The organism is Flavobacterium sp. P3_A6, assembly GCF_056403035.1.
The window spans coordinates 1-57,671 of the sequence record NZ_JBFUGG010000018.1; the positions used below are offsets into that span (position 1 = coordinate 1).

The window sequence follows — 57,671 nt, forward strand, 5'->3', positions numbered from 1 at the left end:
TTGAGTTATCAATTTAATTTCTGTAAATTAGTACCTTTAAATACTGACTTATGGATAAATTTAAAGGGCAAAACATACTGAATCTAGTAAAAGAATTCCCGAATGATGATGCTTGTAAAGCTTATTTGAGTAAAATTAAATGGATGGATGGTTTTAAATGCACTAAATGCAACTCAGAAAAAGGATGCGAAAAATCGGGTTTTAATTATCATTGTTATTCTTGTAATCATGTAGAAAGCGCTACTGCAAACACGCTTTTTCATAAAGTAAAGTTTGGTCTGCAAAAAGCATTTTTAATAGTTTTTGAAATGACCACAAGCAGTAAGAGTCTATCTAGTGTTCAAATTGGGAAGCGATATGGGATTAGTCAAACAACCGCTTGGTTTTTTATGCAAAAAGTTCGAGTTGCAATGAAAAGCAGTCAGAAATATCCTTTGTCAGAAATAGTTCATGTTGATGAATTTGTAGTTGGAGGAAAAGAAGATGGCAAGCAAGGCAGAAGTTATGATACAAAAAAGACAAAAGCAGTCATAGCTGTTGAATTGACTGATAAGAACAAAATTAAACGGGTGTATGTAAAAGCAATTGATGATTACTCTGCAAAATCACTAACCCCAATTTTTGAAGAGCATATTAGTACGAGTGCTAAAATATTTACCGACAAATGGAGAGGTTATTCTCCATTAAAAGCAAAATACAATATTGAACAAAAAGAAAGTAAAAGCGGAAAGAATTTTAAAGAGATGCACATTGTTATTCATCAAATAAAATCTTGGATAAGAACGGTTCCAACTCATGTTAGCAAAAAACATATTCAATCCTATTTTGATGAATTTACATTTAGAATTAATAGATCTATTTTCAAAGAAACCATATTTCACAAGACTGTTGAAAGAATGATTATAGCAATGCCTATTTATCAAAATCAAATAACACAGAAACTAAATATATAACTCAATAAATCAATATTTGGCGACGGGTATTGGCCTTCAGGCAAGTTATGTTTCTTCCAAAGGATATTATGATTCCGGAATTTACGGCGTGAGTTTCTTGACTTACATCAACCCGATTCCCGAGATTCAGCTTTCCATAAACCTGAATGAATCCTATGTCATTAATCATTACGAAACGTATAACGGGTATAGCGGTTATACCGACAATTTTTGGAATACGGCTTTGTTTCTTGGGGCAGGTTATAGAACTGGAAATGTAACCGTGGGACTAGCCTATAATGTATTGTTTAACGAAAATGATAATGTATATAGCGATGCTGTTATGCCTTTTGTGAGAGCATATTTTTGATCCTCCCCCAGCCCCTCCGAAGGAGGGGAGGAGGAGACTATCTTAACTCCCCTCCTTCGGAGGGGCTGGGGGAGGAATAATGATTCCTGAACCACACCTTCTGCCATTCTCTTTTTAAGATTAAAAAAGAAACCTGTTCGGCAAGAATTACTAAATCAGTGCCATCCAATTTTTTGATTTGGTCTTCCGAAACATCAATAATATAAAGCAGATTTAAATATTCGGCAAATTTATATTGGATGAGCCTGTATATTTTTTCATGCAATTCTATTTTTAATTCTTCGGGCAAAATGCTCAGCGGAAAATCAACTCCTTCATTGGCCAAATTGAAATCCTTATTGATTTGCTCGATTAATTTCAGGTACAATGTTTCAGCTTGAGCTTCAACAAGTAATGACTCGGTATTTTTTGGTGCTATAAACATATTTTCAAATTCAATATCAATGGCAAAATCCAATATCAACGATAAAACTCAATGGCAATATTCATGGCTATGACAATGGCAAATTCAATTTTCTAAATTGTTATTGATATTGAATTTTGAAATTGCGCTATACTTTTCTGCCCATCAGGTTTTCTCCAAAAGTTTTTAGAATATTCTTTTTTTCTTCCGAAATTGTAATTCTTTCTAAAGTTTCAAAAGCTTTAAAAGTATACATTTCAATTGCATCCTGCGTAGCCTTTGACGCTCCGGATCTGTTAAAAACAGCTTTTACGGTTTCTATTTTTTCTGAATTGTCTTCTAGATGCAAACTGAATAATTTTTCTAATTCTGAAGCTCTTTCAGGAGTTGAAAATTCTAAAGCTTTCAAATACAAATACGTTTTTTTATTTTCGATAATATCTCCGCCAACTTGTTTTCCAAAAGTTTCGGGGTCGCCAAAAGCGTCTAAAAAATCATCCTGCAACTGGAAAGCCAATCCTAAATTGAGTCCGAAATCATAAATCAAATTAGCATTCTCAACAGAGGTATTAGCAATAATTGCTCCCATTTTCATGGCAGCGGCAACCAAAACTGCCGTTTTATATTCAATCATTTTTAGATATTCCTGAATCGTAACATCGGTACGGGTTTCAAAGTCTACGTCCCATTGCTGTCCTTCACAAACTTCGATAGCTGTTTTGCTAAACAGTTTTGCCAAATCTCTAAAGACGATTGGCTCGTATTGCTCAAAATATTGGTAAGCTAAAATCAGCATTGCATCACCAGAAAGGATTCCAGTATTGATATTCCATTTTTCATGAACAGTATGTTTTCCCCTTCTTAAAGGAGCATTATCCATAATATCATCATGCACCAGCGAAAAATTATGAAAAACTTCAACAGCCATAGCCGCGGGAAGTGCATTTTTATAATCGGCATCAAATATTTCTGCTGACAGCAAAGTCAATACAGGTCTCATTCTCTTTCCTCCTAAACTCAATATATAATCTATCGGTTCATATAGACTCTTTGGGTCTTTATTTATTTTTTGATTTTCTAAATAAGTAATAAAAAATTCTTGATACTGATGAATCGCGTGCATAAAATGTGATCTAGTTTACTCTTTGGAGCTTTTTTTTAGAATATATAAGGCTCAAAGATACAATTCAAATGTGAATTATTGGGTTCTAAATTACTGCAAAAATGGAACTATAGTTTTTTCTTATGATATACATTGAAAAAAAACATCGGAAACTTTGTTGGTTTTTAAAGTTTCCTTCTTACATTTGCAAAACACAAGAAACTTTATCGGTATCTAAAGTTTCCAAAATATATTTTAAAAAATTAAAAAACCAAACATCAGGAAATACTACTACTTAAAATTAATTATTATGGAAAATGCATGGGCTATTGATTCTAATGAATCAGACGTTATCATAAAATCTAGACATTCTCTAATAGGCTACTTGCCTGGAAACAAAAACAATTTAAAAGGGCATGTTGCCATACAAAATAATGAAGTTGAAGATGCTTCAATAGAATTCTCATTGAATGTAAATGATAAAAAAAATACCTCAACTGAAAAAAACAAAGAAGCTAAATTCACTGATCTCTTTGATAAAGATGAGGCGCCTTTGATAAAATTTAAATCAACATCTTTTGAAAAAATAAACAAGAACATTAATTTTTTGAAAGGTTTTTTGACCATCAAAAACATAACAAAAGCGGTCGAATTCGATACCGAGTTTATAGGATTCAACAATTACAATGGTGTTCAAAAAGCTTCTTTTGAAATTACTGGAAACATCAACCGCAAAGATTTTGGTCTTAATTACAATGTGCTTAGACAAAACAAAAGTGTGCCGATAAGTAAAGACATTAAGCTAATTGCCAATTTAGAATTTACCCATTAAGAATAACCAGCTCTTAAAAAACCAAAACTCATTTAATAACTAACTTTTACTGTATCAATAAATTTTAAGTTTTAATTACAATAAGTTACCATAAAAATGAAAGAAAAAATTATAGCAAAAGCAGGCGAAATGTTTTTAAAACTAGGTTTTAAAAGCATTACCATGGATGACATCGCAGGCGAAATGTGTATTTCTAAAAAAACAATTTACAAATATTTTTGCAACAAAGAAATACTGGTTGAAGAGAGCGTCCATTTAATTCACAAAGAAGTTCATCAACTTATAGATGATGCAATTTCGAAAAACTACAATGCAATTGAAGAAAATTTTGAAATCAGACKCATGTTTGCCGAGCTATTTAAATCTTCTGATACTTCTCCAATCTTCCAATTAAAAAAACATTATCCTGAGATTTATAAAAATGCCTTAAAATTTCAAATTGATGAATGTGAATTTTGTTTTAGACAAAATATTGAAAAAGGAATTGAACAAAAACTATATCGTAATAATTTGAATGTAGAAGCTTATATCAAATTCTATTACTATTTGGTTTTTAGCATCAATGAAAATACTCGCTCTGAAAATGAAGCAAAAAAATTAGAATTAGAAGCTTTAGAATATCATACCAGAGCCATGGCAACACCAGAGGGAATCATCGAGCTGGAAAAACAATTACAAAACGTTAATATATAAACCTAAATGAAAAAAACAATTCTCATACTTTTGTGTACAGTTGGTTTGACTTCCAATGCACAAGTAAAAGTTTTAACCTTAAAAGACGCCATAACCTATGCGTTGGAAAATAAAGCCGAGGCTAGAAAATCAAGGTTAGAAATAGAAAACAGCGAATACAAAATTCAAGAAATCCGTTCTAGAGCCTTACCTCAAATCACGGCAAATGGAAGTTTAACCTATAATCCTATTTTACAAACCAATGTAATTGACGGTTCCGCTTTTGGCGCACCTGGAACTACGATTCAAGCTTCATTTGGACAAAAATGGACTTCAGGAGCCGGAATTTCGTTAAATCAGGCAATTTTTGACCAATCCGTTTTCACTGGATTGAGAGCAGCAAATTCTACTCGTGAATTTTACAAAATCAACAATCAATTAACAGAAGAACAAGTTATTGAAAGAGTTGCCAACAATTATTACTCTGTATATGTGCAGCGTGAAAAATTAATTTTATTAGACAGCAATTATGTTAATACTTCAAAAGTCCGCAATATCGTAAAAGGCCAATTTGACAATGGATTAGCAAAAAAAACAGACTTAGACCGTATTATCGTGAAAATGTCAAACATTGACACAGAACGCCAACAGGTTAAAAATCAAATAGAACTTCAGGAAAACGCATTAAAATTCTACATGGGAATGCCGATTGAAACTAAATTTGATATCCCGCAGACTGAATTTGAAATAACCCCGGAATTATTTGCGGAAACTCCTAATACGGCCAACAGAACCGAATATCTTCTTTTGAAAAAACAAGAGGAATTATTAGAATTTCAAAAAACAGCTGTTAAAGCAGAATATTACCCAACACTCTCATTAGTAGCAGGATATAATTATTTAGGACAAGGACCAGAAATGCCTTGGTTTGCAAAACCTGACAAAGGAGTATACTGGTCTGATTACTCAGCAATCGGACTAAACTTAAAAATCCCAATTTTTAATGGTTTTGGAACCCGTGCCAGAGTAAGACAAGCCGATGTGGACATCAGATCGCTTCAGGAAGACATCAAAAATACACAGCTTTCACTTGATTTGGATTACAGAAATGCAAAAGCTCAGATTGAAAACAACTATGTAACAATCACCAATCAAAAAGAAAACATGCGATTGGCCGAAGAGATCCTGAAAAATACTAAGAACAATTATCTTCAAGGATTAGCTTCATTAACCGATTTATTGGACGCGCAAAATGCATCACTCGAAGCACAAAACAATTATACCAGAGCAATCTTAAATTATAAAATAGCTGAAGTAGCATTAATCAAATCAAAAGGACAACTTAAAACACTAATAAATAACTAAAATGAAAAAGACAATACTTACAATAATCGCTATAGTTGCTTCCTTAGGAGTAATTAGTTATGTTTTATCTAAAAACAAAGCGGAAAACAAAGCTAAAACAGATATTGTTGCCGAAAAAAACGCAGCCGTTTCTGTAAAAACAGCGCAAGTAAAAACAGAAAATATTGCATTAGACTTTGTAGCTAACGGAAACTTCGCCCCTACGCAAGAACTGACTTTCTCTGCTGAAAAATCAGGAAAAGTAATTAAAGTTTTGGTTGATGAAGGAGATTATGTGAATGTTGGACAAACATTGGTAATTGTGAGAAGCGACGTAATTAATGTAAATGCAAATACTGCAAAAGCTGCTTACGACAATGCTAAAAGCGATTACGCAAGATACGAAAACGCATATCAAACTGGCGGCGTTACTAAACAGCAATTGGATCAGGCAAAACTGCAATTAACAAATGCGCAGGCAAACTTAACTCAAGCCAACATCAACGTAGGTGACACTAAAGTAAAAGCGCCTATCAAAGGATTCATTAACAAAAGATTCATTGAACCAGGAACCATTCTGGCAGGAATGCCACCAACACAAATGTTTGACATTGTGGATGTTTCAAAATTAAAATTAAAAGTCAGCGTAAACGAAAGCCAAGTAGCTGGTCTGAAAATTGGAAATACTGTACCTGTAACTTCAAGTGTTTTTCCTGACAAATCTGTCACTGGTAAAATTATTTTTATCGCTCCAAAAGCAGATGAAAGCTTAAATTTCCCCGTTGAAATTGAAATCACAAACAACGCCAGCGCTATTAAAGCAGGTATGTACGGAACAGCCAACTTTGGAACTAAACAAAAACAAGAATTAAAAGTGGTTCCTAGAAATGCTTTCGTAGGAAGTGTGAGCAGCAATCAGATTTTTGTAGTTGAAAATGGAATCGCTAAACTGAAAAAAGTAACAGCGGGCAGAATATTAGGTGACCAAGTTGAAATAATTAACGGATTATCTGATGGTGATACTGTAATTGTAACTGGCCAAATCAACTTACAAGATGGTAACGCTGTAGAAATTATCAAATAACGAATAAGTCATAAAGTCGAAAATCTAAAGGGCGAAAGTTAAAGCATTCCCTTATTTGATAATTCACACTTTTACTTCAAAAAAACATATATGAAATTAGCAGAAATATCCATAAAACGTCCTTCGTTGGTTATCGTTCTCTTTACGATTCTAACTCTTGGAGGACTGTTCAGCTATAGCCAATTGGGCTATGAATTGATTCCTAAATTCGAGCAGAATGTAATTACGATTTCCACTATTTATCCTGGAGCTTCTCCGAGTGAGATAGAAAACACCGTAACCAAAAAGATTGAAGACGGAATTGCTTCTTTAGAAAACATCAAAAAAATCGACTCTAAATCATACGAAAGTTTATCTATTGTATCGGTTACATTGACATCAAATGCAAAAATTGACATTTCGATGAATGATGCGCAGCGTAAAATCAATGCGCTGGTGAGCGACTTGCCGGATGATGCCGAAACTCCTGCTTTAACCAAATTCTCCTTGAGCGATTTACCAATTATGACTATTGGTGCCAACGGAAAAATGGACGAGGCTACTTTTTATGATTTAATTGATAAAAAAATTGCACCAGTCTTATCTCGTGTGCAGGGTGTTGCTCAGGTAAATATTATTGGTGGTCAGGAACGTGAAATCCAAGTAAATCTAGATGCTGTAAAAATGCAGGGTTACGGACTTTCGATTCCGCAAGTGCAACAAATTATTTTGACTTCGAATCTGGATTTCCCAACAGGTAACATTCAGACCAGAAATCAAAAAATATTAATTCGTTTAGCTGGTAAATACAAAAGTGTAGATGAATTAAGAAACTTAGTAGTATCTTCTAAAAACGGAATTGAAGTTCGTTTAAATGATATCGCTGATGTTCAGGATACTCAAAAAATTGCAGAAAAAATATCAAGAATAGATCAGAAAAGCGCGATTATTTTACAAGTAATCAAACAATCGGATGCGAATGCTGTTGCTGTAAGTGCTGATTTAAAAAGCACTATCACTAAATTGGAAAACGATTATAAAACATCACAGCTAGCTTTAAAAATAGCAAAAGACAGTACCGACTATACGCTTGAAGCAGCAGATTCTGTAATACACGATTTATTGATTGCAGTAATCTTGGTGGCTTTTGTAATGTTGTTCTTCCTGCACAGCATTCGTAACTCGCTGATCGTAATGGTTTCGATTCCGGCTTCGTTAATTGCCACTTTTATCGGAATTTATCTTTTGGGTTATACCCTAAACTTAATGAGTTTATTAGGACTTTCCCTTGTAGTTGGTATTCTGGTCGATGATGCAATTGTGGTATTGGAGAATATTTACAGGCATATGGAAATGGGAAAAAGCCGTATCCGCGCCTCTTATGATGGTACTGCCGAAATTGGAGGAACTGTAACTTCTATTACTTTGGTAATTGTGGTGGTATTTTTACCAATTGCAATGAGTTCTGGATTGGTATCAAACATTATTACACAATTCTGTGTTACCGTAATTATATCTACGTTATTGTCATTATTGGCTTCATTTACGATTATTCYATGGCTGTCTTCCCGTTTTGGAAAATTGGAACATATTGAAGGTAAAAATATATTTGGAAAAACTATTCTTGGATTCGAAAGCCTTTTAACTCGTTTTACAAACTGGGTTACCGGATTATTGAACTGGTGTCTGGATCATTATATCAAAACCATTCTAGTTGTCTTAGTCTTGTTTTTTGGTTCAACTATCGGATTAATAGGCGGCGGTTTTATTGGCGGAGAATTCTTTGCCTCTTCTGATAGCGGTGAGTTCTTAGTTCAAATCGAAATGCCGAAAGATGCCTCATTGGAACAATCCAACTTTATGACTCAAAAGGCGGAAGCTTTTTTGAAAAATGAAAAATATGTAGGAAGCCAAATTACTACAGTAGGTCAAACTTCTGAAGGTTTGGGAGGCTCACAAGCTACAGCGTATAAAGCAGAGATTGATGTAAAAATGATTGACCAGTCAGAACGTTCCGATGATGCTTCAGTATATGCGGCAAAAATCAAACGTAAATTAGAAAAAGTTTTAGTTGGAGCCAAAGTAAAAACTGTTCCTGTTGGTATTTTGGGTACTGCAGAAAATGCAAAACTTGGACTGATTGTAACAGGACCTTCTACAGAAGCGGCTATGGCTTTTGCCAAATTAGCTGAAGCTGAATTAAGAAGCATTCCGGGAACAACGGAAATCAAATTAACCGTTGAAGACGGAAATCCTGAAATAAACATACAAGTTGACCGTGATAAAATGGCAGCATTAGGACTAACGCTGCAAACTGTTGGTATGACTATGCAAACTGCTTATAGCGGAAACACTGACGGAAAGTTTAGAGCTGGTGAATACGAGTATGACATCAACATCAAGTACAATGCATTTGACAGAAAGAACATTACCGATGTGAGTAATCTGATTTTCGTTAACAGTGCAGGACAGCAGATTAAATTGTCTCAATTTGCAGCTATTACCGAAGGTTCTGGCCCAAGCCAATTGGAACGTCGTGACAAATCGGCTTCGGTAACAGTACAAGGTCAAAACGTTGGGGTTCCAACTGGTACAATTGTAACGCAATGGCAGGCAAAATTAGACAAGCTAAAAAAACCAGTTGGCGTGAACTATATTTGGGGAGGTGACCAGGAAAATCAAAGCGAAGGTTTTGGTACTTTAGGAATCGCTTTATTAGCCGCTATTATCTTAGTTTATCTAGTAATGGTAGGTTTGTATGACAGTTTTGTTCACCCGTTTGTAGTATTGTTTGCTATTCCGCTTTCGTTTATTGGAGCGATGCTAGCCTTGGCATTAACAAATAATACGTTGAATATATTTACCATTTTAGGTATCATTATGTTAATTGGTCTGGTGTGTAAAAATGCGATTATGCTTGTGGATTACACCAACCAGCGAAGAGCAGCTGGTGAATCAATCAGAACTGCATTAATTCAAGCTAACCACGCTCGTTTGCGTCCGATCTTGATGACGACAATTGCGATGGTTTTTGGTATGTTCCCAATTGCATTAGCTTCTGGAGCTGGAGCCGAATGGAAAAACGGTTTGGCTTGGGTAATTATTGGAGGATTAATTTCGTCATTATTCCTAACCTTAATCATTGTTCCTGTAATCTATGAAATCATGGAGAAAATAATCTATAAATTCTCTAAAGAAGAAAAAATAGATTACGAAGCCGAAATGGTTGCCGATTATGATCATAAAGAATTAAGTGAAGACGGTTTTAACCCGAAGCATACGGTATAATACCTGAATTTAATTGTGATAGAGAAACCGCCAGAAATCTGATTTTTGGCGGTTTCTTGTTTTTTTGTAGGAATGGAATGAGTATATTTGAAAATGGAATATCCTCTTTAACAACAGCATGGACAAATAATTCGCAATATTTACATAACACTTAACCTCTAACAACATATTCTATGAATTACAAACCTTCCGATTTCTTTATTGGTTTAGTTGAATTTTTCTCAGTGCTTCTTCCTGGTTTTTGTGTGGTATACATTGTTACTATCAATACAATTCAATATTATAATTTTTCTGACATAACATGGATTTACTATGCCATAAGTTCCTATATCGTCGGGCACATACTATATGCTTTCTCTGGTTTGTGGCAAAAAAGCCTGAATGAATGGATGATTACCCAATTTTACGATGAAAAAGGCTTGCTTAGAAAAATATTTAAAATGAAAAAAGCAAGAGGCTTAGCATTAATTGAACAAGCAAAAAAAATTAAGAACGAATGCTTTAAAGAAGAAAGCTATCATGAGGATATTAAATTTTATGATTGGATCAATATCCTGATTTCACAAAATGACCCTCAATTGATGGCAATTACACAGCGACTAGAGGCGGACTCCAACTTTTTCAGAAGTTTTACTATTGTCTGCATTGTCACTGCTTGCTATTACTTCTATTGTACGCCTATTTTAGTTATTTCTATTTTGTTATTTTTCTTTTCTTTATGGCGATTTGTTAACAGAAAATTTAACGCAGAAGAATTTGTATCCTTATATTTAATTAATAAGCATAAAATGAAATCAGAAAAAACAGAATAGTAATGACTGCTAATTATGAAGGTTTTTTGTTTCCGTCACCTTAAATTTCATTATATAAAAAAGGGCTTTCAAGATTTTTGAAAGTCCTTTTTTTATTGGGTATTTATTCCAAATTTCAAGAAAGAGAGTTGTTATAGCTTTCATTGAAAATCTTTGTGGTCACTAGAAAAACGTTAGGCAATTAGCCAATAGTGATTACATACTCTGTCCGAAAGTCAATAGATTATTATCTGGATCAAGCAAGGCAAATTCTTTTTGTCCCCAAGGTTTTGTCTCTAATGCTCCATTTGGGTGTATGCTTATTTTATTGTCTAGCAATGATTGGTACAACTCATCAATGTTGTCAGTTCGGATATAGACCCCCGAATAGTTTTCCTTAGCTTCGATTTCTTTAAACTCAAAAAAGTGGATTTCTATGCTGTCTTTTTCAACCATTAAATAACCATCATAGTCAGAACTTCCAACGTTCTGAAATCCTAACTTGTTTATATAAAAATCTTTTGTTGCGGTCTTGTTCCGCATTGGCAATTTTGGATTTACGTTTGTCAACATACTTTTTTTATTTTAAAATTAAGTCTTTTTTGGGCTATTTAATCAATTTCTAACTCATAGTTTTCCCAAACAACGTTCTGGGACTACAGCGGTTTTGGGGCTGAATTGAATCTTATTTTTGGATTTGCGAATCATCCCAAATACAAAACCAACTTCCAATTAGCCAATTGTTAACAGAACGTTGTAACGAAGATAATATTTAAAACTTAAACGGAGTCCCATCATCGATTATATGTCTTCTTAACGGTTTGTTGTTTTTCTCTATCGTCAAATAGCCCTTTATTACCAAGCTAATCCTCCATCTTCATTAAAAAATTTGCCTGTTGCACCTGAACTGTCAATTGTAGCATATTTTACAATAGCCGTTGCACCTTGTTCGACTGTTTTTGTTCCCTGATGATTATTAAAGTCTGTAGCAGTAAACCCAGGGCATATACAATTCACCTTAAAATTTGTGTCTTTCAACTCAACCGCTAACATCACGGTGTATGCGTTCAACGCGGTCTTTGATGGGCCATAAGCAGCAGGCTTGAATTGTGCAAATATCCAATTTGGGTCGCTGTGATTTGTCAACGAAGACAGTTCGGTGGTAACATTTACAATTCTGGGTTGGTCTGATTTTTTTAGCAGCTCAATAAACTCTTGCGTTACTTGAACTACACCGAAAAAATTAGTCTCAAATGCAAGTCGTAATGTATCAATAGTAACCTTTGTTGCTGGTTGCGGGAAACCGCCACTTATGCCTGCATTATTAATTAGTATATCTAGTTTTTGAGTTTTCGCTTCAAGCTCTTGCCTTGCGGCTTTTATTGAATTGATGTCGGTAACATCCAGTTGAATGCAGTCGACATTTGTTAAGCCCATTGCTTTTAATTTTTCAATTGCCTCAAACCCGTTCACTTTGTCCCGGCTACCGATGTAAACGAAGTACCCAAGTTTTGCCAATTGTTTAGCGGTTTCAAAACCGATGCTTTTGTTTGCTCCTGTTATTAATGCTGATTTATTCACATTATTAACATTATTTTTAAGGTGTTCATGATTCTTTGAATTCATTTTTGTGTTTTTTGATGAACAGCAAAAGTCGGTGGAGTAAAATCAAGTGAGATGGACTATTCGCTTTAATTGCCTGACAAATCTTGAATGCTTTCTACAAACTGTGTAACACTTTTTCCAGTGTTCTTTTTGAAAAGCTTAGAAAAATAATCGGGGTCGGTAAAACCTAATTCGTAAGCCAATTCCTTTACCGATGTCTCGGAATAAAAAAGTTTCCGTTGTGCCTCCAACATCAAGCGGTTTGTGATAAATTCTTTTGGCGAAATCCCCGAAAACGCTTTTACAATGTTATAAAGATTGTTTGTCGTTACAGAAAGGTTGTCGGCAATAGTGTTTATAGAATGTTGCTCTGTCAAATGAGTTTCAACTGCAATTTGAAACTCAATGTATTTTGAAAGTTTGGTTGTTTCTGGTTTTTCCTTTGCAACACTTTTAAAGTATGCATTGTTAAACTCTGTCAAAAGTGAATTAAGATTAGCCAAAATAATTTCGGCTTCTTTTTGGTCATTGTCTGAATGCAAAATTTTGTTGAGTATTTCAAAAAGTGTTTTTACTCGTTGTCTTGAATCACTGTCAAATGAAATGATTTGTGAATGTAAGGGATTGATTAAAAAAGAAAATTGTTTTGGAAGCAACGACAAGCAGTTTTGGTCAAAACTCATTTTGAAATATTCAATGTCATTTTTCCTTTGTGGAGGTACAGAATGAATTTGATTAGGCAAGACAAAAAACAATTGCCCATTAGTAATTGTCAAATCATTCAAGTCAACCTTATGAGTTAATGAACCATTTTCAATGAAAACAAAAAAATAATTTGCTTTTCTATGAGGCTGAATCAGCATTTTCATAACCTCTTCGGGTAGATTATTATTTGAATTAGAGCTAACTCTAATCGCAAGTTTATCGTGTTGTTTTATTTGGTCAAGTAGTCCTTTTGTTTCTTGCATTGCCGTCTGGTTTGATAGTTGTAATATCGTCTGTTACAATGGCCGCTAAGGTTCCGGGACTATAGCGGGTTTGCGATTAAATTGAGCGCTATTCACGAATTTTCTAAATCTTCAATATACAAAACCAATTTTAAATTAAGCCTATTACCCAAATCCGTTGTAGCTGTTGTGAGTGTTTTTCTACGCTAAACCCGCAATGCTTAATTCTGAATATTGTTTTTTTGTCAAGTTTATTTTTACTGAAATATTACATTTTCCTCCATCGTTCATTTGAATTAAGTTGTATTTAAAACCTGATTTATCGTATTTGTTTTTGCAATAACAATTTATCCAAGCTTCTTTTTCATTATTGGTGTTTGTTACGATTACGCATTGTTTTACATATTCATTTTTATTTTTGAGTTTAGATTTGTTTTCAGCAAAACATTTACTCAAAATTTTGTCTATTTCTTCAAGTTCTTTCTGATTAATATCATAAGGCTTGTATTCTGAATTTTGGCTTTCTGGTATGTATGTAAAGATCGCATAATCGTCAAACTTTGTAAAATCTATTTTGTTTTTTGTATTTAAAGAATTCTTTTTTATTTCAATTCTAAAAGGACCTTTGCCGCTAATGAATTCAATAAAGTTATTTTTAATTACAGCTTTTTCACTGTTTGTATATTCAAATTCAAATGGTTTAAAATATAGAGTGTCATTTTTTACTTGGCAAAATCCGTTGAACTTTTCGGTTTTCTCATAATTTGGACTTTTCGTAATATTTGTGAAATTATAGCTACTATCAGAATATAATTCAAATTTTAAAGTTCCACCTAAATCATAATTATTCTCTGCAAAAATCTGCTCAATTTTTGAGTCCTTTGAAGTTCCTTTTTTACATTGAGTAAATAAACTTAAAACTGCGAATGTAAATATTAATTGTTTTTTCATTTTTTCGTTTTTCCAAAATACTCACTAACTAATATATAGGCGAAACAAACTTTTGCATATACACCAATTTTTGGGCAGATTGACGAAAGTTGTTTTGTTTCCTAGTTTCTCAAATATAGAAAATAATAGTTACAAACCTACAAAGCGTAAATTTCATTCATATTTGCCATTTTTATCCTCCGCCTAGCAAAACAGGGCATTACCCAAAAAAACAATGCCCTGATACGAGCTTCGGACTCCCTGTTACATACTGCGGACAGCCTGATATGTACTTCTGACTCTCAATTACAATCTTCGGACAAGCAGTTATCTATTTCGGAAAGGTTTCTACAGTCTTCGGAGGGCTTGCTGATTACTGCTGAGAGTTTTACCAAACATTAAAGTAGTTTTTTTATATAAAATACAATAGCCATTGTTATTCATGATCCCTTCCATTTTTCGAAAAGCATTCGAAAAAAAATTGCATTGCATGGTCTTGACAATAGACGTATTAAAGTAATTTTATCAAATGCGGTTTATCAAGTTTGGTTGTGAAATAAAGCCTGTAAAATAGGACGAAGTAGCAAGCAAATTGTATACTCTCTTTTTGAAATATTTATCAGACTAAAAAAAATTAAAAAAAACATGATTCTCATAAAATATTTATCGAGTTCATTTGTCTACATAAATAGAAGGCTTCTTAAAAATGAATTTAAAAACAAAAAAATATAACATGAAAAGAAAAGGTTTTAAAATAGCGGGAATAATATTGCTCGTCATTGCGGCAGGCACAGGATTTAGTTTTGCAGTCATGCTGTTATGGAATGCACTTATTCCAAACATATTCGGATTAGGAATTATCAGTTTTTGGCAGGCATTGGGATTACTTGTACTTTCCCGTCTTCTGTTTGGCGGTCACGGACATCATGGCGGCCCTGGATTTGGAGGTATGCGCCATAAAAACGGCATCCGCGAAAAATGGATGAGCATGACTCCCGAACAGCAAAAAGAATTTATAGACAAACGCAAAGAACACATGTGCGGCGGAAGATTTGGCCGCAGACGTTTCTTTGGCGGCAGGGATTTTGACTTCGACAGTACTGACTTCGACAAAAAAGAGAATGAGTAATAAGCCGCAAGATGTTGGATCGCTGGTAACAGCTTATAAACCTAGGTTGAACGCGTTTATTCGTAAACGCGTTTCAAACAAGGAAGATGCCGAAGACATTTTGCAGGACGTTTTTTACCAACTGGCAAAAGTAGATACTGCGATGAATCCGATTGAGCAGGTAGCTGCCTGGCTGTATCGGGTTGCCCGCAACATGATAATCAATAAACAAATTAAAAAGCATGAAGAAGAATTACCTTCCTACCTAAACGACGACGACGAGGTGCTCAAAGATATTTCGGAAATGCTGTTCAGCAGACAAACGGCACCATCTCCCGAAACGGAATACTTACGTTCCCTAATGTGGGTTGAACTGGAAAACGCATTATCAGAATTACCACGGGAACAAAGGGACGTTTTCGAAAAGAATGAATTAGATGGTTTGTCTTTCAAAGAAATATCGAATGAAACTGGTGTTTCTGTCAAAACATTACTTTCGCGAAAGCATTATGCTGTTTTGCATCTACGAAAAAGATTATCCGAATTGTATGAAGAAATCATTTACTCCTAATTTTTTCAGCTATTACAATAACAAATTACAGATTAACAATTCGGGCAGGAATTACAATATAATTATCTAATTTTTAATAGAATACAACCAAAGAAACGGAAACTTTATTTGTTTTTAAAGTTTCCATTGCTATATTTGCATTACAAAAATATTACAAAACTTGCAGAAATCATGAAAAACGAATGGAAAATTGATTCGGAAGAATCAGACGTATTGATAAAAACGAGACATTCATTGATTGACTATATGTCTGGTTCCAAAAATAATTTTAAAGGCCACGTTGCTATACAAAATCACCAAGTGGAAAACGCTTCAATCGAATTTTCATTGAAAGCAAACGACAAAAGCAGAAACTCTGATTTGAAATTAATTGACTTTTTTGATTATGATGAAACACCTGTGATTCAGTTCAAATCAACTTCTTTTGAAAAAATAAACAAAAACATCAATTTTCTGAAAGGGCATTTAACCATCAAAAACATTACCAAAGAAGTGGAATTGGACACTGAGTTTATTGGTTACAATAACTACAACGGCGTTCAAAAAGCATCATTTGAAATTACCGGAAATATTAGCCGCAAGGATTTTGGTCTTAATCCCTATCAGGGAGGATACGCAGTAGGCTCTGATATTAAACTGATAGCCAATTTGGAATTTGTTAATCATTAACATCATACAATTAACCAATTTACATAAATACCACTAACCAACAAGTTACAACCAAAAAATGAAAGACAAAATCATATCCAAAGCAAGCGATTTATTTTTAAAACTTGGTTTTAAAAGTGTCACCATGGACGATATCGCCTGCGAAATGTGCATTTCCAAAAAAACGATTTATAAATATTTCTGCAACAAAGAAATACTGATTGAGGAAAGCACGGAAATGGTTCACAAAACCGTTCACGAAATCATAAATACCATTGTCGCCAAAGACCACAACGCCATTGAAGAGAATTTTGAGATTCGGAAAATGTTCAAAGAAATGTTTCAGGCAACGGATACTTCTCCGCTCTACCAATTAAAGAAGCATTATCCCGAAATCTATCAAAAGGTAATGAGCAGAGAATTGAACGAATGCAATATGTGCTTTAAGCAAAATATAGAAAAGGGAATTCAGCAGGAATTATACAGAAACGATCTTGATGTTGACATCTACGTTAAATTTTATTACTCCTTGATTTTTAGCATCAAAGAAAATACCAGCTCCGAAAGAGAATCCACAAAACTGGAATTACAGGCACTGGAATACCACACCAGGGCAATGGCAACGCCAAAAGGAATAGCCGAACTTGAAAAACAATTACTTAAAACCAAAATATAATGAAAAACATATTCATTCTAATGCTTACGCTATTGAGTTTGAGCATCAATGCGCAAGATTCGACTAAGAGTTACTCCTTTTCATTACAGCAGGCAATAGACCACGCACTCGAATACAATTACACGGCTGTCAATTCAGGTCGTGATATCGAAGCTGCCAAAGAAAAAAAATGGGAAACGACCGCAATGGGTTTACCGCAGATTGATGCCGGAGTGGATTTTACCAATAATTTTGTACTCCAAAAATCAGTTGTGCCAGCCGAATTCTTTGGAGGAAAACCAGGAGAATATGCCGAAGTCGCCTTTGGAACAAAATACAATATGGTTGCCCGTTCCAGTGTGAGCCAGCTTATTTTTGACGGTTCTTATATCGTGGCGCTTCAAGCTTCAAAAACCTATTTGGCATATTATGAAAATGCCAAAAAAAGATCAGACATTGACATTAAAGAAATGGTCATTAACTCTTACGGCAGTGTCTTATTAGCACAAGAAAGCATAACTATTCTGGAGAGAAACATTGCATCCCTGCAAAAAACGCTGAACGATACCAGAGCCACCTACAAAAATGGATTAATTGAAGAGGAAAGTGTTGAGCAGCTGGAAATTACTTTAGCTTCTTTGGAAAGCACTTTAAATTACAACAAACGTTTATTGGACATCACTTACAAGATGCTGAAAATCAATTTAGGCATTGATATTAATGACCCAATCACATTGACCGACAAATTGGATGCACTAACGATTCAGAATATGGATCTTGCTTTTTCCAAAACAGAATTTAATGTAAACAACAATATCAGCTACAAAATAGCAACCAATTTTGAAGAGCAGAGAACATTAGAATACAAACTCCAAAGAAGTAAAGCGCTGCCTTCATTATCTGCGAAATTTAACTTTGGTTATACCGCATTTAAAGATCAGTTTGAGTTTTTTACCCAAAACCAAAACTGGTTTAATTATTCCAATCTTGGTCTTACCCTAAACGTGCCTATATTTAGCAGTTTAGCCAGAAGTTCCAGAACACAGCAGGCGAAAATTGCTTTGGATCAAGCCAAAACACAATTGAATGAAACCGAACAAAAACTGAAACTGCAGTATGCTACCGCAAAAACCGAATACGAATACAGCATTGCCGATTATGAAACTGCCAAAAACAATCTGAATCTGGCAGAAAGAATTGAGAAAAAACAGCAGATTAAATTCACCGAAGGGCTTTCGACCAGTTTTGACTTTAATGATGCGCAGCGGCAATTGTACACTGCTCAACAGAAATATCTGCAGACAATGGTCAACATTATCAATAAAAAAGCCAGTTTAGAAAAAATCATCACTCAATAACGACACCAATAAAATTTAAGAATATGAAAAAAATAATTATCCTTACCGTCCTTTCAGCTGTATTGATTGCCTGTAATTCATCAGAGAAGAACCAATCAATCGACAGCATTATTGCATCCAAAGACGTAAAAGCGATAACTGCCAAAAAAGCCGAATTACAGCTACAGCTTACCCAAATCGACGAAGCATTGGCTACTTTGGACGTAAACAAAGAAATCGAAGCATTGGTTACTGCCGTAAAACTGAAAGACACTTTATTCAACCATTATCTTGAGGTTCAGGGAAGCATTAACACCAATGAAAATGTATTAGTTCAGCCTGAATTTCCAGGAAACTTAGTAGAATTGAATGTGAAAGCCGGACAAAAAGTAAGTAAAGGACAAGTTTTGGGACGCACAGATGATGGCGGTATGAGCCAGCAGTTGGCCAGTGCCGAAAACCAATATGCTTTAGCCAAAACTACATTTGAACGTCAAAAAAATCTTTGGAGCCAAAAAATCGGTTCCGAAATACAATACCTCCAAGCACAAACTCAAATGATTTCAGCACAAAAAGGAGTAGCTCAAATCAAAGCCCAAATTGCAAAAACAGTAATCAGAGCCCCTTTTTCAGGAACTATTGACGAAGTTTTTGTGGAAAAAGGCGAAGTAGTTGCCGCTAGTGCAAAAGGATTAATGCGAATCGTGAATTTAGGAAATATGTATGTTTCCACTTCCATTCCCGAAACCTATATCGGAAAATTGAACATTGGCACTGAAGTGGATGTTTACTTAACTTCATTGGGCAAAACTTACAAAGGCAAAGTGCGCCAAATAGGTAATTTTATTAATCCAAACAACAGAAGTTTTGGAATTGAAGTTAGTGTTCCCAATCCGGAAAATTTATTGAGACCAAATCAGGTAGCCAAACTGAAAGTGATTGATTACGTGAGCAAAAATGCCGTAGTTGTTCCAACCAATGTGATTCAGCAGGATTCCAAGAAAAACAGTTTTGTGTACACTGTGGCCAATTCTACCGGAAAATCAGGCATTGCCAAAAAAGTAATTGTTAAAACCGGCCAGTCATCAGATAATGTAACCGAGATTTTAAGCGGATTGAATTCTGATGCCATAATAGTTACTGAAGGGATGAATACCATTTCGGACGGGATGAAATTGAATTTTTAAAAAGTTTAAAATTGTTTAACTGTTTAAGGCTGTTTAAAACACAACCCTATTTAAACTTTTAAACAACATTAAACCACCTTAAACCAAAAGCATATGTCACACCAAAATAAAGAATTCGGAATATCAAGTTGGGCTGTCGAAAACCGCGTTACAGTCTATATCCTGACTTTACTAATTGTAATCACAGGAACCATTGCCTATGTTACGATGCCTCGCGAGGATTTTCCGGAAATTATAGAAAATAAGGTTTATATTTCATCTGTTTTCCCAGGAAACTCAGCCGAGGATGTAGAGAAATTAATCATCAAACCCCTTGAAAAGGAAATCAAGAACATCAGCGGAGTCGATAAAATCACATCCAGTTCCTTTCAGGATTATGGAATGATTATCGTAGAGTTTGAAGATAAAGTTACCATTTTGGATGCCAAAACCAAAATTAAGGACAAAGTGGATATCGTAAAAGCAGATACCGATTGGCCTAATCTTGACAACGGAAGCAAAGTGGAACCCAGCGTATTTGAATTGAACATTTCGGAAGAAGTGCCTATTCTAAACATCAATCTACAGGGAAATTACACCACGCAGCAACTTAAAAAATATGGAGAATTGCTTCAGGACGATATTGAAGAAATCCCTGAAGTCAAAAAAGTGGACATTCTGGGTGTTGATGATAAAGAAGTGGAAATTGCCGTTGATATTTTCAAAATGACAGCCGCCCAAGTTTCTTTTGACGACATTCAAAGTGCTGTAAAATATGAGAATATGACGCTTTCAGGAGGAAATTTAATTTCTCAAGGCTCTCGAAACAACATCAGAATCGTTGGTGAAATCAAAGATCCGAAAGAACTCGAAAACATCATTGTAAAACACAATGGCGGAACCGTTTACCTGAAAGATATTGCAGTGGTTAGTTTCAAAGAAAAAGAAAAAACCACTTATGCCCGTGAGAAAGGAACCGAAGTAGTGATGCTGAACGTAAAGAAACGTTCCAACCAGAATATGATTTCGGCCATTGAACAGGTAAAAGAAAAAATTGAGGAGGCCAAAGCTTCCTATTTGCCGTCAAATCTTAAAATTGAATTGACAAACGACCAATCTTCTCGTGTAGAACATCAGGTTGATGAACTTTCGAACCATATCATTTTCGGGATTGTTCTGGTAATGATCGTACTGATGTTTACGATGGGACTTCGAAACTCGTTGTTTGTGGGCGCCGCCATTCCTTTATCAATGCTGATGGCTTTTAGTATCCTGTCGGCATTTGGACTTACGCTAAACACGATGGTGCTTTTCGGATTGGTAATGGGACTGGGAATGCTGGTGGATGACGGTATTGTAGTGGTTGATAACGTATTTGCCAACATGAAAAAAGGAATGCCAAGAATAAAAGCCTCAAAAATAGGAATTGGTGAAATCGCCTGGCCGGTAATCTCCTCTACCGCAACAACCTTGATGGCATTCTTACCTTTTGCATTATGGCCGGGAACAATGGGTAAATTCATGAAATATTTTCCAATGACATTAACGGTAACATTATCAGCATCTTTATTTGTTGCAATGGTAGTCAATGCAGCTATGACAGGAGGCTCGATGGATATTGAAGACCGAAATGTGACTAAAAAATCGGCCAAGACCTACTCGATAATTTTCACCATTATCGCTGTTATTTTTGTGCTTTTCGGAAATTTTTATGATTCTAAATTTGCAAAAGCAATTGGCCACTTGGCCATAATTTCTCTTGGATTGATGTGGCTGTATAAATTGAAATTATACCAATGGACACAAGATTTTCAGCACAGCTTTTTCCCTAGAATGGAAGACAGATACAAAACCTTTTTGGCTAAAATTTTGACCAAAAGAAGAGCTTGGTATGCTTTGGCGGGAATTATAGGAATGTTATTTTTCTCTTTTATCCTTTTGGGAATATTCCCTAGAAAAGTACTTTTCTTTCCGGACAATATTCCGAATCAGGTAATTGCCTATATCGAATACCCGCAAGGAACCGATATTGAAAAAACCAATAAGGCCACCCTATTTGTTGAAAAACAGGTGATTTCCATTTTAAGCAAATATATAGATCCAAAAACAGACAAAAACTATTTGGCCGAATCCATCGTATCCCAAGTGGGAGTTGGAGCCGGTAATCCAAACGTAGATGCAGGATCGGCTTCGGAAACGCCTTTTAAAGGAAAAGTAACAGTGAATTTCTCCGAATTCAAATTCAGAAGAGGCATCAACACCGCCGATATTTTGGAAGAAATAAGACGTAAAGTAAAAGGTATTGCCGGAGCTACGGTAACGGTCGAAAAAGACGCCAATGGACCACCGGCCGGTTACCCAATCAGTATTCAGCTGACAGGTATCGATTATGACGAAATGCTGAAAGAAGCGGACAAGATGATTACTTTTATCAATTCCAAAAACATTCCTGGAATTGAACGTTTAAGCATTGATGTTAATAAAGAAAGTCCAGAACTTGAGGTAAAAGTGGACCGCGTAAGTGCGGGAAGTTTGGGCGTTTCGACTGGGCAGCTGGGATTCAATTTGCGCCGTTCCGTATATGGACAGGAAATTTCGACCTACAAAGAAGGCGATGACGACTACAACATCACGATGCGTATGCAGGATGACCAGCGCAAGAACGAAAACGTATTATTCAATCAAGCGCTGACTTTCAGGAATCCTGCTAACGGACAAATGATGCAAGTGCCGATTTCGGCGGTTTCCGAAACGGAGAAAACCACAACCTACAATCAAATCAAGAGAAAAAACCAAAAACGTATTATGACGGTTTACTCCAATGTTTTGACCGGTTATAATGGGGATGAAATCACTAAACAAATTGCCGCAGATTTAAAAGGGTATCAATTACCAAAAACAGTTACCTATTCGTTCTCAGGAGTTCAGGAAGAGCAAGGCAAAAACCAAAGTTTCCTGATGTATGCGCTGTTTTTGGCTTTGGCCGGAATTACCATTATCATCGTACTGCAGTTTAATTCGGTTTCCAAAACAATGGTTATCCTGTTTACGGTAATCCTAAGTTTTAGTGGGGTCTTCTATGGATACGTCATTGCCAACATGGATTTTGTGATCCTAATGACGATGATGGGAATCATCTCGCTGGCTGGTATTGTGGTAAAAAACGGAATCGTGTTAATGGACTTCTTTGTTCTTTTATTAGATAAAAAAGTAGCCGATAAACATCTAGAAAGCCATGATGACTTGACCATAGACGAAATCAAGGAAGTAATTATCGAGTCTGGTAAATCAAGGCTGCGTCCGGTATTGCTGACCGCTTTGACAGCCGTGCTGGGATTAATCCCGCTTGCGATCGGACTGAATTTCGACTTCTTCTCTTTGATAACCGACTTGAATCCGCACATTTTCATGGGTGGGGACAATGTGATTTTCTGGGGACCTTTGGCCTGGACCATCATCTTCGGGTTGACCTACGCCACAGTATTAACCTTAATTATGGTGCCGGTAATGTTCTATCTTGTTAAACGAACCAAATATTGGTTGAGAGACAGAAGAAAAGCCCAAGCTACTGAAATATAAGTTTTATAAACTTTCTGAAAACCCGCCTGAAATTTGATTTTGGGTGGGTTTTTGTTTTATTTTCAAAAAACCTTTGCTGGCTGTTTAGCCCTGATGGAAGCGTCATCCTTTTTCTTTTTTCTTTAAAAAGGAAAAGATACAGCGGACAGCAGGAACCCATATTCCCCGATAAAGCCTATCCTTTCGCTCCCCATAATTATTTTTGAAAGCTAAGCAGAAATGCTATTTAAAAATTAAAGATTTCATCTTTTGTACTTTACCTTTGGCAGACTTATAAATAGTTTACATTAAAGTCCAAATTCAAGATGAAAAGAGAGCATTATATCCCATTTGATAAGGAATTCTTACTCGAAGAACAACTGGCTGAATTTGCCGGTGATGAAAAGCAGGTAGAGAATTTCAAAAAGCTGTTTGACATCATTGAACATTATTTCCACTATGAAGCGTTTAACCTGATTCGGAATATAAAACAAAATTACGCTTTTTTCGACCCTGATTTGCCTCCAAAAGAAAGAGAGACTTTTAAAGGCAAAAGTGATTTTGGGCTTTTCAAAGAAAATCTGCTTAAGGTTCTTGATTTGAGCAATTATAGCCGTGTGAGTCAGGAAACTTTGGATCAAGCGTTCCTAGATTCGGATTTGATTGGCTTAAAACTGGCTATTGACTTAGATCTTTATAAGGATTACGAAATTTATGTGAGAGGCCAGCATACGGCCAAGGAAAAGGTTGGCAAATACGTTTTTTGGAAGAAAAAAATTGAAGTCGAATACTATGACCGCGTAATGATTTACCTAAGATATCATGATGCTGATTATTACAAAAAAAACAAGCTCAAAAAAAACAAATCACTGATCGAACCTGGAACCGTAGTTTTAAAAATCTTTAAACGCGTTCCCAAAAACGATCTCGAAACAATATTCCCAAATGCCATTCCAAAAATGTCGTTAACCGACAAACTTTTATTATGGGTTCCGGGTCTTGTGGGGGGAATTTCATTATTGAGCACCAAGGTAATTCCGGCATTGATTACAATGCAATCTGCCTATGAATCTGGGGAAACAATAGATTTATTAAACAGTAAAACCTCATTGAATCAAGGATTAATTGCACTTGGGATATTGGGTGCATACTTGTTTCGCCAGTACAATAACTTTGTAAATAAGAAGATTAAATATTCGAAAATGCTTTCGGACAGTCTATATTTCAAAAATCTTGGGAACAACAGTGGCGCATTTTATTCGTTGCTGAATTCATCTGAAGAAGAAGTGCTTAAGGAAACAATCTTGGCCTATTCTTTTTTGAACAAAAGCGAAACTCCATTAACCGAAGACGAACTGGATCATCAAATCGAGTCTTGGTTCAAAAACAAACACAATGCAGACCTTGATTTTGATGTAAAAGAGGCATTGCTTAAATTAAAAAACAGCGGTCTTGCATTTGAAACCAATGGAAAATGGGAAGTGATTTCCATAGGGAAAGCACTAGTAAGAATGGACGAAATTTGGGACGGGGTTTTTGAGTATAACTTAGTAACTAAAAATTAGCAGTTAAAAAAAAAGGAGAAAATAAAAATGATTTTCTCCTTTTCTAAAATTAGCCATAAATACTATTCCGCAGTAACTGGGTCAATTATTTCAGAAACTAGGCTGATTTTATTAGCGGGAAACCCACCTTGACTTGCATGTTCCCGAATCATTTCTTCATTTGGGGCAATGTAAACACAATAAATCTTATCATCAGTCACATAACTGTGTTTCCATTGTATTTCCGGCCCCATTTTTCTTAAGACATCGCAAGACGCATTCGAAATCTCCTTTAATTGTTCTGGCGTCAAATTCCCTGCGCTAGGAATTTCTCTTTCAATAACATACTTTGGCATACTAATTAGATTAAAAAAGTTAGAATAAAATAATTATAGAAAACCTCTTTTGGTTTTGCTTTGACCATTAATTAAAGAGAATAAGAAAGATTCATGCAGAAAGGGGCAGTTTATACGATTGCATTTGAATTTGAAATGCAATAATAAAGTGAAACGCATTGAAACAATCAAAATCGGCTAATACAGTAACCCATAAAAGCCGATTTCTTAACAAACACAAACTTTATAATTTAGAGTTCTGACAAATAGATATTTAAACTAACTGATTCTCTATTTCACCCCTAAACCATGTGCTGTATTTGCGTAATAAAGATACGATAAATCATTTAAACATGTTCTGCCTTAACAAAGTTATAACACTGAAAACCAGAATAAAAAAAGGAGAAAATCAATAAAGACTTTCTCCTTTTCTCAAAATTAACTATGTATTTTTTTAGTTTGAAGTAGCAAAAGCATCTTGACGCCAGTTTTTAATTTTTGCCACTTGATTATTGGAGAAATCTACTTCACAAAGACTGCTTTTCTCGGCATTTTGATACCAGAAAAACCATTTTCCTGTTTTCACTCCGGCAACATATTCTCCTGAGGCGATTTTATCTCCGGCTTCGTTATAAGAAACCCAGATTCCTTCTAATTTTCCATTTTCAAAATATCCTTCCTGTTGCACTTGTCCATTTTCATAAAAATAGGTCGCTTTTAATTTTTTACCAAATGGCTCCAAAACAGGTTTCGCATCTTGGGCAAAAATTGCTCCTGAAAATAATACCGCGGCCAAAATCATAATCTTTTTCATATCGTTAGTTTTTAATTGTTTGTATCTTGTTATATCAAAATTAGGAACAAATTTTACATTAAAAAAACTTTTACTTAACAATTTCGTAACACAGACAAAAGCTTAACATTGGAAACAAAAAACAAAGAAATTTCTTTCCAAAATGAGCAATTAAAAGTAGTTATTGACAAAAACAAAACTGATTCACCCCATTTCAGATAGATTTTTAATTTATAACAGATAGATTTTGTTTTTCAGCCAGAATAGTCCAGTTATCCGTTTCATACGAGCGATAGCGAAATGAAGAAGTAATATTATGTGCCTTTCGTCCAAAAAAACGAGACACGCATAATGATTTTCACTTCCACCGGCGCTTAAAGGGAAATATTTTGCTTTTTTGACATTATCCAAAAAAAGTCTAAAAGAAAAATAAGACGTAACTGAGTTACAGCCTTTTTTGTTTTGAAGAAGAAAGGAAAAAAGAATGTTTTATTGCAGTAAATTCTAGGAGTATATGATATAAAATTGATAATTAGTCCTAAATTTGCACTCGCGCTAAAAAAGAGCAAAAAAACTAAATTTTATATCATGTACAGAAGTCATAATTGTGGCGAATTGAACGCCTCACATATCAATACAGAAGTTACTCTTGCCGGTTGGGTTCAAAAATCAAGAGACAAAGGTTTTATGAATTGGGTTGATTTGCGCGACCGTTACGGAATCACGCAATTGATTTTTGACGAAAGCCGTTCTATAAAAGAAGTTTTTGAAACTGCCAAAACATTGGGACGCGAATATGTGATTCAGGTAAAAGGAACTGTTATTGAGCGTGAAGCCAAAAATAAAAACATTCCTACTGGTGAAATTGAAATATTAGTTACTGAACTTAATATATTAAACAGCGCATTAACTCCACCGTTTACAATCGAAGACGAAACCGACGGCGGTGAAGACATTCGAATGAAATACCGTTATTTGGACATTCGAAGAAATCCAGTAAAAAACAGTTTGCTTTTCCGCCACAAGGTAGCAATGGAAGTGCGTAAATACCTTTCGGACCTTGATTTTTGCGAGGTAGAAACTCCTTATTTAATCAAATCAACTCCAGAAGGAGCAAGAGATTTTGTTGTTCCTTCCCGAATGAACGAAGGGCAATTCTATGCTTTACCGCAATCACCGCAAACATTCAAACAATTGTTGATGGTCGGCGGAATGGATAAATATTTTCAGATTGTAAAATGTTTCCGTGACGAGGATTTGCGTGCAGACCGTCAGCCAGAGTTTACTCAAATTGACTGCGAAATGGCTTTTGTGGAGCAAGAAGACATTTTGAATGTATTTGAAGGTTTGACCCGTCATTTATTAAAAGAGATAAAAGGTATAGATGTAGACAAATTCCCTAGAATTACCTACGATTATGCGATGAAAACATACGGAAATGACAAACCGGACATTCGTTTCGGAATGGAATTTGGTGAGTTAAATGAATTTGCGCAGCACAAAGACTTCCCGGTTTTCAATACTGCCGAATTAGTTGTGGGAATAGCAGTTCCTGGATCGGGAAATTACACCCGTAAGGAAATTGATGCTTTAATTGACTGGGTAAAACGTCCGCAAGTTGGCGCCAGCGGTATGGTGTATGCAAAATGTAACGAGGATGGCACTTTCAAATCATCAGTAGATAAATTCTACGATCAGGAAGACTTAACTAATTGGGCAAAAACTACAGGAGCAAAACCTGGAGATATGATTTTTGTTCTTTCAGGACCAGCCGATAAGACAAGAACTCAATTGAGCGCTTTGCGTATGGAATTGGCCACTCGTTTGGGATTAAGAAATCCAGCTGAATTTGCGCCTCTTTGGGTTGTTGATTTTCCATTATTGGAATTTGATGAAGAAAGCGGACGTTATCATGCAATGCACCATCCATTTACTTCTCCAAAACCGGAAGATATGCACTTATTGGAAACCAATCCCGGAAAAGTTCGTGCCAATGCCTACGATATGGTTTTGAACGGAAATGAAATCGGCGGAGGATCAATCCGTATTCATGATAAAGCGACACAACAATTAATGTTTAAATATTTGGGCTTTACGGAAGAAGAAGCCAAAGCGCAATTTGGTTTCTTAATGGATGCCTTCCAATTTGGAGCACCTCCTCATGGTGGTTTAGCTTTTGGACTGGATCGTTTGGTTGCTATTTTAGGAGGGCAGGAAACAATCCGTGATTTTATTGCTTTCCCAAAAAACAACTCTGGCAGGGATGTAATGATTGATGCTCCTTCCATAATTGATGAATCTCAATTAAAGGAATTACATATTAAATTAAATCTAAACAATTAGGTAAAAACACTTGAATATCAATAATTTTAGAAAAAAAATAATAGCATAATGATTTTCGTATTATATTAAAGATTACATTTGCGATATTATAAATTATTATTACTATTACAATGCGTACAGGTACAGTTAAATTTTTCAATGAATCTAAAGGTTACGGATTCATTACAGACGAAGAAACAGGAAAAGACATTTTTGTTCATGCTTCAGGCATCAACGCGGAAGAATTACGCGAAGGTGACAGAGTTAGCTATGAAGAAGAAGAAGGAAGAAAAGGTAAAGTTGCTGCTAAAGTAGCAGTACTTTAAGCATAAAAATCGCTTACTGTTTTATTGCAAAAAACGTCTAAAAAACGTTCCGATGTATCGGAACGTTTTTTTTTGTGCCATACTAAAAAACCAGCACCAACAATCTTATTTATAATGAATAAAAATTACGATTGTATTAAGTTAATGTTTCCACTAAATCCGTTACAAAACTTGTGTTTTAATAACACTAAAGCTATCTTTGTAACTTAATTTAAAGCAAAAACTGATAATTATGCAATCCGAACAAATAAACTATATCCCAGTCTTTATGCAGCTTGTTTTGGCTGTAGGATTTGTTGTAGGTATGATCATTATTTCTGGCAAATTAGGACCAAAAAGACTATCTGAAAACAAAGACAAAAACTTCGAATGTGGAATTGAATCAGTTGGAAATGCAAGAATACCTTTTTCGGTAAAATATTTCATAGTAGCTATTCTATTTGTGCTTTTTGATGTGGAGGTAATATTCTTGTATCCTTGGGCAGTGAATTTCAAAGAGTTAGGCATAGAAGGAATGATAAAAATGATTATCTTTATGATGTTGCTTTTAGTTGGCTTTTTCTATATCGTCAAAAAGAAAGCATTAGAATGGGAATAAATTAAGAATGCAGGTTTTAAATTTTAGCCTTTAAATTTTTATAATTAGAAAGGTTTAAGGCATAAAATTTAAAATTTAGGTTTTTTTTAAAAATAAAAATTGATTTTTTACAATGTAGATTTTGATTTAAGGTTCAAAAGAATCTAAAATCAGAAATCAGAAATCTAAAATTAAAATGAGCGATTCAAAAATAAATATGGTTGCCCCGCCAGAAGGTGTTGTTGGAGAAGGATTCTTTGCCACAAAACTGAATGACGTTGTTGGATTAGCACGCGCCAATTCGCTTTGGCCATTACCTTTTGCAACATCTTGTTGCGGAATCGAATTTATGGCAACAATGGCTTCACATTATGATTTAGCACGTTTTGGGTCTGAAAGGGTGAGTTTCTCTCCTCGTCAAGCCGACATGCTATTAGTAATGGGAACTATTTCAAAAAAAATGGCTCCAATTTTACGTCAAGTGTACGAACAGATGGCAGAACCTAGATGGGTTATTGCTGTTGGGGCTTGCGCTTGCTCAGGAGGAATTTTCGATACTTACTCCGTATTGCAGGGAATAGACAAAGTAATACCTGTTGATGTATATGTTCCTGGCTGTCCTCCGCGTCCGGAACAAATTGTGGATGGCGTTATGAGATTACAGGAATTAGTGAAAAACGAATCTGTAAGAAGAAGAAGCTCCCCTGAGTATAAAGAATTATTGGCATCTTACAACATTCAATAAGAAAATGGCATTAGAGACAACAGAAATTCAAGAGAAGTTAACAGAAACTTTTGGTTCAAAGGTTTTAGGATTCAATCAAGATAAAGACATTTTTGCATTTGAAGCGGATTCAGACATCATTACAGCTGTCGTTCTTTATTTAAAAAATGATCCTGCTTTKAGTTTTCACTTTTTGACTGATTTATGTGCAGTACATTACCCTAACAATGAAGAAAACAGACAATTTGCTGTTGTTTATCATTTGCATAATTGGTACGAAAACAAACGTATCCGTATTAAATCATTCATAAGCGGTTCAAATCCAGAAATTAAAAGTATTTCAAATATCTTTTTGTGTGCCAATTGGATGGAAAGAGAAACTTATGATTTCTTCGGAATAAACTTCGTAGGACATCCTCAATTGAAACGTATCTTGAATATGGACGAAATGATTTCTTTCCCAATGCGCAAAGAATTCCCTATGGAAGACAGCGGAAGAACGGATAAAGATGACAGGTATTTTGGAAGAACAACAATCAACCAATAGCTAAAAAAATAAATATAATTTTTCACATTAGATAAATGTCAGAACTATTATTACCACCAGAGCATCGCTATGCTAAAATAATTAAAGAGCGACACAATGAAGACGGAAGCGAGCTTTCTATTCTGAATTTAGGCCCTACACACCCTGCCACGCACGGTATTTTTCAAAATATCCTATTGATGGATGGTGAAAAAATTCTTGAAGCAGAACCAACTATTGGTTACATTCACAGAGCTTTTGAAAAAATTGCTGAAAACCGTCCTTTTTACCAAATCACTCCACTTACTGACAGAATGAACTATTGTTCTTCGCCAATCAATAATATGGGATGGTGGATGACCCTTGAGAAACTTCTAGACATCAAAGTCCCAAAAAGAGTTGATTACTTAAGAGTTATCGTAATGGAATTGGCACGTATTACAGACCACTTAATCTGTAATTCAATCCTTGGAGTAGACACTGGAGCTTATACTGGTTTCCTTTATGTATTCCAATTCAGAGAAAAAGTATACGAAATCTACGAAGAAATTTGCGGTGCGCGTCTTACTACCAATATGGGAAGAATTGGCGGTTTCGAAAGAGACTGGTCAGCGGAAGCCTTTAGGAAATTAGACATCTTCTTGAAAGAATTTCCAGTAGCTTGGAAAGAATTTGAAAACTTATTCGAAAGAAACAGAATATTTATCGACAGAACTGTTAATGTTGGAGCAATATCTGCTGAAAAAGCAATGGCTTATGGATTTACAGGACCAAATTTACGTGCAGCAGGTATCGATTATGATGTACGCGTTGCGCAACCTTACAGCTCTTATGAAGATTTTGACTTTATAGTTCCCGTAGGAAAATCTGGAGACACTTACGACCGCTTTTGCGTAAGAAATGCCGAAGTTTGGGAAAGTTTAAGCATTATTCGTCAAGCACTGGATAAAATGCCGGAAGGAAATGAATACCATGCCGAAGTCCCTGAATACTATCTTCCTCCTAAAGAAGACGTTTACACCAATATGGAATCACTGATATATCATTTCAAAATTGTGATGGGTGAAGTTCCTGTTCCTGTGGCAGAAATTTACCATCCTGTTGAAGGAGGAAACGGAGAATTAGGATTTTATTTAGTAACAGACGGAAGCAGAACTCCTTATAGATTGCATTTCAGAAGACCTTGCTTTATTTTTTACCAAGCCTATCCTGAAATGATCAAAGGCTCAATGTTATCTGATGCGATTGTTATTTTATCGAGTTTAAATGTTATTGCAGGAGAATTAGACGCATAAATTATGGTACACACACATTACAAACAAGAAATAAACATGACTGAAGCGTTGATGTCCCGCATCAATGAATTAATCAGCCATTATCCTGAAGATAAAAGAAAATCAGCTTTACTCCCCGTTTTACACGAAGTTCAAGATGCTCACGACAACTGGCTGAGCATTGAATTACAAGATAAAGTTGCCGAAATTTTACATATCAAACCAATAGAGGTCTATGAAGTGGTTTCGTTTTACACCATGTATAACAGAAGACCGATTGGTAAATATATGTTTGAATTTTGCCAAACTTCCCCTTGCTGTTTAAACGGAGTAGAAGATCTAATGGATTATACCTGTGAAAAATTAGGCGTTCCTGTTGGAGAACCTACAGCTGACGGTCTTTTCGAAGTAAGAGGTGTTGAATGTTTAGGCGCTTGCGGTTATGCACCAATGATGCAATTGGGTGATTTTTACAAAGAACATTTGACGACAGCAAAAATCGACCAGTTAATAGCTGATTGTAAAGACAATAAAATAATATTACACGATAAATAATATTACACGATAAATAATATGTCACAAAAAATATTATTAGATAAAATCAATATCCCAGGGATTAAAACCTACGAAGTATATCGTGCAAACGGTGGTTATGCTTCTGTAGAAAAAGCATTAAAAACCTTAACTCCGGACGAAGTAGTTGAAGAAGTAAAAATTTCTGGATTGCGCGGCCGTGGAGGAGCTGGTTTCCCCGCTGGAATGAAATGGAGCTTTATTGATAAAAAATCAGGAAAACCAAGACATTTAGTTTGCAATGCCGATGAATCTGAGCCGGGAACTTTCAAAGACCGTTATTTGATGGAATACATTCCTCACTTATTGATTGAGGGAATGATTACTTCCAGTTATGCATTGGGTGCCAACCGCTCGTATATCTACATTCGGGGAGAATACATGTGGGTATATAAAATATTAGAAAGAGCTATCTCAGAAGCTAAAACTGCCGGTTTTTTAGGAAAAAATATATTAGGTTCTGGATTTGATTTAGAGTTATATGTTCATTGTGGTGCCGGAGCTTACATCTGTGGTGAAGAAACTGCTTTGATCGAATCATTGGAAGGAAAAAGGGGCAATCCTCGGATTAAACCGCCATTCCCTGCAGTTTCTGGGCTTTGGGCTAATCCAACCGTGGTAAATAATGTAGAAACTATCGCTGCTGTGCCATGGATTATAAATAATTCTGGTGCAGATTATGCAAAAATAGGCATCGGAAGATCTACAGGAACCAAATTAATCTCAGCTTCAGGACATATCAAAAATCCAGGTGTTTATGAAATTGAATTGGGACTAAGTGTTTATGAATTCATGAATTCTGATGAATATCTTGGCGGAATGAGTTCAGACCGACCATTAAAAGCTTTTGTGCCTGGAGGAAGTTCTGTTCCTGTTTTACCGGCACATTTAATTTATAAAACAGCAGCAGGCGAAGATCGTTTGATGTCCTATGAATCTTTAAGTGACGGTGGTTTCGCTACCGGATCTATGTTAGGCTCTGGAGGATTTATCGTTTATAACGACACCTCTTGCATTGTTCGTAACACTTGGAATTTCTCCCGTTTTTATCACCATGAAAGCTGTGGACAATGTACTCCTTGCAGAGAAGGTACTGGCTGGATGGAAAAAGTATTGCACAGAATTGAAAACGGACACGGACGTGAAGAAGATATCGATTTGTTAGTGAGTATTCAAAGTAAAATTGAAGGAAACACAATCTGTCCTCTTGGTGATGCGGCAGCTTGGCCGGTTGCGGCAGCGATTCGTCACTTTAGAGATGAGTTTGAATATCATATTCGTTTCCCTGAAAAAATAAAAAACAGAGACCATTTTACTGCTGAGCCTTTTGAAAAAGTAAAGCATTTAGTTTCTAAAGAAATAGTATAAAGAAAGAATTTCAGACAATGAAAGTAACCATAGACGGTCAAGAAATTGAAGTAGAAGCAGGAACAACAATTCTGCAGGCTGCGCGCATGATTGGCGGCGATGTTGTTCCGCCAGCGATGTGCTATTATTCAAAACTAAAGGGAAGCGGCGGTAAATGCCGTTGCTGTTTAGTGGATGTTACCAAAGGCAGTGATGCTGACCCGAGGCCTATGCCTAAATTAATGGCATCTTGCGTAACAGGCTGTCAGGACGGAATGGAAATCGCCAGCAAGGCTTCTGCAAGAGTTCAGGAAGCGAGAAAATCCGTAACGGAATTTTTGCTAATCAACCACCCCCTGGATTGTCCAATTTGCGACCAAGCCGGAGAATGTGATTTGCAAAACTTAAGCTTTGAACACGGAAAATCAGCATCCCGTTTTATTGAAGAGAAAAGAACTTTTGAACCTGAAGATATCGGTCCAAACATTCAGTTGCACATGAACCGCTGTATTTTATGCCAAAGATGTGTACAGGTTGCGGATCAATTGACAGATGACAGAGTTCATGGAGTAATGGACCGCGGTGATCATGCTAATATCTCCACTTGTATTTCAAAAGCTATAACTAATGAATTTTCTGGAAACATGATTGATGTTTGTCCAGTTGGTGCTTTGACTGATAAAACTTTTAGATTCAAATCAAGAGTTTGGTTTAACAAGCCCTATAACGCGCATAGAGAATGTACAACACCAGGATGCTGCGGAAAAACAACTGTTTGGATGTTTGGAAACGAAATCCAACGCGTTACAGGCCGTAAAGATGAATTCCACGAAGTAGAAGAATTCATTTGCAACACTTGCCGTTTTGACAAAAAAGAAGTGACTGACTGGGTAATTGAAGGGCCTCGTAAATTTGAAAAAGATTCAGTTATCAATCAAAATAACTACACTCAAAAATTAGAAAAAGTAGAAATAGCTACTGAGAAAAACATCCTTTTGGGTAGAGATCAAGATAGAAAAAAAATAAGCATGGCCTCAAATCCATTGGACACTAACACTAATAAATCTTAAAAATGGACAGTACATTTGTTATAGAAAAAGGTGTGTTTATAGTAGTAATTTTCGCTCTTACTATGCTGATGGCTATGTATTCTACATGGGCAGAACGTAAAGTAGCCGCTTGGCTGCAGGATAGAGTTGGCCCTAACAGAGCGGGACCTTGGGGATTGCTACAGCCACTTGCTGATGGAGGTAAATTATTTGCAAAAGAAGAATTTTTCCCAAATACTCCTAATAAATTTTTATTCGTTGTAGGACCTGCAATTGCAATGAGTACAGCCTTAATGACCAGTGCGGTTATTCCTTGGGGAGATAAATTACACTTATTTGGAAAAGATATTCTATTACAGGCAACTGATGTAAATATTGCCATATTATATGTTTTTGGAGTAGTTTCATTAGGAGTTTACGGCATCATGATTGGTGGCTGGGCTTCGAATAACAAGTTCTCTTTGATGGGAGCTATTAGAGCGGCATCGCAAATGGTTTCTTATGAGGTAGCAATGGGATTATCGATAATCGCTTTGACTATGATGACAGGAACTTTAAGTTTAAAAGAAATTTCAATACAGCAGTCAGAATGGCATTGGAACATATTGTATCAGCCATTGACTTTCTTGATATTCCTGATTTGTTCTTTCGCGGAGCTAAACAGAACCCCATTTGATTTGGCTGAATGCGAATCGGAATTAATTGGCGGGTATCATACAGAATATTCTTCGATGAAAATGGGATTCTATTTATTTGCAGAATATGCAAACATGTTTATTTCCTCTACTATTATGTCTGTGTTATTTTTTGGAGGATATAATTATCCAGGAATGGCATGGGCAGTAGAAAACTGGGGAGTAAATATTGCGAACGTAATTGGAATGATGGCGCTGTTTGCTAAATTATGCGGTTTTATTTTCTTTATCATGTGGGTTCGCTGGACAATTCCGAGATTTAGATATGACCAATTGATGCACTTGGGATGGAGAATTTTGATTCCGCTTGCGATTGTCAATATTATGATAACCGGAGTTGTGCTTTTGAGAAATGAAATTACTGTTTATTTAGGATTTTAGTCTTAATAAGGTAGAAGTCATAATTTACAACCTATTAGCTAGAACAAACACAAAACACAACTTAAGTTACTAAAAAACATATAGTAAGGCGGTCACAATTTGTGACCGCCTCATAAAAACAAAAATTGAATTAACTGATTTATGAGTGAAGAATTAATCATAACCGAAGAATTTATAATGAGTAAAATATTGCTTATTAGAGACACAAAAGTGATGATTGATAGAGATTTAGCTCAGCTTTATGGTGCTACAACAAAACAATTAAACCAACAAGTAAAGAGAAACTTAAAACGCTTTCCTAGTAATTTTATGTTTCAATTGACAGAAATAGAAAAAGAGCAGGTAGTCGCAAATTGTGACCACCTCAAAAACCTAAAATTTTCTTCAACTTTGCCTTATGTTTTTACAGAACACGGAACAATGATGTTAGGAAATGTTTTGAATAGTGATAGAGCAATTGAATTTAGTATAAAAATAGTTGAGGCCTTTGTTAAAATGCGAGAATTTCTGACTAACAATATAAGTGTAAAATTAGAAATAGAAGAAATAAAGAAGAAGTTAACGAATCATGATAAAAATATAGAATTGGTATTTACCTATTTAGATGAGTTGATGGAGAAACAAGATAATAAGATTGAAAGAAATAAAATTGGATATAAAAAATAAAATTAATTAGGTCACGAATGCCTTAGCCCTGATAGAAGCGGCATCCTTTTATTTTTTCCTTTAAAAAATAAAAGATACAGTGGATAGCAGGATTAGCTACAAATAAAAAATATAAAATGTCAATAGAAACTATATCCTTATCGGGAAGAAAAAAAATGGTCTCCAATAAAGAGATGACTTTTTTGGAACGCATGTATCTGATTGCGATTGTAAAAGGTTTAGCCATTACGATAAAACACCTTTTTAGAAAAAAAGCAACTATTCAATATCCTGAACAAGTTCGTGTGATGAGCCCAGTTTATCGTGGACAGCATATGCTAAAACGAGATGAGCAAGGCAGAGAAAACTGTACTGCCTGCGGGTTATGTGCTTTGTCTTGCCCTGCTGAAGCAATTACGATGAAAGCGGGAGAGCGTAAAGCGGATGAAATGCATTTGTATCGAGAGGAAAAATATGCCGAGATTTATGAAATCAATATGCTGAGATGTATTTTTTGCGGGCTATGCGAGGAGGCTTGTCCAAAAGACGCAATTTATTTGACTATTTCTAAAGAATTGGTTCCTGCCAGTTATGACAGGGAAGATTTTATTTTTGGAAAAGACAAACTGGTTATGCCGCTTGAAATGGCAATGAAAAACACTCAACTTAAAAACGCTAACTAATGTCAACAGTACTTATTTTATTTTGCGTATTGTCTGCAATCACATTGCTAACAGCATTTTTAACTATTTTTAGCAGAAATCCAATACATAGCGCTATTTACTTAGTGATTTGTTTTTTCTCTATAGCAGGGCATTATTTGTTATTGAACGCTCAGTTTTTGGCCATTGTACACATCATTGTTTATTCTGGAGCTATCATGATTTTATTACTGTTTACAATCATGTTAATGAATCTTAATGAAGCGGACGAAGTTCATAAGCCGAGATTCACGAGATTGGGAGCTATAGTTTCTTTTTGTTTAGTGTGTCTGGTTTTAATAAAAATCTTTATTGACTCTAAGCCTATTGTAGAATATGATTATACGGGTGAAGATTACCAATCGATAAAAGTACTCGGAAAAGCATTATTGAATGAGTATATGGTCCCGTTTGAATTTGCTTCTATACTATTATTAGTAGCGATGATTGGGACTGTATTATTGTCTAAAAAAGAAAAATTAGAAAAATAATGAACAATATTTTAACTCAAATTGGTATAGAGAACTATATCTTCCTATGTGTAACACTTTTTTGCATCGGTATTTTTGGAGTTTTATACAGACGCAATGCTATCATTGTATTTATGTCTATTGAAATTATGCTGAACGCTGTTAACTTATTGTTTGTGGCATTCTCAACTTATCACCAAGACACGCAGGGACAAGTATTCGTATTTTTCTCTATGGCTGTTGCTGCTGCCGAGGTTGCGGTTGGACTGGCTATATTAGTTTCGATATTCAGAAATATTGGATCAATTAGCATCGATAATTTAAAAAACTTAAAAGGATAAATGGCAATGGATACCAATTTAGCTTTAGTCTTACTGTTAACTCCTTTATTAGGATTTTTAATTAATGTTTTCTTTGGAAAAACTCTAGGAAAGTCAATATCAGGGATCATAGGAACTCTTTCGATAGTAGTTTCTTTTCTTGTATCAATTTCTTTCTTTTTACAAATCAGCCAAACGCAGCAAGCTATAACAATTCAATTATTTGATTGGATTCAAATCAGCAACTTTAATGTTAGTTTTGGTTTTTTACTGGATCAGTTATCCATTATATGGTTATTGTTTGTAACCGGAATTGGCTCCTTGATTCACCTATACTCCATCAGCTATATGCATGATGACGAAAAAGTGCATTCTTTCTTCGCTTATTTGAATTTGTTTATCTTCTTTATGATCACACTGGTAATTGGAAGCAACTTATTGGTAATGTTTATTGGCTGGGAAGGAGTTGGACTTTGTTCTTACTTATTGATTGGATTTTGGTATAAAAACCAAGATTACAATGATGCCGCCAAAAAAGCCTTTATCATGAACCGTATTGGGGATTTAGGATTGCTAATCGGTATATTTATCTTAGGCGGTTTATTCTCCACATTGGATTTTGCCAGTTTAAAAACAGCTATTGCTGGAGCTCATAATCTTGATACGTTTTGGTTAAGCATTGCCGCTTTGGCTTTGTTCATTGGAGCTTGCGGTAAATCGGCACAAATTCCTTTATATACTTGGTTACCTGATGCGATGGCTGGACCTACACCAGTTTCGGCATTGATACATGCTGCAACTATGGTTACTGCTGGTATTTTTATGGTAACAAGAATGAATTTCTTATTTGATTTAACACCGGAAGTACAAACAATAATTGCTGTAATTGGAGGTGTAACTTCATTGGTTGCCGCTACTATTGGTCTCGTTCAAAATGATATTAAAAAAGTACTGGCCTACTCTACTGTTTCTCAATTGGGATTAATGTTTTTGGCTTTAGGATTTGGTGCTTATGAAGTAGCCGTATTTCACGTAATTACTCACGCTTTCTTCAAAGCATGTTTGTTCTTGGGTTCGGGATCTGTGATTCACGGATTGCATGGAGAACAGGATATGCGTAAAATGGGCGGATTGAAAAAAGCAATGCCAATCACTTTTTGGACAATGCTTATTTCATCATTAGCAATTTCTGGAGTTCCTTTGTTTTCAGGTTTCTTTTCAAAAGACGAAATTTTGATGACAGCATTCCACCATAACATTCCGCTTTGGGTTGTTGGATCTGTTGCTTCAATAATGACTGCTTTCTATATGTTTAGATTAATGTTCTTGACTTTCTTTAATGATTTTAGAGGAACTGAAGAACAAAAACACCATTTGCATGAAAGCCCTGCTTTAATCACATTCCCTTTAATTGTATTGGCAATTTTGGCAACTTTTGGAGGATTAATCAGTTTACCTGGAAATAGCTGGCTGAACGAATATTTGGCTCCTCTTTTCGCGAAAGCGGGAACAGAAGAACACGGATTGGGAACAACTGAATATATGCTAATGGCAATTGCCGTAGTTGGCGGATTAGTTGGAATTGGAATTGCTTATGCAAAATATATCAAACAAAATACTGTTCCTAGCGAAGATGCTGAAATTACTGGATTATCAAAAGTACTTTACAACAAATACTATGTTGATGAACTATATGATTCCTTGTTTGTAGCACCTATAAACGGTTTGTCAAAAATCTTTAGGGACTATGTAGAAACTTCAATTTCTTCCATAGTCTTTGGACTAGGAAAAGTAGCCAGCGAACTAAGCTACCAAGGTAAAAAATTACAGAATGGAAGTGTTGGACTATACCTATTTGCTTTTGTTTTAGGCATGTGTGCCATTGTTTCATTTTTATTTCTAGCTCAATAATTATTACTATGAATGTATCTCTAATATTAATCATCCTTTTAGTTGGCGCATTTGCAACTTATTTAGCTGGTGACAAGCTCGCTCCAAAAGTGGCATTGTTTTTTGGATTGGCGTCTGCGGGTTGCTCTATAGTTTTGTTGAATCATTTTAATTTAGGAGAAAACATCAGCTATAGCAGCCAATGGATTACACTGCCTAAAGTTTCATTTGCATTACAGGCAGACGGATTGTCATTGGCAATGATTTTATTGACAACTATCTTGACTGCCATAATCATTTTATCATCTTTTGGCAATGAATTTAAAAATTCAAAGGCTATTTATGCACTAATATTGTTCATGTCTTTTGCCATGACTGGGACTTTCCTAGCTAGCGATGGACTTTTATATTATATCTTTTGGGAATTATCTTTAATCCCAATTTACTTTATTGCATTGATTTGGGGTAACGGTGATGCTGAAGAACGCAAAAAAGCAGTGGTTAAGTTTTTCATCTATACTCTTGCCGGTTCTTTATTTATGCTGGTTGCATTTGTTTATATGTACCAAAAAGCGGGAAGCTTCCTTATCGAAGATTTATACAGACTGAATTTAACTGTTGATGAACAAAAATGGATTTTTACCGCTTTCTTTTTGGCATACGCAATTAAGATTCCTTTAATTCCGTTCCATACTTGGCAGGCAAATGTGTACCAAAAAGCACCAACTCTTGGAACTATGCTTTTATCTGGAATTATGCTAAAAATGGGATTGTACAGCCTTATCCGCTGGCAATTGCCTTTGGCTCCATTAGCGGCAAAAGAATACATGTTTATATTCATCGGAGTGGGTATTGCAGGAGTAATTTATGGTTCAATCGTTGCATTGAGACAAAAAAATCTTAAAAAATTACTAGCTTATTCATCTCTTGCTCACGTTGGGTTAATTTCTGCTGGTACTTACACACTGACTCTTGATGGTTTTAGAGGAGCTGTTTTACAAATGATTGCTCACGGATTTGTGGTAGTTGGATTGTTTTTCGCAGCAGAAATCATTTTTAGAAGATACGAAACTAGATTGATTGCCGATATGGGAGGCATTCGTTCTCAATCCCCAAAATTCACATCTATGTTTTTAATTTTGGTATTGGCTTCTGTGGCTTTACCAACAACTTTTAACTTTATTGGTGAATTTACTGTATTGTACAGCCTTTATCAGATCAATATTTGGTTTGCCATTTTAGGAGGAACGACTATCATTCTGGGAGCTTATTATATGCTAAAGATGTTTCAGCACTCTATGTTAGGAGAAACCAACACAAAATTATTTACTGATGTTACTTTCGCTGAAGGCTTGACAATGGTTATTATTATTGTGGTATTATTTTTCTTCGGAATGTATCCAAAACCAATCAATGATTTAATAACGCCTAGTCTTGAAGTTATTTTGAAAGTAATAAATAAAGCATAGAGGTTTGATTTTAGAATGAAGATTAACGATTTTAGACCCGAGAGCAACAACAAACTGGCGAAGCATTTCAGAAATTAAATCTAAAAAAGAAATCTTTTAAGCATAAAAAAATAAAGAATAACAAAATAAATTAGGTTAAACGAAATTGTCATTGTTAACATTTATCGATGATAAATCTCAAATCCGAAATTAAAAAATAAAAAATGACAACATTAATAGCTATAATAGGATTAGGTGTTTTATGCCTTATATTTGAAATCTTTGATTTTAGAAAAGCAATTGTTCCAATAACAGTAATTGGGTTATTAGCTATTCTAGGACTTACAGTTTCCGAATTTAATTCGCCTGGAAGTTACTACAACAATATGATCGTTGTAAATAAATTTTCGATTGCATTTTCTAGTCTATTTATTGTCTTGACATTGTTTTTGGTGGCCTTGGGGCATAATTTTTATGAAAATCATCAAAGTAAAATTTCAGATTTTATTGCCATAAAAGTATTCTTATTAGCTGGAGCGGTTGCTATGGTTTCTTTTGGAAATCTTGCAATGTTCTTTTTAGGAATCGAAATATTATCTATTTCTCTTTATGTACTTGCAGCAAGTAACAGAACCAAAGTTAAAAGTAATGAAGCTGGAATGAAATACTTCCTGATGGGATCATTTGCATCTGGAATTATTTTATTTGGTATCTGTATGATTTACGGAGCAATGGGATCATTTGATATTGTTGAAATTAGCGACATGTCTCAATCAGCCGAACTTCCTATTTGGTTTCCAATCGGAATTGTTTTACTGACTATCGGTATGCTGTTTAAAATCGCAGCTGTTCCGTTTCATTTTTGGGCACCTGATGTTTACGAAGGTTCTCCAACTCTAACTACTGCCTTAATGAGTACTTTGGCAAAAGTAGTAGCCATTGCAACGCTTTATAAATTATTATCCAGCATGCATGCTGATATCAATTACTCATTTCAAATTGTTGTAGTCGTTATTTCGATTCTTTCTATGACTGTAGGTAATATCATGGCATTAAGACAAGTCAATGTAAAACGTATGCTGGCTTTCTCTGGTATTTCACATGCAGGATTCATGTTAATGACATTATTGAGTATTTCCAATTCAGCAGGAAGTTTATTATACTATACTTCAGCTTATTCTCTAGCGGGAATTGCTGCTTTCAGCGTTATCCTGTATGTGTGCAAGAACAAAGAAAATGAAGATATTGTAAACTTTCACGGCTTAGGAAAAACTAATCCGTTATTGGCAGCTATCTTAACTGGATCTTTGCTTTCTATGGCTGGGATTCCAATCTTTGCAGGTTTCTTTGCCAAATTGGTTTTATTTGGCCAAACTATTCAAGCAGGCTATTTAGTAGTTGTTATATTTGCCGTTATCAACTCGATTATAAGTGTTGGTTACTACTTTAAATTAATTTTGGCAATGTACACAAAAGATGCAAATGAAGTCCGTAGCGGAAAATCATTCTTGTATTACTCAGTTGCTGTTATTGCTATTGCACTAAATATCATTATAGGATTGTTTCCTTCATTAGTTTTAGATTTATTAGCATAAGACAATAATCATTACAATATCTAAAGAGCCAGCTAAATTTAGCTGGCTCTTATTTTTTATAAAAAAAGCCATCAATTAAAAATCGATGGCTATTCCCCCTAATCTAATCAAACTCAAAACTATTTGTTCAAATATTTATAATTTATTTTTATTTCTTAAAATCTAAATAAATTAAAAACTGTTTACAAAAATCTCTTCTGACTTGTTTAATTTTATCAAATTTATCAAATACAAAACTTATATTTTTACGTATTTATACCTGATTTATCAATATAAGTTTTCTAAATTTCCGAAAACTCTAAAAAGACTAAATTTTATTCGTTTTAGCTCACTGTATAGGCATATGCTAAAGAAATGCAAACAAGAGCTTATATATCGAATATAATCGCTAAATTACGATATGAAATAAAGCAGTTATGGGAACGACTAAAAGACAGGATTTCGATCAGGAAACAAATGCAATCGCTGATATCTGCAAAGCATTGGGGCATCCAACCCGAATGCAGATAATGACACTATTATGGAATAAAAACAATAGAACCTGCGGTGAAATTGTTTCCCTAATTCCATTAGCACAATCCACAATATCCAAACATTTATTAGAATTGAAAAAAGCGCAGCTATTAAATGTAAAGAATGTTGGAAAAAAAACAATCTACTCTATTGAAGTAGAAAAAATACAAATTCTTAAAAAGTATCTAACCAATTATTTATCCAATAAATTACTTTCAAAAGAAGCAGAAATTGCAATACTTCCCCAAAAATCACAAATAAAGAAAAGAGATAAATTACATTTAAAGGAATTTAATTATCAATTCCCAAATAAAAAAAAGATATAAACCAATTTTGAGTAATGTTATAATAAAAACTTAAATAACAAAAGTGCAAAATTCAATTTCTTTAATTTTGCACTTTAAATTATTTGATAATGCCAATAAAAAAATGAAAATGAAAAATCAATTAAAAATACAAATCTGGTCGGATGTAATGTGTCCGTTTTGTTATATAGGGAAAAGAAAAATAGAAGAAGCCATCACACAATTTGAAAACAAAGATTCCATTGAAATAGAATGGAAAAGTTTTCAATTGGATCCCAATTTCGTTGCAACCCCTGGTGAAACGGTAGTAGACCATTTGGCTGAAAAATACCGAAGAGATACTGATTGGGCACAATCAATGGTAGAAAACACTAGTCAAACAGCTAAAAGTAACGGATTGGATTTCCATTTTGAAAAAGCAATCTTGGCCAATTCATTAAATGCTCATAGATTATTGCATTTGGCAAAAACACACAATCGCTCTAACGAGTTAAAAGAACTGCTTTTCAAAGCATATTTAACCGATGGGAAAAATGTTAATGATTGGAATACACTTCTAGAAATTGGGCAAAAAGCAGGATTGCACATTGACGAAATCAAACAGCTCATCGATACTGATACCTACACAAAAGAGGTTAGACAAGACCAGCAAGAAGCACAAGATCTTGGTGTAACAGGAGTCCCGTTCTTTGTATTCGATAATAAATACGCAGTATCTGGGGCACAGCCTACAGACGTCTTTTTGAAAACTCTTGAGAAAACATGGGAAGAAGGCAATTTTAACACATCAATACAAATACAAAACACAACCGAAACCAACAGTTGTACAATTGATGGCTGTGAATAAAATAAAGATATGAACGAAATAACAAAAACCCTTCGATGGGGAATAATTGGCTGTGGTAATGTCACCGAACTAAAAAGCGGTCCCGCCTATCAAAAAACAGCTGGTTTTACTATTGAAGCGGTAATGCGCAGAGATCCGGAAAAAGTGGCAGATTACGCCAAAAGACATAATATCCCGAAATATTATACCGATGCAGATGCCTTAATAAATGACCCCGAAATTGATGCTGTTTATATAGCCACACCGCCCGATACCCATAAATATTACGCATTAAAAGTTGCGGAAGCAGGTAAACCATGCTGTATTGAAAAACCATTGGCACCAAACTATCAAGATTGTTTAGATATTGCTGAAGCATTTGAAGCAAAAAACATTCCTGTATTTGTTGCATATTACAGAAGGACTCTCCCAAAATTTGAACAGGTCAAAAAATGGATTGATTCAAAAACTATTGGAGACATAAGACATATCAGATGGCATTTAAGCAAACCTGTAAGCGATCAAGACCGTTCTGGCGAATACAATTGGAGAACCGACATAAAAATCGCAACAGGAGGCTATTTTGATGATTTAGCCAGCCACGGGCTGGACTTGTTCATTCATTATCTTGGAGACATAAAAGAAGTTTCAGGAATTAGTCTGAATCAGCAGGGGCTGTACACTTCAAAAGATGCAGTTGTTGCCAACTGGCTGCACGAATCTGACATAACAGGAAGCGGCAGCTGGAATTTTGGCTCCTTTGAACGCGAAGATATAGTGGAGATTTATGGCAGTGAAGGTAAAATCACATTCTCTATATTTGAAAACGATCCTTTAATTCTAAAAACTACTGCAGGCGAATCCACTCATGACATCCCTCATCCCGAAAATGTTCAGTTACATCATGTGGAGCAAATGCGTGATCATTTACTTGGAAATTCCAAACATCCTTCTAATGCATTCACAGCGGCCCACACCAGCTGGGTCATGGATCAGATTATTGGAAACTAAATTTCCAGCAAGGTCTTTTTCGAAATCTTGTAGGATCTGGTGATCGGAATTTATACTTACAAGGTTAAAAAAAACCTTGCAGGACATGAACAATGAAGTTCCGGAGATAACATAAAAACAGAGGCAACTAAAAAATTAGTTGCCTCTGTTTTTATGTTGCATTCATTAAAATAATTACCAAGTCAAATCAACTTTCTGACCTTTCTTCAAAATAATATTTTTCTTTTCATCTCCGCTAATCAGTGTTGTTTTTCCACCATTTTTAGATAAAACGGTCACTTTTTGCAGAGTTTTATTATTCCATTGCATTGCAATTTCAAAACCTCCCCTAGCACAGATTCCTTTTACAGATCCGCTTTCCCATGCATCCGGCAAAGCAGGCAATAATCGGATTTCATTTTCATCAGACTGTACCAGCATTTCTGCCACTGCTGCAGCTCCTCCAAAATTCCCATCAATTTGAAAAGGCGCATGCGCATCGAATAAGTTAGGATAGGTTCCTCCGCCTCTTCTAGGTTTCTCCGTTTTTTTTCCGTCTGGATCTACGTATCGAAGCAGTTCCCTGAACATTTTATAAGCACGGTTACCATCCCAAAGCCTAGCCCAAAGATTAATTCTCCAGCCTTTTGACCAGCCTGTGGTTTCATCTCCTTTAATTTCAAGTGTTTTCTTGGCCGCATTAGCTAATTCTGGCGTTTTAAGAGGCGTGATATGATTGCCGGGAAAAAGCCCGAATAATTGTGATTGATGGCGGTGCCTTGGATCTTTATCTTCCCAATCGTAATACCACTCCTGCAAATTGCCTTTTTCACCAATTTGATAAGGATGAAATTTCGAAAGTGCTGTTTCTAGTTTTGCTCTGAAATCAGCATCAATATTCAGAACTTTTGATACTTTTATCGTCTTATCGAAACATTCTCTAATCATCGCCAAATCTGCTGTTCCTCCATACATTGTCGCACCGACAAAACCATCGGGAGCTATGTATTGATTTTCCGGAGAAGTTGATGGTGATGTAATTAAATTGCCTTTTTTATCAGTTACCATCCAGCCCAAACAAAATTCAGCTGCCCCTTTCATCAACGGATAACCTTCCTCTTTTAAGTATTTTTTATCCTGGGTAAAAACATAATGTTCCCAAATGTGTGTACTCAGCCAGGCTCCCGCCATTGGCCAGCATGCCCACATGGGCTCTTCTTTACCAAATTGCCCGACTGGATTGGTCATCGCCCAGATATCTGAATTATGTCCTGCCGCCCAGCCTTTATCAACTCCATAAAAAGTCTTCGCCGTAACCTTTCCGGTTACCGAAAGATTTTTTATAAAACTCAAAAGAGGCAGATGCATTTCAGAAAGGTTGGTGTTTTCTGCCAGCCAATAATTCTCTTCGACATTAATGTTCATCGTATAATTACTGCTCCAAGGCGGATTTAGGTAAGGATTCCAGATACCTTGTAAATTTGCAGGAACTCCCAGAGTTCTTGAACTGCTTATCAATAAATAACGGCCATATTGAAAATACAGAATCTCTAAATTTTTATCTTCTTTGCCGTCAGCATAACGCAATAAACGCTCATCTGTCGGAAGATTTGGAGCTGTTGTTTTTCCTAAATCCAAACTGACACGATTATAAAATTTCCGATAATCGGCAATGTGAGATTGTTTTAATTTATCAAATGACTTTAAGAATGCTTTGTTTAAATTTTCTGAAGCAATTGCTTTATCATTTAAACCTTCAGTTGCAGGATTTTTATCAAAACCATTGAAACTTGTAGCAACAGAAACATAAATTAATGCTTCGGTAGCGTCTTTTAAACCTAAAGTTGTATTTGAACTTGTAACTGTTCCGTCCGTATTTTTAATCTGAATTAAAGTTGTAAATCTTGTACCTCTTTCTTTTACATCCAGATATTTTGGAAGAACTGTATATCCCTCATTTTCATGAATTGGCGCATAACCATTCATTTTCAGCATATTATTTTTTACTTCAACATTTGACTTTAATAAGCTGCTTGAATTAATATCAAAATTCAATGCTCCTTTTTTACTGCTTGTCAATTTGATTACCATGATTTGGTCCGGCGCCGAAACAAAGTATTCGCGGGTAAATTTTACGCCGTCTATTTCGTAAGTTACTTTTGATATTGCATTCGAAATATCCAGTTCCCTGTAATAATTAGAAACTTTTCCTTTATTAGAATTACTGATCTCTAATGTTTCTAAAGGTGCAAATGATTCTGAATTTTTCCCTTGAATTTTTTTATTTAATTCTTCGGCTAATTTGTAGTTTTCATTTTTTAATGCTTCCCGAACCGCCGGAACGTTTTTATATGCTTCGGGGTTCATATTGGCATTTACAGGTTCCCCCGACCAAAGTGTGGCATCGTTTAAATATATTTTATCTGAATTAACGCCTCCAAAAACGGTTGCGCCTAATTTTCCGTTTCCTAAAGCCAAACTTTCTTCAAAAAATTCGGCTGGCTGGTTGTACCATAAAACATGACTGGATTGTGCTGCCACTTTTCCCCAAAAAGAGGAAAAAATGAAGACTAAAAGCATTTGATTTATGAGGTTTGATTTCATATTTAGATAGCTATTATAATTCTTTCACTTACAAAGTAATTGTTTTTTCTATTTAATAAATTGTTTTATAAATAAAATTTTTAAAAGTAACTTCACCTTCTCCTACAGCAGAAAGGCCTAATTTTAAACTCATAAAACCGCTTAGCACATTATGATTAAAAGAACTTACCTCTGCAGAGTTTTCGATTTTTAACCAATCCTTTCCATTTATGCTGTAAAACATATTTACTACTTGTTCTCTTTTTTCTAAGCGTAAAAATAAGTGTGTTTTATTCACTCCTTTTTCGGTAGGAAATTGCCATACTCTAAGAATTGCTATAATATTTTCTTTATCGAAAGCAATTCCTGTAAACAATTTAGTATCATAGAAAAGAACTAGTCCAGCCGATGCATTGCCTTCTATTTCAACTTCAACATCTGCAGTGTATGAATGATCAGAAGGTGTGCATAACAGGGGTGAACTTTGGCCAATTCCCGTTCCTTTTCCTTTGATTTTTATTCCATTGGGAGAAAATGTGGCTCTTTTAGAATCATACTCGTCAAAAAATTGCCATTGTGGATTGAGCTTCGTTCCCGTAAAAGTATCCGAAAGCGTGAAATCACTTTTTATCGATTGACCTGCCGGTTTTTTTATTTTATCTTCAGTTTTAATGCCTTCCTTCATTTTGAACCAGCCATCTTTTGTCCATTCTATGGGTTGTAGAAGTGTCTGACGGCCCATGTTGTAATACCCATTCTCATAACCATGAAAAACCATCCACCAATTCCCCTTAACATCGTCTATAATAGATGCATGACCTTTAGACCACCATTTTTCGGAACTATCGTTTGTTCTGACAATTGGATTGTTAGGTGCGTTTTCCCAAGGTCCGAAAGGAGATTTTGAACGAGCTGAAATTACCATGTGGCTTGTTGCTGGCCCGGCAGTTCCGCCTTCGGCAACGGTTAAATAATAATAATCTCCTTTTTTAATCATTTTTGGGCCTTCCAGACAAAAACATTCTATCGACCAGTCTCTTGGTATTTTCCAGCCATCATAAGAGTGTATTGCATTTCCAGTTACTGAAAGCCCATCTTTGGAAAGTGGTGCATAACTACCACTGCTAAAATAAAGAAAACGATCGCCTTTATCATCTGTAAAATGTCCTGGATCTATACCGCTAATTTTTAAATCAATAGGATCACTCCAAGGTCCATTAATCGTATTCGCCCATACGACATAATTGGTATTATTCGCAGGGAAATAAATGTAAAATTTGTTATTGAATTTAACCAAATCCGGAGCCCACACCGAACCCACACTTTTATTTAATGCATGAGTAACCGGTTTCCAATTAATTAAATCTTTGGAAGTCCAAATTAATAATCCAGGATAATAATTGAATGAAGAATGTACAATGTAGTAATCCTCTCCATCCCTAATTATCGAAGGATCGGGGTAATCTCCTGCAAAGATTGGATTGCTGTAAGATTCCGTGTTTTGCTGTTTTTTTTGTTGCTGCGCATTGATAGCAAACGACAATAAAAATATAAATAATAAAATTAACTTTTTCATCTTGATTTTTACTGGTTGTTATTATTTACTAACATTATATTTTCCTGATGCGGTAATCATTTCCCAATTATCAGTTCGGAAAGGAGATGCTGGAAAATTTTCTTTATTGAAAAGATTAATTTCAGTATCATCATCGGCCCAGCCATAATGAACAGCAACGGGATTTGGCACGCTTTCGCTAAAAATGATTACTTTATTATCTTTTATTGTGGCTTTAGCAGGATAAAAAACTTTATCGGCACCAGCAATTTCAAAACCTTTTAGACTTCCGTTTTTATCCACTGTTGACAATCCGCTTCCAATAGAAGAAAAGCTTACTATAATTTGGTTTCCTTTAGTCTCCATTGCTTTGTACATTGGACCGCTGCAAACTTGTTTTTTACCATAAACATCATTCAGGGCAATAGATGCTAAACGTTTTGCAACATCTTGCTTGTTTGTTGGGTGAATGTCTTTTGCATTTCCAATATCAGTACTTACTGCCATTCCAGTCTTTGCCAATTTCAACGTTTCGGTTTGTGCTTCGCGAAGTTCTGCCCAACGGCTTCCTTTTTTACTGTTGCCGCCGAATTCATCAAAAGTTGACAATTGCACAAAGTAAAAAGGAAAGTCTCCTTGATTCCATTTGGTTCTCCAATCGGTAATCATCAAAGGGAATGCTTTCTTGTATTGATTGGCTCTCCATACATTGGCTTCGCCCTGATACCATAAAACACCCTGAAACGCATAAGGAACCAGTGGATTTACCATGGCGTTGTACAATAATGAAGGATAACTATTTGGCGACAGCGAAGTTTTTACAACAATTACCCTGAATTTCCATCTCCCGTCAAGCGGAATGATTTTAGACCCAATTGTTAATTTTAAATCTTCTTTTTCTCCATAGATACCTCCGCCTCCGCTGTTATCGACAATTCTTACGGCAATTACATTTTTTCCTTCCTTTAGAATATTTGCCGGAACTTCATAAACTCTTTTTAAATCCCATTGTATGTTTTTGCCGACTTCGATTCCATTTACGTATGTAATGTCTTCATCGTCGATTTTTGCTAAACTCAAAACGGCTTTGTTTTTAATGTCATCAGCAGTAATCATGATGGTTTTGCGCATCCAGACAACACCATCTAAATCTTCTAAAGGCTGGTTTTCCCATAAGCCCGGAGTATTTAATTCACCCCAGACAGTATCATCAAAAGCTAAATCTTTGAAAGTATTTTCATTGTTTGTACTTACTGCTGTACCCTGAATTTTTTCGATTCTTTCTTTCATTTGTCTGGCATACAATTTTGAAATCGAATCCATATTTACTGTAGGTACACCGGCAATCATATCTTTAAAATCATCACTTTTTTGAAAAGCTTCGCGACTTGTCCATGTTTCTACACAGGTTCCTCCCCAAGAAGTATTGATAATTCCGATTGGGATTTTTAATTCGGCATATAATTTTTTAGCGAAATAATAGCCAACAGCGGTAAAACTACCAACGGTTTCTTTACCGCTTACTTCCCATTTTCCTGCTTTTAAATCCTCTTTTGGAGTACCGCTTAAGTCCTGAGCCACTCCAAAATGACGAATCATTGGATAATTAGAATCATTGATTTCTTTCTCTGCATTCACGGTTTTGAGAACCCGAAATTCCATATTTGATTGTCCGCTGCAAATCCAGACTTCTCCGACCAAAACATCTTTTATGACGATTTTATTTTTCCCTGTAACAGATAACTCAAAAGGTCCGCCTGCTTTTTCAGCATTTAAACTCACCATCCATTTACCGTTTTTATCGGCAGTGACAGTTTTGATTTGCTTATTAAATTGAATTTCTACTTTTTCGCCAGGATCAGCCCAACCCCAAACCGGAATTGGTTTATTTCGCTGTAAAACCATTCCGTCAGAAAACAATAATGGCACTCGGACATTGGCATTTGCCAAAATACTTACCATCAAAAAAAGAAATACGATACTTTTTTTCATTTTTTTTATTTTTTTTATTTTTTAAAAAGTCTTTAAGCCACCAAGAATCTAAGATGCTAAGCTTTAACAAAACTTAGAATCTTAGATTCTTTGCAACTTAGCAACTCAGAAATTACTTCAATCCATCTTGCAGAGCAGTTAATGCTTGCGAATCAAAAATGGTATTATCACTTCTTTTAAAAATTCCGAAACCATTGTTTCCAATGCTTCCTTCATCCCAATAAAATGGCAATAATCCATTTGCTCTTGCTGTTTTTACAACTGTTTTTAAATAATAAGCTCTTGAAGCCAAGTGCAAAGTCAATGCATCTCCAGTTAAGGTTGTTCTGCGGATGGCACCAAATTCTCCTAATAAAACTGGAATTCCTTTATCTACAAATTGGGTTTTCATTAGTTTGAAATTTTTATCCAAATCTGCTTCCTCTCCAAAAGTTGCATTACGTTCTGTATCTGTTGTTGAATGGAAACCTGCCCCCCAATAGTAAAACATTTTACCCCAAGATTCATCTTTTGTTAAACCTCCAAAATTCCACGGCCCATAGTAATGAACCTCTACCATCATACGGTTTGCTGCTGTATCTGTTGGCAATGTAGTCATTAACTTATTGGTTTTATCAATATCTGTTGTTGGTCCCTGAATTATTAAAGTACGATAAGCATTTTTTCCTCCTGTCGAACGCACCGCATTAATAAACGTTTGATGATAAGAAGTTAAAACTGCCATTTGTCCGGCATCTTCAACAGCTGGTTCGTTAGCGCCTGCAAAAAGCAAATGTTCATCAAATCCGCGTAACTGTGTTGCAATTTGTTCCCAGAATGCTTTTTGTTTAGCATTGTTTTCTACTTTTTTGGCTTCGGTAATATTATTTTCCAGCCAGCCACCATCCCAGTGAATATTAAGAACTACATACATATCATTGTCAACACAATATTGCACTACTTCTTTTACTCTAGCTAACCATTCTGCATTGATTTGAGCTGTTGTAGCATTAGCATACTGATTCCAAGAACAAGGAATTCTAATCGCATTAAATCCATTTGCCTTAACCAAATCAATCAGGGCTTTTGTAACTTTTGGATTTCCCCAGGCGGTTTCTCCACCAATTGCTTCCATAGTGTTTCCTATATTCCAGCCTAATTTAATTTTTGCTGCTAATTGTACAGCAGTACTTCCCATTCCAGTAGCATCATCTGCAATCGGGTTAGTATTGTAACTAGGATATAAACCTGTTACAACGGTGCTTCCAACTTGTGAAATTGAAATTTGTACTGATGCGGCTTCACTGGAACTTATAGTTACCATAGCTGTTCTGACAGCTGTAGTTGTGTTTTCTAATGCCGTAATTGTTACTAAACTGCTTCCTAAAGTTCCTGAAGTTTTACTCAATTGAACCCAATCAGCATTAGAAGCAATAGCCCATGTCTTAGCATCGGTTGTAACAGTAACACTGACTGCATTTCCTTTGGCAACAAAATCTATCTTAGAGATATCTGCGGAAAGTGTTTTTGCTGCAGTTTTTGGTTCCTCAGGAGCTGCATTATCTGAACTGCATGCTGTTGCACTAAAAAAAGCAAAGCATATCAAAAAAAAGAAACTATATTTTTTAATCATCTTATTCATAATAGTATTGATTCTTGGTTGGTTATTAGCAAATGTTATTTTATGACAACATCAATTCTATTTTTGATATCGCGTGAAGAATTTCCAATATTTAAAGTGTATTTTCCTGGCTCAACAATCCAGCTTTTAGCTGTTGCATCGTAGTATGCCAATTCTTTTACTGGAACCTTAATTGTTATTGCTGTTAATTTTCCAGCTCCAACAAACACTTTTTGGAATCCTTTTAATTCTTGAGAAGCGCGCTCAATTTTTGAATCGGCTTTAGAAGCATACAATTGCACGACTTCTTTACCGTCTGTTTTTCCAGTATTTTTAACTGTTAATGTAACTGTAATTGTTTCACCAACTCCGTACGAAGCTTTATCTGCTTTAGCATCACTGAAAGCAAAAGCCGTGTATGATAATCCGTATCCAAAAGGGTATAAAGGCTCAACATTTTTTGTATCAAACCATCTGTAACCTACCAAAATTCCTTCTTTATACTCAACTGTTTTATCTCCAGGAAAACTGTTAGTCGCGTGAGCAGGAGAATCCATCAATTTTTTAGGCATTGTCCAAGGCAATTTCCCAGATGGATTTACTTTTCCTAACAGTACATCAGCCAAAGCATTTCCTCCCTCAGATCCATTGAACCAACTCCAAACTAAAGCATTTGTTTTTTTGCTTAAATCATCAATTTCAAAAGGAGCTCCGGCAATCAATACCACTATTGTTTTTGGATTTGCTTCCAACACTTTTTTAATCAATTCTTCTTGTCCGAATGGTAAGTTTAACGTTCTGCGATCTGAAGATTCGGTTTCATAATCACGATTTGAACCCGCAAATACAATTGCAATATCCGAGTTTTTGGCAGCCTTTATAGCTTCCTGCAGTGTAGCAGGATCTAATTGATCAATAGTAACTGGCCCAGCAGAAGTTATATTTCCTAAGTTCCCCTTATTTCTTTCTTCATAACGCTCAAGATATCCCTCTGCATAATTGATTTTGACAGAAGCAGGTAATCTGTTTTTCAATCCGTCTAAAGGTGTAATCTCTCTTTTGGTTTTTACTCCGGCACCAAATCCGCCCAAAGCATTTTTCTTTGTTGCATTATTACCAATAACAGCAATCGATTTTACTCCGTCTAATTTTAATGGCAATGCGCTGTTCTCATTTTTCAATAGCACTATCGCTTCTGAAGCAATTTTGTAGGCATCATGATAATGCGCTTCGGTAGCGATACTTCCATTCGCCCGTTTTTTGCCACCCATTGCTTTCACTTGATATAAAGTATTCAAAATGCGTCTCACATGTTTATCAATTTCTTTTTCAGAAACTTCTCCATTTTTGACAGCTACGATTAATTTATCTGCCATGAAAAATTCATTGAACTTTTTTGGAGTTCCCATTTCAACATCCAATCCGTTCTGCAAAGATTTTACGGTAGTATGTACCGCAGCCCAATCAGACACTACGATTCCTTTAAAACCCCATTCGTCACGCAATATTTTATTAAGCATATAATCATTCTCACATAAATATTCACCTCTAAATTTATTGTAAGCTCCCATTATGCTATACGCTTTTGCCTCTTTAACAGATGCTTCAAAAGCAGGCAAATAAATTTCACGAAGTGCACGTTCATCAATCTGTACATCAACAAAATCACGATTCGTTTCCTGATTATTAGCCGCAAAATGTTTTACGCATGCCATAACATCATTATCCTGTAAACCAACAATCAAAGGCACGGCTATTTTTTTGTTCAAAAATGGGTCTTCACTCATATATTCATATGTTCTCCCTCCCAGCGGAGTCCTTACAATATTAATAGCAGGCGAAAGTAGCATGTCTTTACCTCTAGCACGCATTTCCTGTCCTAAACTGTTACCAAAAGTGTAGCCCATTTCAGCATTCCAAGTAGCCGCTAATGCTCCGCCCGCAGGATAATAAGTCGCAAAATCGTTAGTTAAACCTGCAGGAGACCAATTATCACGTGAAATTTCTTCGCGGACTCCCAGTGGCCCATCAGCCATTTTTAATTCCGGAATGCCCAAGCGTTTTACTCCACCCGAAGTAAACATACTGTTGCCATGCAGCATTCCAATTTTTTCCTCCAGAGTCATTTGTGAAATTAACTTCTCGATGGCGGCATCATTCTCGTTTGTTATTCCTTTACCAACGTATGTGGTTTGCTGTTTTTTAGTTTCAGACGACGCTATTTTTTTCACTCCTGACTGTGCATTGCCATCAGCAAATACAAGGACTGAAACAGCCATTGCTACGTATTTGATTTTATTTTTCATTATCCTACTATTATTGTGATTATTACTGATTGATTATTCTAAGCAACTATTGTTTTATAAAATTAAAAAAGACAACATCATTCTCATTTATCTTGTAAGTTTTACTAAACTTCCCTTTATCATCAATGCTTATTTTCTCAATTGCAATTGGTACGCCGCTGTTATTTTTCTTGATTGATTTTACTTGTTCTAGAGTTAGCTGGCTTGGTTTTCCCATCGCTAAATAATCTGCGAAAGCATCATTAACTTTATAGCCCACTTTATAAATCTCCAGATTATATTTCCCTTTCTTTAATCCTTCCACTTCAATTTTAACCTCACCTTTTGATTTTGACGGCAAATCTTTTATATAATACGTTTGATTATTAACATCCTTCTCTGGCAGAGTGTAGGCATAATTCCAAAATAAAAGCTGTACATCTCCTTTAGCATTTTTAGTTGCCCAAGATGAACTGTCGGTATTTTTAAGTTCGGTTTCTCCCAATTTATTCATTAGATAATAAGAGAAATAAGCTGGTTTTTTAATCCCTTGAGTATTTAACAATCCGAATCCTCCGTGAAAAGGGGTAAATCTAGGCCCCGGCTCTTCGAAAATATCCGTAAAAACCCAATAGGACATCGAGTTTGGAGCATTGCCTGCCTGCTTTAATTTTTGAAGAATATAAGCTGCCGAATGGTAACTGTCATGAATTGGATCCGCAGGAGTATAAGAAGAACTCCATTCGGTATAATGCAATTCGAGATTTGGTTTAGCTGAAGTTGCTATTTGCTTTCTAGAATTGATAACATCCCCGCTAACACTTGAATCATCCTTATTTAAAACCGTACCTGTAGAACCATATTCATCTAAATATCCTTGATTTACACCATAAGTATGTGTCGAAATAAAGTCTATTGGCACATTATTTTTAGTGCAAAAATCAATCGTTTCCGGAACCCAGCCAGCCCCTGCTGTTGCAGGACCTCCAACTCTATAGCCTGTATTTACACTTTTGACCGCTTTTGCAGCATATTCATATAATTTGAAATAATCCTGCTGTGTTCCTGTCCAAAAACCAGGCGATAAGTTAGGTTCGTTCCATACTTCAAAATACCAGCTTTTTACTTCTTCAGCTCCGTAACGTTCTGTAAAATGCTGCGTTAGGTTTTTAATTAAATCACCCCATTTATTATAATCTTTTGGCGGTGTAACATTCCCTTTCCACCAAAAAATAGTTTCCTTTCCGCTCGCTAATGCTGATGGCATAAAGCCTAACTCTACAAAAGGTTTCATTTTGATACTTACAATAAAATCAAATAAAACATCAATATACTGGTAATTGTATTCTGGATTTCCTTTACTGTCTTCACGATATACGGCCATATCATCTGTCAATAAACCATGCATACGGATGTATTTGAAATCACATTCTTTTTTAGCCATAGCCAATTGCTGCTGCCAGTCGGCGCGTAATCCCTCATTGGCACGTCCGGCACCAATACATTCTTTGAACATCGTGTTCATTTTCCCACTAACATCATTATAATTTACTTTTATAGTTCTGTTATCGGAATTATTATTTTGTCCAAACGTTGATGCATTGTTTAGAAAACATAATCCAATCAGTAGTATTAAATATTTCCTCATATAAAATTATTTTACTTGTATCTTTTTACTCAGATAAATGGCATCCGAAGCCGATCCTATCTGCAGTTCAATTATATTATTCTCTAACTCAAACTGCTGTTTTGCAGCATTCCAATATTGTAAATCTTTGGCTCTGACAGTCAATAAAACATCTTTAGTTTCTCCCGCTTTAAAAAACACTCTTTGAAATGCCTTCAGTTCTTTTTCAGGACGATCTACTTTTGATTCCAAATGCTTTGCGTACAACTGAACCACTTCGTCGCCGTCTGTATTTCCAGAATTTGTTATTGTAACCGTAACTTTTAATTCGCCATTATTGACAATAGTTTCTGGACTTGTTTTTATCGAATTGTACTTAAAAGTCGTGTAGCTCAATCCATGACCAAAAGCATATAAAGGTTTTCCTTTAAAATACTGATAGGTTCTCCCGTTTCGAATATTATAATCCAATAAATCAGGTAAATCAGTAATGTCTTTTACCCAAGTCTGTGTTAAACGCCCAGCTGGATTGTAATCG

The 57,671-nt window shown here is 35.4% G+C and carries 51 protein-coding genes (1 of these 51 running past the window's edge); 36 read left to right on the forward strand and 15 right to left on the reverse strand.

Going from position 1 to position 57,671, the window contains the following annotated elements; all coding sequences use genetic code 11:
• Positions 1 to 50 precede the first annotated feature (50 nt).
• Positions 51 to 953: an IS1595 family transposase gene (locus AC1DVP_RS15750; RefSeq protein WP_477184443.1), complete on the forward strand. Its 903-nt coding sequence runs from the start codon at positions 51 to 53 to the stop codon at positions 951 to 953.
• A gap of 16 nt (positions 954 to 969) precedes the next feature.
• Entirely contained in the window at positions 970 to 1,302 is a 333-nt protein-coding gene (locus AC1DVP_RS15755) for a hypothetical protein (protein WP_477184444.1), read from the forward strand.
• A 37-nt stretch (positions 1,303 to 1,339) separates the two neighbouring features.
• On the opposite strand, the gene AC1DVP_RS15760 is transcribed toward AC1DVP_RS15755, so the two are convergent.
• The gene (locus AC1DVP_RS15760) at positions 1,340 to 1,726 is read right to left on the reverse strand and encodes a hypothetical protein (protein WP_477184445.1); all 387 of its coding nucleotides are present in this window, start codon (positions 1,724 to 1,726) and stop codon (positions 1,340 to 1,342) included.
• 127 nt (positions 1,727 to 1,853) lie between these two features.
• The gene (locus tag AC1DVP_RS15765; protein WP_477184446.1) at positions 1,854 to 2,828 is read right to left on the reverse strand and encodes a polyprenyl synthetase family protein; all 975 of its coding nucleotides are present in this window, start codon (positions 2,826 to 2,828) and stop codon (positions 1,854 to 1,856) included.
• 289 nt (positions 2,829 to 3,117) lie between these two features.
• On the opposite strand from AC1DVP_RS15765, the gene AC1DVP_RS15770 reads away from it, so the two are divergent.
• From AC1DVP_RS15770 to AC1DVP_RS15795, 6 genes are all read left to right on the forward strand, one after another.
• Positions 3,118 to 3,639, forward strand: a complete 522-nt coding sequence (locus AC1DVP_RS15770) for a YceI family protein (RefSeq protein WP_477184447.1) — start codon at positions 3,118 to 3,120, stop codon at positions 3,637 to 3,639.
• A 96-nt stretch (positions 3,640 to 3,735) separates the two neighbouring features.
• A complete protein-coding gene (locus AC1DVP_RS15775) occupies positions 3,736 to 4,332 on the forward strand; it encodes a TetR/AcrR family transcriptional regulator (RefSeq protein ID WP_477184448.1) in 597 nt (198 codons plus the stop codon).
• A gap of 6 nt (positions 4,333 to 4,338) precedes the next feature.
• Complete coding sequence (locus AC1DVP_RS15780; RefSeq protein ID WP_477184449.1) at positions 4,339 to 5,676, forward strand: TolC family protein; 1,338 nt, start codon at positions 4,339 to 4,341, stop codon at positions 5,674 to 5,676.
• Position 5,677: 1 nt separating this feature from the next.
• The gene (locus tag AC1DVP_RS15785) at positions 5,678 to 6,739 is read left to right on the forward strand and encodes an efflux RND transporter periplasmic adaptor subunit (protein ID WP_477184450.1); all 1,062 of its coding nucleotides are present in this window, start codon (positions 5,678 to 5,680) and stop codon (positions 6,737 to 6,739) included.
• Between the two features lie 90 nt (positions 6,740 to 6,829).
• The gene (locus AC1DVP_RS15790; RefSeq protein ID WP_477184451.1) at positions 6,830 to 10,006 is read left to right on the forward strand and encodes an efflux RND transporter permease subunit; all 3,177 of its coding nucleotides are present in this window, start codon (positions 6,830 to 6,832) and stop codon (positions 10,004 to 10,006) included.
• Between the two features lie 173 nt (positions 10,007 to 10,179).
• Positions 10,180 to 10,818, forward strand: coding sequence for a hypothetical protein (locus AC1DVP_RS15795; RefSeq protein ID WP_477184452.1), 639 nt, complete (start codon positions 10,180 to 10,182; stop codon positions 10,816 to 10,818).
• A gap of 195 nt (positions 10,819 to 11,013) precedes the next feature.
• On the opposite strand, the gene AC1DVP_RS15800 is transcribed toward AC1DVP_RS15795, so the two are convergent.
• The 4 genes from AC1DVP_RS15800 to AC1DVP_RS15815 form a co-directional block, all read right to left on the reverse strand.
• Positions 11,014 to 11,370: a bleomycin resistance protein gene (locus AC1DVP_RS15800; RefSeq protein ID WP_477184453.1), complete on the reverse strand. Its 357-nt coding sequence runs from the start codon at positions 11,368 to 11,370 to the stop codon at positions 11,014 to 11,016.
• A gap of 282 nt (positions 11,371 to 11,652) precedes the next feature.
• Positions 11,653 to 12,423 carry an SDR family oxidoreductase gene (locus AC1DVP_RS15805; RefSeq protein ID WP_477184454.1) on the reverse strand — a complete coding sequence of 257 codons (771 nt, stop codon included), beginning with the start codon at positions 12,421 to 12,423 and terminating at the stop codon, positions 11,653 to 11,655.
• A 65-nt stretch (positions 12,424 to 12,488) separates the two neighbouring features.
• A complete protein-coding gene (locus AC1DVP_RS15810) occupies positions 12,489 to 13,370 on the reverse strand; it encodes an AraC family transcriptional regulator (RefSeq protein ID WP_477184455.1) in 882 nt (293 codons plus the stop codon).
• Between the two features lie 180 nt (positions 13,371 to 13,550).
• On the reverse strand, positions 13,551 to 14,300 hold the full coding sequence (locus tag AC1DVP_RS15815) for a hypothetical protein (protein ID WP_477184456.1): 750 nt from the start codon (positions 14,298 to 14,300) through the stop codon (positions 13,551 to 13,553).
• A 712-nt stretch (positions 14,301 to 15,012) separates the two neighbouring features.
• On the opposite strand from AC1DVP_RS15815, the gene AC1DVP_RS15820 reads away from it, so the two are divergent.
• The 8 genes from AC1DVP_RS15820 to AC1DVP_RS15855 all read left to right on the forward strand — a co-directional run bounded on the left by AC1DVP_RS15820 (position 15,013) and on the right by AC1DVP_RS15855 (position 24,887).
• On the forward strand, positions 15,013 to 15,408 hold the full coding sequence (locus AC1DVP_RS15820; RefSeq protein WP_477184457.1) for a hypothetical protein: 396 nt from the start codon (positions 15,013 to 15,015) through the stop codon (positions 15,406 to 15,408).
• Positions 15,401 to 15,958 carry an RNA polymerase sigma factor gene (locus AC1DVP_RS15825; RefSeq protein WP_477184458.1) on the forward strand — a complete coding sequence of 186 codons (558 nt, stop codon included), beginning with the start codon at positions 15,401 to 15,403 and terminating at the stop codon, positions 15,956 to 15,958. Before AC1DVP_RS15820 ends, AC1DVP_RS15825 begins: the two co-directional genes overlap by 8 nt.
• A 171-nt stretch (positions 15,959 to 16,129) precedes the next feature.
• Entirely contained in the window at positions 16,130 to 16,627 is a 498-nt protein-coding gene (locus AC1DVP_RS15830; RefSeq protein ID WP_477184459.1) for a YceI family protein, read from the forward strand.
• A gap of 58 nt (positions 16,628 to 16,685) precedes the next feature.
• Positions 16,686 to 17,282 (forward strand): TetR/AcrR family transcriptional regulator, encoded by a 597-nt coding sequence (locus tag AC1DVP_RS15835; RefSeq protein ID WP_477184460.1) that lies wholly within the window; start codon positions 16,686 to 16,688, stop codon positions 17,280 to 17,282.
• Complete coding sequence (locus AC1DVP_RS15840) at positions 17,282 to 18,619, forward strand: TolC family protein (protein ID WP_477184461.1); 1,338 nt, start codon at positions 17,282 to 17,284, stop codon at positions 18,617 to 18,619. Before AC1DVP_RS15835 ends, AC1DVP_RS15840 begins: the two co-directional genes overlap by 1 nt.
• A 23-nt stretch (positions 18,620 to 18,642) precedes the next feature.
• Positions 18,643 to 19,785 (forward strand): efflux RND transporter periplasmic adaptor subunit, encoded by a 1,143-nt coding sequence (locus tag AC1DVP_RS15845; protein WP_477184462.1) that lies wholly within the window; start codon positions 18,643 to 18,645, stop codon positions 19,783 to 19,785.
• Positions 19,786 to 19,878: 93 nt separating this feature from the next.
• Positions 19,879 to 23,343, forward strand: coding sequence for an efflux RND transporter permease subunit (locus AC1DVP_RS15850; protein WP_477184463.1), 3,465 nt, complete (start codon positions 19,879 to 19,881; stop codon positions 23,341 to 23,343).
• Positions 23,344 to 23,648: 305 nt separating this feature from the next.
• Positions 23,649 to 24,887: a TMEM143 family protein gene (locus AC1DVP_RS15855; RefSeq protein WP_477184464.1), complete on the forward strand. Its 1,239-nt coding sequence runs from the start codon at positions 23,649 to 23,651 to the stop codon at positions 24,885 to 24,887.
• Positions 24,888 to 24,949: 62 nt separating this feature from the next.
• Here AC1DVP_RS15855 and AC1DVP_RS15860 read toward each other — a convergent pair whose 3' ends face one another.
• Together AC1DVP_RS15860 and AC1DVP_RS15865 are read right to left on the reverse strand one after the other, a co-directional pair.
• Positions 24,950 to 25,222 carry a DUF4242 domain-containing protein gene (locus tag AC1DVP_RS15860; protein ID WP_477184465.1) on the reverse strand — a complete coding sequence of 91 codons (273 nt, stop codon included), beginning with the start codon at positions 25,220 to 25,222 and terminating at the stop codon, positions 24,950 to 24,952.
• Between the two features lie 433 nt (positions 25,223 to 25,655).
• The gene (locus AC1DVP_RS15865; protein ID WP_477184466.1) at positions 25,656 to 26,015 is read right to left on the reverse strand and encodes a toxin-antitoxin system YwqK family antitoxin; all 360 of its coding nucleotides are present in this window, start codon (positions 26,013 to 26,015) and stop codon (positions 25,656 to 25,658) included.
• 567 nt (positions 26,016 to 26,582) lie between these two features.
• Between AC1DVP_RS15865 and aspS the strand changes: the two genes are divergently transcribed.
• The 20 genes from aspS (at position 26,583) to AC1DVP_RS15965 (ending at position 45,512) form a co-directional block, all read left to right on the forward strand.
• Positions 26,583 to 28,337, forward strand: a complete 1,755-nt coding sequence (gene aspS, locus AC1DVP_RS15870) for an aspartate--tRNA ligase (protein ID WP_477184467.1) — start codon at positions 26,583 to 26,585, stop codon at positions 28,335 to 28,337.
• Positions 28,338 to 28,447: 110 nt separating this feature from the next.
• On the forward strand, positions 28,448 to 28,642 hold the full coding sequence (locus tag AC1DVP_RS15875) for a cold-shock protein (protein ID WP_077378011.1): 195 nt from the start codon (positions 28,448 to 28,450) through the stop codon (positions 28,640 to 28,642).
• A 232-nt stretch (positions 28,643 to 28,874) separates the two neighbouring features.
• Complete coding sequence (locus AC1DVP_RS15880; protein WP_477184468.1) at positions 28,875 to 29,240, forward strand: NADH-quinone oxidoreductase subunit A; 366 nt, start codon at positions 28,875 to 28,877, stop codon at positions 29,238 to 29,240.
• A 175-nt stretch (positions 29,241 to 29,415) separates the two neighbouring features.
• Complete coding sequence (locus tag AC1DVP_RS15885) at positions 29,416 to 29,964, forward strand: NADH-quinone oxidoreductase subunit B (RefSeq protein WP_477184469.1); 549 nt, start codon at positions 29,416 to 29,418, stop codon at positions 29,962 to 29,964.
• 4 nt (positions 29,965 to 29,968) lie between these two features.
• Positions 29,969 to 30,490 (forward strand): NADH-quinone oxidoreductase subunit C, encoded by a 522-nt coding sequence (locus tag AC1DVP_RS15890; protein ID WP_477184470.1) that lies wholly within the window; start codon positions 29,969 to 29,971, stop codon positions 30,488 to 30,490.
• A gap of 35 nt (positions 30,491 to 30,525) precedes the next feature.
• Complete coding sequence (locus AC1DVP_RS15895) at positions 30,526 to 31,764, forward strand: NADH-quinone oxidoreductase subunit D (RefSeq protein WP_477184471.1); 1,239 nt, start codon at positions 30,526 to 30,528, stop codon at positions 31,762 to 31,764.
• Between the two features lie 3 nt (positions 31,765 to 31,767).
• Positions 31,768 to 32,298, forward strand: coding sequence for an NADH-quinone oxidoreductase subunit NuoE family protein (locus tag AC1DVP_RS15900; protein WP_477184472.1), 531 nt, complete (start codon positions 31,768 to 31,770; stop codon positions 32,296 to 32,298).
• 18 nt (positions 32,299 to 32,316) lie between these two features.
• A complete protein-coding gene (gene nuoF, locus AC1DVP_RS15905) occupies positions 32,317 to 33,684 on the forward strand; it encodes an NADH-quinone oxidoreductase subunit NuoF (RefSeq protein ID WP_477184473.1) in 1,368 nt (455 codons plus the stop codon).
• Positions 33,685 to 33,701: 17 nt separating this feature from the next.
• The gene (locus AC1DVP_RS15910) at positions 33,702 to 34,733 is read left to right on the forward strand and encodes an NADH-quinone oxidoreductase subunit G (protein WP_477184474.1); all 1,032 of its coding nucleotides are present in this window, start codon (positions 33,702 to 33,704) and stop codon (positions 34,731 to 34,733) included.
• A gap of 2 nt (positions 34,734 to 34,735) precedes the next feature.
• The gene (gene nuoH, locus AC1DVP_RS15915; RefSeq protein ID WP_477184475.1) at positions 34,736 to 35,788 is read left to right on the forward strand and encodes an NADH-quinone oxidoreductase subunit NuoH; all 1,053 of its coding nucleotides are present in this window, start codon (positions 34,736 to 34,738) and stop codon (positions 35,786 to 35,788) included.
• Positions 35,789 to 35,929: 141 nt separating this feature from the next.
• On the forward strand, positions 35,930 to 36,454 hold the full coding sequence (locus AC1DVP_RS15920) for an ORF6N domain-containing protein (RefSeq protein ID WP_477184476.1): 525 nt from the start codon (positions 35,930 to 35,932) through the stop codon (positions 36,452 to 36,454).
• 116 nt (positions 36,455 to 36,570) lie between these two features.
• On the forward strand, positions 36,571 to 37,116 hold the full coding sequence (locus AC1DVP_RS15925; RefSeq protein ID WP_477184477.1) for a NuoI/complex I 23 kDa subunit family protein: 546 nt from the start codon (positions 36,571 to 36,573) through the stop codon (positions 37,114 to 37,116).
• A complete protein-coding gene (locus AC1DVP_RS15930; RefSeq protein ID WP_315148969.1) occupies positions 37,116 to 37,625 on the forward strand; it encodes an NADH-quinone oxidoreductase subunit J family protein in 510 nt (169 codons plus the stop codon). Before AC1DVP_RS15925 ends, AC1DVP_RS15930 begins: the two co-directional genes overlap by 1 nt.
• The gene (gene nuoK, locus AC1DVP_RS15935) at positions 37,625 to 37,945 is read left to right on the forward strand and encodes an NADH-quinone oxidoreductase subunit NuoK (protein ID WP_100432422.1); all 321 of its coding nucleotides are present in this window, start codon (positions 37,625 to 37,627) and stop codon (positions 37,943 to 37,945) included. Before AC1DVP_RS15930 ends, nuoK begins: the two co-directional genes overlap by 1 nt.
• A 6-nt stretch (positions 37,946 to 37,951) precedes the next feature.
• The gene (gene nuoL, locus AC1DVP_RS15940) at positions 37,952 to 39,835 is read left to right on the forward strand and encodes an NADH-quinone oxidoreductase subunit L (protein ID WP_477184478.1); all 1,884 of its coding nucleotides are present in this window, start codon (positions 37,952 to 37,954) and stop codon (positions 39,833 to 39,835) included.
• Between the two features lie 8 nt (positions 39,836 to 39,843).
• Positions 39,844 to 41,283 (forward strand): complex I subunit 4 family protein, encoded by a 1,440-nt coding sequence (locus AC1DVP_RS15945; protein ID WP_477184479.1) that lies wholly within the window; start codon positions 39,844 to 39,846, stop codon positions 41,281 to 41,283.
• 203 nt (positions 41,284 to 41,486) lie between these two features.
• Positions 41,487 to 42,857 (forward strand): NADH-quinone oxidoreductase subunit N, encoded by a 1,371-nt coding sequence (locus AC1DVP_RS15950; protein ID WP_477184480.1) that lies wholly within the window; start codon positions 41,487 to 41,489, stop codon positions 42,855 to 42,857.
• Between the two features lie 416 nt (positions 42,858 to 43,273).
• On the forward strand, positions 43,274 to 43,696 hold the full coding sequence (locus tag AC1DVP_RS15955; protein WP_477184481.1) for an ArsR/SmtB family transcription factor: 423 nt from the start codon (positions 43,274 to 43,276) through the stop codon (positions 43,694 to 43,696).
• Between the two features lie 109 nt (positions 43,697 to 43,805).
• Positions 43,806 to 44,522, forward strand: a complete 717-nt coding sequence (locus tag AC1DVP_RS15960; RefSeq protein ID WP_477184482.1) for a DsbA family oxidoreductase — start codon at positions 43,806 to 43,808, stop codon at positions 44,520 to 44,522.
• Positions 44,523 to 44,531: 9 nt separating this feature from the next.
• Positions 44,532 to 45,512 carry a Gfo/Idh/MocA family protein gene (locus tag AC1DVP_RS15965; protein ID WP_477184483.1) on the forward strand — a complete coding sequence of 327 codons (981 nt, stop codon included), beginning with the start codon at positions 44,532 to 44,534 and terminating at the stop codon, positions 45,510 to 45,512.
• Positions 45,513 to 45,686: 174 nt separating this feature from the next.
• Here AC1DVP_RS15965 and AC1DVP_RS15970 read toward each other — a convergent pair whose 3' ends face one another.
• The 7 genes from AC1DVP_RS15970 to AC1DVP_RS16000 form a co-directional block, all read right to left on the reverse strand.
• Positions 45,687 to 48,095 (reverse strand): glycoside hydrolase family 95 protein, encoded by a 2,409-nt coding sequence (locus AC1DVP_RS15970; protein ID WP_477184484.1) that lies wholly within the window; start codon positions 48,093 to 48,095, stop codon positions 45,687 to 45,689.
• Positions 48,096 to 48,147: 52 nt separating this feature from the next.
• A complete protein-coding gene (locus AC1DVP_RS15975; protein WP_477184485.1) occupies positions 48,148 to 49,650 on the reverse strand; it encodes a family 43 glycosylhydrolase in 1,503 nt (500 codons plus the stop codon).
• A gap of 21 nt (positions 49,651 to 49,671) precedes the next feature.
• Positions 49,672 to 51,621: a sialate O-acetylesterase gene (locus tag AC1DVP_RS15980; protein ID WP_477184486.1), complete on the reverse strand. Its 1,950-nt coding sequence runs from the start codon at positions 51,619 to 51,621 to the stop codon at positions 49,672 to 49,674.
• Between the two features lie 112 nt (positions 51,622 to 51,733).
• Positions 51,734 to 53,242, reverse strand: coding sequence for a cellulase family glycosylhydrolase (locus AC1DVP_RS15985; protein WP_477184487.1), 1,509 nt, complete (start codon positions 53,240 to 53,242; stop codon positions 51,734 to 51,736).
• Between the two features lie 35 nt (positions 53,243 to 53,277).
• Complete coding sequence (locus tag AC1DVP_RS15990; RefSeq protein WP_477184488.1) at positions 53,278 to 55,527, reverse strand: glycoside hydrolase family 3 C-terminal domain-containing protein; 2,250 nt, start codon at positions 55,525 to 55,527, stop codon at positions 53,278 to 53,280.
• 46 nt (positions 55,528 to 55,573) lie between these two features.
• Positions 55,574 to 57,154: a GH39 family glycosyl hydrolase gene (locus AC1DVP_RS15995; RefSeq protein ID WP_477184489.1), complete on the reverse strand. Its 1,581-nt coding sequence runs from the start codon at positions 57,152 to 57,154 to the stop codon at positions 55,574 to 55,576.
• Positions 57,155 to 57,160: 6 nt separating this feature from the next.
• On the reverse strand, positions 57,161 to 57,671 hold the 3' end of the coding sequence (locus AC1DVP_RS16000) for a glycoside hydrolase family 3 C-terminal domain-containing protein (protein ID WP_477184490.1). The gene runs 1,649 nt beyond the window's last position; only the last 511 of its 2,160 coding nucleotides appear in the window; its start codon lies beyond the right edge, outside the window; its stop codon occupies positions 57,161 to 57,163.

Coding starts and splice junctions, on each gene's coding strand:
- AC1DVP_RS15795 (WP_477184452.1), top strand. CDS start 10,180: ATGAATTACAAACCTTCCGATTTCTTTATTGGTTTAGTTGAATTTTTC.
- AC1DVP_RS15885 (WP_477184469.1), top strand. CDS start 29,416: ATGAGCGATTCAAAAATAAATATGGTTGCCCCGCCAGAAGGTGTTGTT.
- AC1DVP_RS15945 (WP_477184479.1), top strand. CDS start 39,844: ATGAATGTATCTCTAATATTAATCATCCTTTTAGTTGGCGCATTTGCA.
- AC1DVP_RS15965 (WP_477184483.1), top strand. CDS start 44,532: ATGAACGAAATAACAAAAACCCTTCGATGGGGAATAATTGGCTGTGGT.
- AC1DVP_RS15970 (WP_477184484.1), bottom strand. CDS start 48,095: ATGAAATCAAACCTCATAAATCAAATGCTTTTAGTCTTCATTTTTTCC.
- nuoF (WP_477184473.1), top strand. CDS start 32,317: ATGTCACAAAAAATATTATTAGATAAAATCAATATCCCAGGGATTAAA.
- AC1DVP_RS15765 (WP_477184446.1), bottom strand. CDS start 2,828: ATGCACGCGATTCATCAGTATCAAGAATTTTTTATTACTTATTTAGAA.
- AC1DVP_RS15980 (WP_477184486.1), bottom strand. CDS start 51,621: ATGAAAAAAAGTATCGTATTTCTTTTTTTGATGGTAAGTATTTTGGCA.
- AC1DVP_RS15950 (WP_477184480.1), top strand. CDS start 41,487: ATGACAACATTAATAGCTATAATAGGATTAGGTGTTTTATGCCTTATA.
- AC1DVP_RS15780 (WP_477184449.1), top strand. CDS start 4,339: ATGAAAAAAACAATTCTCATACTTTTGTGTACAGTTGGTTTGACTTCC.
- nuoH (WP_477184475.1), top strand. CDS start 34,736: ATGGACAGTACATTTGTTATAGAAAAAGGTGTGTTTATAGTAGTAATT.
- AC1DVP_RS15815 (WP_477184456.1), bottom strand. CDS start 14,300: ATGAAAAAACAATTAATATTTACATTCGCAGTTTTAAGTTTATTTACT.
- AC1DVP_RS15855 (WP_477184464.1), top strand. CDS start 23,649: ATGAAAAGAGAGCATTATATCCCATTTGATAAGGAATTCTTACTCGAA.
- AC1DVP_RS15920 (WP_477184476.1), top strand. CDS start 35,930: ATGAGTGAAGAATTAATCATAACCGAAGAATTTATAATGAGTAAAATA.
- AC1DVP_RS15930 (WP_315148969.1), top strand. CDS start 37,116: ATGTCAACAGTACTTATTTTATTTTGCGTATTGTCTGCAATCACATTG.
- AC1DVP_RS15845 (WP_477184462.1), top strand. CDS start 18,643: ATGAAAAAAATAATTATCCTTACCGTCCTTTCAGCTGTATTGATTGCC.
- AC1DVP_RS15760 (WP_477184445.1), bottom strand. CDS start 1,726: ATGTTTATAGCACCAAAAAATACCGAGTCATTACTTGTTGAAGCTCAA.
- aspS (WP_477184467.1), top strand. CDS start 26,583: ATGTACAGAAGTCATAATTGTGGCGAATTGAACGCCTCACATATCAAT.
- AC1DVP_RS15875 (WP_077378011.1), top strand. CDS start 28,448: ATGCGTACAGGTACAGTTAAATTTTTCAATGAATCTAAAGGTTACGGA.
- AC1DVP_RS15985 (WP_477184487.1), bottom strand. CDS start 53,242: ATGAATAAGATGATTAAAAAATATAGTTTCTTTTTTTTGATATGCTTT.
- AC1DVP_RS15880 (WP_477184468.1), top strand. CDS start 28,875: ATGCAATCCGAACAAATAAACTATATCCCAGTCTTTATGCAGCTTGTT.
- AC1DVP_RS15840 (WP_477184461.1), top strand. CDS start 17,282: ATGAAAAACATATTCATTCTAATGCTTACGCTATTGAGTTTGAGCATC.
- AC1DVP_RS15835 (WP_477184460.1), top strand. CDS start 16,686: ATGAAAGACAAAATCATATCCAAAGCAAGCGATTTATTTTTAAAACTT.
- AC1DVP_RS15990 (WP_477184488.1), bottom strand. CDS start 55,527: ATGAAAAATAAAATCAAATACGTAGCAATGGCTGTTTCAGTCCTTGTA.
- AC1DVP_RS15810 (WP_477184455.1), bottom strand. CDS start 13,370: ATGCAAGAAACAAAAGGACTACTTGACCAAATAAAACAACACGATAAA.
- AC1DVP_RS15925 (WP_477184477.1), top strand. CDS start 36,571: ATGTCAATAGAAACTATATCCTTATCGGGAAGAAAAAAAATGGTCTCC.
- AC1DVP_RS15895 (WP_477184471.1), top strand. CDS start 30,526: ATGTCAGAACTATTATTACCACCAGAGCATCGCTATGCTAAAATAATT.
- nuoK (WP_100432422.1), top strand. CDS start 37,625: ATGAACAATATTTTAACTCAAATTGGTATAGAGAACTATATCTTCCTA.
- AC1DVP_RS15955 (WP_477184481.1), top strand. CDS start 43,274: ATGGGAACGACTAAAAGACAGGATTTCGATCAGGAAACAAATGCAATC.
- AC1DVP_RS15860 (WP_477184465.1), bottom strand. CDS start 25,222: ATGCCAAAGTATGTTATTGAAAGAGAAATTCCTAGCGCAGGGAATTTG.
- AC1DVP_RS15825 (WP_477184458.1), top strand. CDS start 15,401: ATGAGTAATAAGCCGCAAGATGTTGGATCGCTGGTAACAGCTTATAAA.
- AC1DVP_RS15800 (WP_477184453.1), bottom strand. CDS start 11,370: ATGTTGACAAACGTAAATCCAAAATTGCCAATGCGGAACAAGACCGCA.
- AC1DVP_RS15830 (WP_477184459.1), top strand. CDS start 16,130: ATGAAAAACGAATGGAAAATTGATTCGGAAGAATCAGACGTATTGATA.
- AC1DVP_RS15910 (WP_477184474.1), top strand. CDS start 33,702: ATGAAAGTAACCATAGACGGTCAAGAAATTGAAGTAGAAGCAGGAACA.
- AC1DVP_RS15770 (WP_477184447.1), top strand. CDS start 3,118: ATGGAAAATGCATGGGCTATTGATTCTAATGAATCAGACGTTATCATA.
- AC1DVP_RS15900 (WP_477184472.1), top strand. CDS start 31,768: ATGGTACACACACATTACAAACAAGAAATAAACATGACTGAAGCGTTG.
- AC1DVP_RS15850 (WP_477184463.1), top strand. CDS start 19,879: ATGTCACACCAAAATAAAGAATTCGGAATATCAAGTTGGGCTGTCGAA.
- AC1DVP_RS15995 (WP_477184489.1), bottom strand. CDS start 57,154: ATGAGGAAATATTTAATACTACTGATTGGATTATGTTTTCTAAACAAT.
- AC1DVP_RS15820 (WP_477184457.1), top strand. CDS start 15,013: ATGAAAAGAAAAGGTTTTAAAATAGCGGGAATAATATTGCTCGTCATT.
- AC1DVP_RS15960 (WP_477184482.1), top strand. CDS start 43,806: ATGAAAAATCAATTAAAAATACAAATCTGGTCGGATGTAATGTGTCCG.
- nuoL (WP_477184478.1), top strand. CDS start 37,952: ATGGATACCAATTTAGCTTTAGTCTTACTGTTAACTCCTTTATTAGGA.
- AC1DVP_RS15865 (WP_477184466.1), bottom strand. CDS start 26,015: ATGAAAAAGATTATGATTTTGGCCGCGGTATTATTTTCAGGAGCAATT.
- AC1DVP_RS15785 (WP_477184450.1), top strand. CDS start 5,678: ATGAAAAAGACAATACTTACAATAATCGCTATAGTTGCTTCCTTAGGA.
- AC1DVP_RS15975 (WP_477184485.1), bottom strand. CDS start 49,650: ATGAAAAAGTTAATTTTATTATTTATATTTTTATTGTCGTTTGCTATC.
- AC1DVP_RS15750 (WP_477184443.1), top strand. CDS start 51: ATGGATAAATTTAAAGGGCAAAACATACTGAATCTAGTAAAAGAATTC.
- AC1DVP_RS15805 (WP_477184454.1), bottom strand. CDS start 12,423: ATGAATTCAAAGAATCATGAACACCTTAAAAATAATGTTAATAATGTG.